Source organism: Parahoeflea alexandrii (assembly GCF_027214025.1).
Lineage (GTDB): Bacteria > Pseudomonadota > Alphaproteobacteria > Rhizobiales > Rhizobiaceae > Hoeflea > Hoeflea alexandrii_A.
In genome coordinates, this window is the sequence record NZ_JAPWHB010000001.1 from 1,186,688 (window position 1) to 1,244,358 (window position 57,671).

Consider the following 57,671-nt stretch of genomic DNA (forward strand, 5'->3'; position numbering starts at 1 on the left):
GCGTCATGGGTTTCCCGGCGCGTTACGTGTCAGGATACCTGATGATGGAGGACACGCCCGATCAGGCCGCAAGCCATGCCTGGGCGGAAGCCCATGTCGACGGGCTCGGCTGGGTCGGTTTCGATCCCGCCAACGACATATCGCCCGACGACCGCTATGTGCACATAGCCTATGGCCTCGACTACAAGGACGCAGCGCCGATCTCGGGTGTCCGCACCGGAAGCGGTGAAGAACAGCTTGCAGTCCGGATCACAGTGGAGCAATAAGAATCCTGCTGAATTTTTAAGGGCGGATTCGCGAATCATGACCTATTGCGTCGGGCTGCGCCTCAACCGGGGCCTCGTCTTCATGTCCGACACCCGGACGAATGCAGGCGTCGACAATATCTCCACGTTCCGGAAGATGTACACCTGGTGCAAACCCGGCGACCGCCTGATCACGCTGCTGTCGGCCGGCAACCTGGCGACCACGCAGACCGTTGTAAGCCTGCTGGAAGAGCATACCAAGGCGGCCGAGGACCGGCACCCGGACATCATGGAGGTGCCCTCCATGTTCGGAGCTGCGCGCCTCGTGGGGGAAACCGTGCGTGAGGTGATCAAGACGGCATCGGACGGCGGCCACCAGAGCGAATCCACCTTCAGTGCCACCTTCATTCTCGGCGGCCAGGTCGCAGGCGGCGCGATGCGGATGTTCCTGATCTATCCGGAAGGCAATTTCATCGAAGCCACGGAGGACAACCCGTTCTTCCAGATCGGCGAGCACAAATACGGAAAGCCGATCCTGGTGCGGGCCTACGATCCGGACATGAGCTTCGAAATGGCGACGAAGCTACTCTATGTCTCGTTCGATTCGACGCTGAAATCCAACCTGTCGGTCGGCCTGCCGCTGGATCTGCAGTTCTATGACCGCGACAGCCTGACCAAGGGCTACGAGAAACGCATCCAGGCGACCGATCCCTACTACCGCAAGATATCCGACGGATGGTCGGATGCGCTGCGGTCCGCGTTCAACAGTCTTCCGGATTTCGAACGGGACTGAGCCGGGTCATTGCCGGCCGGTTATTGCGCCGCCGTGGCGGTTCGCAGCCCTCCGGTTTCCTCGATGAAGGCAACCACATCCTCGATGCCGGCGCCGCGGCGCATGTCAGTGAACAGATATGGGCGGCCCTTGCGGCCTGCGGATGCATCGCGCTCCATGACCGACAGATCGGCCCCGACATGCGGCGCCAGGTCCATCTTGTTGATCAGCAGCAGGTCCGAGCGGGTGATCGCCGGCCCGCCCTTGCGTGGGATCTCCTCGCCCTGGCAGACCGAGATGACGTAGATCGTCAGATCGGCGAGATCGGGCGAGAAGGTGGCGGCAAGATTGTCGCCGCCGGACTCGATGAAGATGATGTCGAGATCGGGATGGCGCTCATTGAGCGCATCGATGGCGCGCAGGTTGAGCGAGGCGTCCTCGCGGATCGCCGTGTGCGGACAGCCGCCGGTCTCGACGCCGACCACCCGGTCGGACGGCAGCGCCTGCATGCGCACCAGGGCTTCCGCGTCTTCGCGGGTGTAGATGTCATTGGTGATGACACCGATGGAATAGGTGTCGCGCATCGCCTTGCAGAGCTTGTCGGTCAACGCCGTCTTGCCGGAGCCGACCGGTCCTCCAATACCGATGCGCAAGGGGCCATTCGATGATGTCATGTTCGAAAAATCCGTGAGTTAAGCGTTTCGTGGTTCATCGCGGCGATCTCTGCATTGAGCGCGGACGAGCCGAGATCGTCAAGTGTCGACCGTGCGCCACGGGCCGCGACCTGGGCGATATCCGGCTCGATCGCCGCCATAACCGCGACCCCTGCCGCCTGCCCCAGCGACATCAGCCGCAGCGCGGCCTGGACCTGGTTGGCGGAAAAGGCATGCAGGAAGGCGGCGAGGGTCGGCTCGAGAGGAACCCCGGAGGCGCCCGAGACAGCGCCCACCGCCACCGGCCAGGCCGCGCCGCGGTCAAGCGATTGATGCACAGGCAAGGTCCAGGCGCTGGAGGCCTTGAGAAAGGCAATCCCCTGGTTCATGGTCTCGAGATGCCGCTCGGCGGAACCGGCAAGCGCTTCCGCCAGTTCGGAAACCGCGGCCAGGTCCCCTGCCGAAGCCGCCACTCTCCAGGCTTCAGCCAGAAGCACCGCGTCGTTCCATGCCGACCCCTCGGCCAGCAACAGCCGGATCCAATCGAGCAACCCGGCAGCATCCGTCACCAGCCCGCTCGCCACAGCCTGTTCGAGACCATGGCTGTAGTTGAAGCCGCCGACCGGGAATGTCGGCGACAGCCAGGTCAGAAGCCGCACCAGGCTCACGGTGTCACTCATGTCGCCCCCGTTTTGCGGAGATCAGACCCCGGCGCGGCAGAAACCCGGCCCTTGGCGCTAGAGGTTTTCAACATCGCCCACATGCAGGATCTTGACTTTGCGATCGACCAGATGCGGCGCCGAGGCGGCCCGCCACACAGCCATGTGCGCGGTCTCGAAATGGGCGGAGAGATGTTCGCGCGATTGCCATTCCTCGACGAAGGTCAGGTGTTCGGGATCTTCGATATTCTGCATCAGGTCATAGCGGATGCATCCGTCCTCCGACCGCGTCGCAGCCAGCATGTCGCGCGCGGCGGCGAAGAACACCTCGTTGCTTTCCGGCCTGATCCAAATATCGGCAATCACACAAATCATCACATGTCTCCTGTTCCATCCGAAACCGGCGGCGCGCCGACTCCCTGAATAGCTGCTGTCCGCATCCGATTGAGGTGGATAGGCAAGCCGCGCGCCTTAGTCATGGCTGTGGCCATGGGAATGGCCGTGGTCGTGACTGTGACCGGCATGATGGTGGCTGGCATGCGCCCCGCCATAGGCGCCGCCTTCGGGATCGAATGGTGCTTCGATGTCCTGAACCGAAGCGCCGAGGCCGATAAGCATGTCGCGGATCACGTGGTCGCTTCTGAGCCGGATCGCGGTCTCGGTGATCTCCGCCGCCAGGTGACGGTTGCCGATCTGCCAGGCGAGCGACAGAAGGTGCCGGGCGTCCCTGCCCCGCACCTCCATCAGCTTTTCAGGTTCGGCGCGGATCTCGATTATGCGGCCATCGTCAAGCACCAGCCCGTCGCCATGGCGCAACAGCCGCGCCTGCGGCAGATCGAGCAGGAAGGCTATGGTGGTGCCGTTTTCCATGCGGTCCGACACCATCCGCATGCGCCGGCGATGCCGCGCTGTTTCATCCAGCGTTATGGTTGCGACGGGACTGTCAAACGACCTTGTGACTGATGTGACCGTCGGCAGATGCATGCGTTTGCCTATCCGAAAAGCAGTTTCTCAATTTCAGGCACCGGGTGCTTGGTGAGATCCTTCGCCACTTCCGCAACAATCCGGCTTGAAACCGAATCCGACAGCGACTTGCGCAACTCACCCATGATCACCGCCGGTGCAACGATCACGATTTGCTCAAACCGGTCAGCCTGAGCGTCCTGATCGAGCAGTGAAGCGATCTTATGGGCGAATTCGTGTTTGGCCAAGCGGTGCCAGTCGGTTTCCTGCACTGCACTCCGGTGAGCACTGCCCATCCCATCGGACAAGCGTCCCGGACGGTCTTCACCCTGGGCCGATGTTCTCGGATTGGACTGCCCGAAGCCATTGAATACCTGCAGTTCCGGCTTGTCGGGTGTGCCCCTGTTTTCCAGAAACAGCGCCTTTTCGCCGTCCGCGATCAATACCCAACCGTTGTGCTTCAACCTGATACCGGACATTGGCTTCTCCTTTTCGACGTTCGGAGTTCCAATATACGCCGATATCCGGGCCGCATGGCTTGACGAGGATCAATCGGACAAGGAGGATCCAGACATTCGTCCGCAGACATGCGGGACTTCCTAGAACATGAAATACCGCTGCGCCATCGGCAGGACCGTCGCCGGTTCGCAGGTCAGCAACTGGCCATCGGCACGAACCTCATAGGTTTCCGGATCGACCTCAATGTGCGGCAGCGCGTCATTGAGCAGCATCGAGGTCTTGGAAATCCCGCCGCGGGTGTTCTCGACGGCGCAGAGCTGCTTGGCGGTGCCGAGCTTGTGCGCAAGACCGTCCTCGATCGCCGCCTGGCTGACGAAGGTGACGGAGGATTCGGTCCGCGCCCTGCCGTAGGCACCGAACATCATGCGGTAATGTACCGGCTGCGGCGTCGGGATCGAGGCATTCGGATCGCCCATGGGGGCTGCTGCGATCATGCCGCCGAGCAGCACCATGTCCGGCTTGACGCCGAAGAAAGCCGGGTTCCACAGCACCAGATCGGCGCGCTTGCCGACTTCGATGGAGCCGATGTGCTTGGAAACGCCCTGGGCGATGGCGGGGTTGATGGTGTATTTGGCGATGTAGCGGCGGACGCGGAAATTGTCGTTGTCGCCGGTCTCCTCGGGCAAGGCTCCGCGCTGACGCTTCATCTTGTCGGCGGTCTGCCAGGTGCGGATGATCACCTCGCCGACACGGCCCATGGCCTGGCTGTCCGACGCGATGATCGAGAAGGCGCCGATGTCATGCAGGATGTCCTCGGCGGCAATCGTCTCCTTGCGGATGCGGCTTTCGGCAAAGGCGATGTCCTCGGGGATGGCGCTGTCGAGATGATGGCAGACCATCAGCATGTCGAGATGCTCGGCGATGGTGTTGACCGTGTAGGGCCGGGTCGGGTTGGTCGAGGACGGAAGCACGTTCTTGAGCCCGCAGACCTTGATGATGTCGGGCGCGTGACCGCCGCCCGCACCCTCGGTGTGGAAGGCATGGATGGTGCGGCCCTTGATGGCATCGACCGTGGTCTCGACGAAGCCGCTCTCGTTCAATGTGTCGGTGTGGATCATCACCTGGACGTCGTACTGGTCGGCAACGGCAAGGCAATTGTCGATGGCCGCCGGCGTTGTGCCCCAGTCCTCATGCAATTTGAGCGCACAGGCGCCGCCGAGGATCATTTCCTCGAGTGCCGCGGGCCTGGAGGCGTTGCCCTTGCCCGACAGGCCGATGTTCATCGGGAATGAATCCATGGCCTGGATCATGCGGCCGATGTGCCAGGGGCCGGGCGTGCAGGTGGTTGCCAGCGTGCCGTGCGCCGGGCCCGTACCGCCGCCGAGCATGGTGGTCAGCCCGCTCATCAGCGCTTCCTCGATCTGCTGCGGGCAGATGAAGTGGATGTGGCTGTCAAAACCGCCGGCGGTGAGAATCTTGCCTTCGCCCGCGATCACTTCGGTGCCGGGACCGACAATGATGTCGACGCCAGGCTGGGTGTCAGGATTGCCGGCCTTGCCGATGGCGGCGATGCGGCCATCCTTCAGGCCGATATCGGCCTTGAAGATGCCTGTGTGATCGACCACCAGCGCATTGGTGATGACAGTGTCGACCGCGCCATCGGCGCGGGTGACCTGCGACTGGCCCATGCCGTCGCGGATCACCTTGCCGCCGCCGAACTTGACCTCCTCGCCATAGGTGGTGAAGTCCTTTTCGACCTCGATGAACAGTTCGGTGTCGGCAAGCCGGACCTTGTCGCCGACGGTCGGGCCATACATGGCGGCATAGGCTGAGCGGGAGATCTTGGCGGGCATCGGCGGTCCTCGGTTCGTTTGCTACTCACCCGTTCAGGCAAGCAAGAAATAGGCCATCAGCGGCTCTCGAGCGCATGGGACAGAACCTCGATGCGTTCGCGGGTCAACCGCGCCAGGCAGAGGCTTCCGACCATCGGCTGCATGGTCCCGCCGAAGACTTCATAGGCTTCGTATTCGCATTGCGCGTCACGGAACGTGATCCAGGCACGCTGGGCATTGCGCAGGGCCTCAAGCGTCGTCGGCACGCCGCGCTCGCGCGCCATGTCGGCCACGTATTCGTCATTCTGCTTTGCCGCCGCGACGATGCCCGGCCAGAGCGCGTTGAGGTCGGCATCGGCCTTGTCGTAGTCGACACCAGCGCAATAGGTCATTTCCATCTGGGTCTGCGGATCGATGCAATCGGGCTTGTCATCGGCCAGCGCGGAGGTGGCCAACAGACCTGCAACGGAACATATCAACCCGATTTGTATCATCGTCATGATTTGCCTCTTGTCTTTTTCCCACGGGACAACGCCTTGGCGGCGAGGCGCTTGCGGTTGGCCCGCGCGGTTCTTGTCAGCGGCCTGACGGCGGCCAGAATAACCTCGTCCGGCCGGCCGCCGGAGACTGCCTTTCCGGCCGCTGCGGTTGCGGCCCTGGAAAACGCCGGCGGTTTTTCCGCCAGCATTTTCCGGTTTTCGTTCCTGGCGACAGGCCAGGCTCCGGCCATCCCGAGCAACCGCATTCCGACCACGGCCTGAGCCTCGAAAGCCAGCATGCCCAAGCCGGCACAGGTTTGCCAGATCGCAAGCAGATTTGCGGGTTTGCGGCGCATCAGACCATGGCCATGACGCGGGCGGGACCGCCTGTGCCGTTGCGGTGCTTCGGGGCTCCGACAAACAGGGTGGCGCCGGAGGCCGGGAGCTCATCAAGATTGGCGAGGTTCTCGATGCCGAAGCGCCCGCTCGGCAGCCAGGAATAGTGAACCGCGAAATCGGCGGAATTGCCCGGATCGAGCGAGAGCGTATCGACGCCGATCGAGGCCGCGCCCATCTCCATGAGCATGTCGGTGGCGGCCTTGGAGAAGCCCGGGAAGGTGAAGTTGCCCTCGGCATCGTTGCGGTAGCCCGGCTCGCCAAGCTTGTCCTGCCAGCCGGAATTCATGGCCACACAGGCGCCTTCGGGAATGTCGCCGTGGGCGCTGACCCAGGCCTCGATGTCTTCTGGCTCGACCATGGAATTGGGCTCGTCCGCCGCCTTGGCCTTGATATCGATGATGCAGAGCGGGCAGATCAGGTTTTGCGGATCGAGTTCGGCGACCGAGGTGCCGTCCTTGGAAAAATGCAGCGGCGCATCGATATGGGTGCCTGAATGCTCAAAGATCGTCAGTTCCCAGATCTGGTAGCCGGAGGCATCGAAATTGACATTCTCGGTGTAGAGAATGCCCGGCTTGCCATCAAAAGTCGGGAAATCCCCATCGAAAGTATGGGTGAGATCGACCACTTTCCCGGTGGCCTGGGCAAGAGCGGGCCGGGCGGAAACGGCGCCTGCCGCGGTGGCGGCAAGCCCGGCGGCAGCCGATTTTCGGAAGAAGTCACGCCGTGACAGCATTGAGGATTTGACGTTGTTGATCACGCATACATGGCACATATCGACTATCCTTTCCCCTGTTTCGGCGTGGTGGAAGGCTTAGAGCTTCCCCATCACCTTCTGTTGAAATCCATAGATCTCGCGGCCGCCTGACATCGGCACGAGCGTAATGTCGCGCTCCTGGCCCGGCTCAAACCGCACGGCGGTGCCCGCGGCGATATCAAGCCGCATGCCGCGCGCCTTTTCGCGGTCGAAGCTCAGCGCCTCGTTGGTCTCGAAGAAATGGTAATGGCTGCCCACCTGCACGGGCCGGTCGCCGGTGTTGGCGACCTTGAGCGTGATGGAAGGCGCGCCGGAATTGAGCTCGATGTCGCCATCTTTCGTCAGAACTTCACCGGGGATCATGGGCACGCCCTCCTGCTGTTTGTTTCAGATCAACCGGCGAATGCCAGCAAAAGCCCGGTGGCGGCAGTGACCGCACCTGCGACCCGGGTCAGCCAGGACTTGCCATCACCGCCCTGCAGCTTGCCGAAGGCGATGCCGAGGCCGATGCCGACCGCATGCAGAACGGCAGTTGCCAGCATGAAACCGATGGCGAAGCTTGCAGCCCCCGCTTCACCCAGCTCGCCGCCATGGGCGTGTCCATGGAAGAAAGCGAAGAAAGCGACAGCCGCAGCCATGCCGGCGGTCGAGAACGGCAGCGCCAGCGCAACCATGATGCCGATGAAGATAATGGACGCCAGGATCACCGGCTCGACGAAGGGCAGAGGCATGCCGGCGATCGCGGCAATGAAGCCCAGGCCCATTGTGCCGACGAAGGCCGCCGGGACGATCAGCATCGCGCGGCCCTTCAGCGAGGCTGCCCAAAGGCCGACCGCTATCATGACGAGGATATGGTCAAGGCCGAAGAGCGGATGCGAAAAGCCCGCGGCAAAGGAGCCGTGCTCCGACGGGTCAAGATGGGCGAAGGCCGGCACAGTTGCCAGGCCGAGTGCGGCGGCGGATATAAAAAAACGTCTGATCATCGTGAAAGTCCTTTATGGGTAAGCACGGCGCCCGCAATTGGTCGCGCCGTCAGGATGAATGCACACACGTGCCTCACGAGTATTGCCTTCGCGAGAAGGCTGCGTCGAGGGGCGTGTTGCATTGAGAACATGTTTCTACCGGATGGGTTCGTGCACGGTCACCAGCTTGGTTCCGTCGGGAAAGGTTGCCTCGACCTGGATGTCGTGGATCATCTCGGCGATGCCGTCCATCACCTGATCGCGGGTGATCACGTGGGCGCCGGCTTCCATCAGGTCGGCGACCGCGCGGCCGTCACGGGCGCCCTCGACCACGAAGTCGGTGATCAGCGCGATGGCTTCGGGATGGTTGAGCTTGACGCCCCGCTCCAGCCGCTTGCGCGCCACGATGGCGGCCATGGCGATGAGCAGCTTGTCTTTTTCCCTCGGTGTCAGGTTCATGGCGTCTCTTTCATATCGACCAGACTTTCGGCATGCCGCCTTGCGGATTGAGCAGGCGGATCAACGGTACGAGCACCTTGCGCAGTTCATAGCTGTCGGCGGCAACAATCCGAGCAAGAAGCTTGCCAGTTTCGGGCGTTGCCGGGTTGGGCGGGCGCGCGACCAGAAAACTGGCGCCGCCGGACTTGCCGATCATCTGACGCACCGCCGGCAACCGGGCTTCGGCTTCGGGTGCAATCATCAGCACGGTCGCCATGGCCAGTCCGCCGCCGGCAACAGCCGGACGCGCAAGAGCTGCGGCGATATGTGGACCAAGGCACATATTCTCGGCATGGACCAGACGCCCATCAAGGCGGATGCGCCAGCGATCCCGGAATTCACCTTCGGTGACAGCCTCCTTCATGGCAAGCCGGCCAAAGACGACCGGCTCGACCAACAGAAGCCTTGATCCAGCCGTCATGTCCACCTCGATGGACCGGGAGAGCCGCGCCCTGTCGAACAGGATGGTCTCCTGCGGCAGCCAGGCCAGCGAACTTTCGGGATTGAGTTTCAACCGGACCGAGACCCGGGCTTCGCTGCAGCCATGGGCCTTGTAGGTCTTCTCGCAGGCCTGGGTGGCGAGCGTCATCGAGGCCGCCTCGCCAGCCTCGAATTCCCAGTCCATCGCATCCCCGCCGGTCAAACCACCGGCGGTGTTGATCAGCACCGCCTCAAGCGGAGAACCGCGCGGAACACGCGGGATGCGGATGCGCGCCGCGCCTTCCTGGAACAGACGATCGATACGGCTTTCACCCGCCGACTGCTTGACCGACAGACGGCCACCGCCACGGGTGCGCTGCATGGGCACGCTCGATTGCGATGACGGCAGCGGAAGCAGGGAATTCATCGGCGTCCTTTTGGGTTGCAGGGCCCGATCATCGGAAAAGCCATGCGCTGACGCAAGGGGTTTCATCACCGATGCAGATGAATCGAGCGCCTGGCCTTGAGCTGATCAATTCGCAGGCACAAGGGCTATTTTTTGCGCACCCCGCACTGCTCCTTGCCCGGCCTTTCCGGCAACAGCGATTCGGTGCCGGTGAAGCCCTGAACGGCTCCTCCCGGCCGGGACACCCAAATCCCGCGCGCAATTCGGGACAAAAATCTCGAAGCCAGACGCAACCAAAACCCGGCTTGCAGCGTTGAACAGGCGAAACGATCGAAGATTTTGGCGAAAGGACTGACCATGTTGATTTCAACGCTTGCACTTGCGATGAGCATTGCCATGATGGTGTCGGCCATCGTTATCCTGTACAATGAAACGGTGACCCGGAAGCACAAACCCTCATTCGAGTAGGTTTGCGCCCGTTGGTATAGTGTACATCACGATGGAGCCTTAGATGACCAGACTCGTTCTTTCCGCCTTCGCAGCGATTTCCCTTCTTGCCGCGGCTGGCTGCACCACAACCGAGCAACGGGCCGCAGGCGGCGCCGCTGTCGGTGCAGGAACAGGCGCACTGATCGCCGCAGCAACCGGCAACAACGTTGCAGGCGGAGCCCTGATTGGCGGCGCCGCCGGCGCCCTTATCGGGGTCGCGACCACACCGGGCATGTGCCGCTACCGTGACTCCCGCGGCGTCATCTACGAGGCACGCTGCAACTAACGGACGCTGAGAATACCTGACACAGCCTCCCCGGACCCATGTTCGGGGAGGCTTTCATGCATGCCGCGCCTGGCGTGTCCGGCAATCAGACAGCTTAACGGATAGGCTGTCCGGATAGGAATTCTTGATCACAGGCGAGCTTGCGAGCGCCGCCGGTGCAAAAGTGCAAGATCAGACCGTCGTCTTGCATCGATACATCGCCCAGCCTGCCCTCCCCCTGACCGGCTGCACAGGCGCCAACAACCTGACGCATGACAATCCTTCGCTGACTGGCGAGATCGAAGGCGGTTGGAATCCCTGCCCGGTTGAGTTCGTTTTCCCGGACCGAATCTGCATGTCCCGAGGCTGACGCTCTTCCATCCTCGATGCCGAGCACTCCGGTGTGGCGGCCCGACCAGGGTGCGTAATCGCGTCCGCCGTTGCTCATCCACAGCATGGTGACCGGCAGCACATCGGGACGTTTGAGCACGATGATCCGGTCCTGTTCCGCCTTGCGGCTGACAACGCTCCAGCCGAGAGGGTTTCCGGGCATTTCGACAAGCGTGAGAAAATCCTCGTGGTTTTCAGCAACGGGATAGTTTGTCAGGTCCGCCATGGCGCCATTTGCCAGCGGAAATGCCGCCAGGTCGGCGGTCCTCGCAGGATAGGCAAGGATGGAGCGGCCCCGCGCCGGATCGGCTTCCAGGGCGTCGGGCGGGGTTTGGGCGCTCAGCTTGGGCGAGACCGCCAGATCGCCGCCATCGGCCATGTGAACCATGACATGATGGGCGGCGGAAACGGCACCGACGCCACCCGAAAAACTGTGCTCCTGATAGATAAATGGATGCCCGGCGATCAGGGTGATCCGTTTCTCAACGGTTGCGCCCATGACGGTTTTCTGCAGCCGGAACACTGCCGTCAGCCGCCCCTCCCCTCCAATGGTCTCGATGTGGTCCCAGGCGCTGTTGGCGGGCCATCCGTGCGAGGGGGCGGGCTCGACATCGTTGCGACCGAACGGCGCGCAGAGAAAATCGCCCGACAGACGCTGGACGTTGGGAGGCGTCCCGTCCGGAAACCCGGCGGTGGGATTGTCGACCCACGGCGCACGGTGCAGCGGGGAGAGCATGCGCCCACCCTCGCGAATTCTCAGCTCGGCGATATGTCCGACGCTGAGATCGATGCTGATGGAAACGGGATCGAGATCGAAAGAGACAATGGCCATGGTCATATCCGGTGAACGCTTGAGCCTTCCTACAGTCGCTGATGTGCCGCTGGCAATTGCCCGAACCAAGGGGAAGTTGACGGTCCGGGGTTTGTTGCAGGCGTCCGGTCTGCTAATGGGTTCGCTCGCAAACGAGGCGGCCTGCTCCAACCGGCGGCGCTTTTTCCGGAGACCGCATGCCAGCCATCAGCAAAACGGATGTCGTCGTTCTGGGCGCTGGCGCTGCCGGCATGATGTGCGCGATCGAGGCGGGACGCCGCGGGCGATCAGTAACCGTCATCGACCATGCGAAAGCACCCGGGGAGAAGATCCGGATTTCCGGCGGCGGACGCTGCAATTTCACCAATCTGCACTGCACGCCGAAAAACTTCATTTCAAACAACCCGCATTTTGCCATCTCGGCGCTGAAATCGTTTACCCAGCACGATTTCATCGAGCGGGTTAAGGCGCGCGGCATCGCATTTCATGAAAAGACGCTGGGGCAGCTGTTCTGTGACGGGTCAGCCCGGGAAATCATCGCGATGCTGACAGGCGACATGCGCGAGGCCGGGGCCCGGCTGGAGCTGGCGACCGAGATCATCGAGGTCAGGCAGGTAGACGGCGGCTTTGAAACACGCACCAGCGCCGGCACATGGCACTCCCGGTCGCTGGTCGTGGCCACCGGCGGCAAGTCGATACCCAAGATGGGCGCCACCGGCCTGGGCTACGACCTGGCCCGGCAGTTCGGCCATGAAGTCACCGAGACAAGGGCCGGGCTGGTGCCGTTCACCTGGGCTTCCAACATGCACGAGAGCTGGGGAAGCCTGTCAGGCGTCGCACTTGATGTCCATGCCTCATGCAATGGCGTGGCATTCGACGAAGCCATGCTGTTTACCCATCGAGGGCTCTCGGGCCCTGCGATGCTGCAGGTCTCGTCCTATTGGCGCGAGGGTGACACGGTCATGATCGATCTCGCGCCAAGCGCCGATCTTTCTTCCCGTCTCAAGGCGGAACGGATGACGCGGCCCAAGGCCTCGGCCTGGACGGTTCTCGGAGAAATCCTGCCCAAGCGGCTGGCGCAGCAACTGGGCAGCGAGGCCGACACCACACCGTCGCGGCTGGCGGATCTGAGCAACGCCGCGATAGAACAGATCGTCGCCGGCATCCGCAATTTCCGGATCGTCCCCGGCGGCACCGAAGGCTATCGCACGGCGGAAGTTACCCTTGGCGGGGTTGATACAAACCAGCTAAACCAGAAGACCATGGAAAGCCGGCTGGTTTCCGGCCTGCATTTCATCGGCGAAGTGATGGATGTGACCGGCCATCTCGGCGGGCACAATTTTCAGTGGGCGTGGTCTTCCGGGGCCGCGGCGGGACGCAGCGTCTGACGCGCTGCATCGAAAGCATGAATGATGGAGGAGACAGCGATGCGCATATTGTTCACCGGAGGATCCGGCAAGGCCGGCAAACATGTGGTTCCCTACCTTCTCGACCAGGGGCACCGGGTGGTCAATGTGGATCTCACGCCACTCAACCATCCCGGCGTTGATAATCTGACCGCCGACATCACCCAGTCGGGCGAGATGTTCAACGTCATGACCAGCTACGCCAATTTCGACGAGCTGGAGCCCGGCACCGGCGTGCCGAAATTCGATGCGGTGGTGCATTTCGCCGCCGTGCCCAGAATCCTCATTCGTCCCGACAACGAGACCTTCCGCGTCAACACCGTCGGCACCTACAACGTCATAGAAGCAGCGGTGAAGCTCGGCATCCGCAAGATCATCATCGCCTCGTCGGAGACGACCTACGGCGTCTGCTTTGCCGATGGCGAGGTCAACCCTGCCTCCCTTCCCGTGGAAGAGGACATGGATGTCAATCCGATGGATTCCTACGGCCTGTCGAAGGTCGTCAACGAGCAGACCGCACGCAGTTTCCAGCGCCGCTCCGGCTTCGACATCTACGCGCTTCGCATAGGCAACGTGATGGAACCGCACGAATATGACCGGTTCCCCGGCTTCTTCGCCGATCCCGGCGTCCGCCGCCGCAACATCTTCTGCTACATCGACGCGCGCGATCTCGGCCAGATCGTCGACCGATGCCTGAGCACGGACGGCTTGGGCTTCCAGATCTTCAATGCGGGCAACGACACCAATTCGGTGGACACGCCGACGGCAGAACTTGCCAGCCGCTTCTTCCCCGGCGTTCCGCTGACACGCGAGATGGGCGAGCATGAAGCGCTCTACTCGAACCGCAAGATCCGCGACATGCTCGGCTTCAAGGAAGAGCACGACTGGCGCAAATATGTGAAGTGAGGCGTGTCTGAATGTTTCAGGCACTCCATCTTCAATATTGCGAGTGGGGAATTGGCTTCGCGCATGCATTCAGCATCGTAATCTGCTTTTGCTTATGCGAGACGACCCTACCCTGATATTTGTAGCTGAAGTGGAGTTCAACAAGAACTGCCTTCGGAAATCTATTCGTAATCCTCGCCCATAAACCTGGAGACGTGATCAAATCGGCCGGCGGCCCAAGATATATCTCACAACACTCCGGAAACTGCGCCTCCAATTCATCAATTGAACTCGCATAAGGTGCGGATGCGAGGCTGCTTCCGGAACTCCAAAAGTAAGCGTGAACTTTGCTTGCTTCGTACTCAAACGCATTTCTGAGGAAAATCTCGTCGGCACGGACTGTTCCGGTTTCCCAACACCTATGGTCCAGTTGCCACGAATATGGCCTCAGGCCGTAATAGGTATAAGCAATAACTATCCCGCATATGGCAATCCCGGCTGCCCATTTCTTGCGTGGCCTGGCCATATGGCGTCACAACTCCGAACAGGTTTGGCGACGCCTGAAGATCATCGCTCTGAGGCATAAAGCCACTATTCCGGCGAGGTAGCGCCGGATTGTGTCACGGCAGCGGCACGCCCAGCGCGAAGCGGAACAAGGCGTAGAAGCCAGCCATGATAGCGATGCCCGAGGCGGAAAAGACCACCGCGCTTCGGGCATCCCAGCCCTCGTGCCGCGCGGCGATCAGCCCGCCGGCGAACGCGATTGCCGTTGCCGGCAGAAAACCGCCGACCGGCATGATGGCGCAGGCAACCAGCATGGTTGCCACCAGCAGTAGTCTCCGCCACCAGTCGCCGTTGCCGAAACCGTTGTCCCGGCTTGGCCTGAGCCAGGACGCGATGATCACCAGCACCGAACAGAAGATCATCGCATAGGCGACAAAGGTCGGGAACACCACGGAATCGGTATCCGAATAGGTCGTCACATCGTGCAACGTGATCAAACCGAGACCGATGAACAGGCTCGCAACGATCAGCGTTCCGACGTCTTTGCCGCCGGATCTGGATGATGTCTCAATCGTCTGTCTTGGCATTGGAGCCCGCCTGCATTTCAAGAAGTTTCTTGGCTCTCCTGCCCTGGATCACCGGATAGACCAGCGACAGGACGGTGAAGGCGATGATCGCCAGCGAGATCGGCCGGCCGAAGAACATGCCGGTGAGATTGCCGGTTGCCTCACCGATGATCCAGGCCTGAACGAAGCCCTGCTCGGCGATCGGACCGAGGATCAGGCCCAGCACGATGGGCGATGCGGCAAAGCCGAACCGCGACAGGACCCAGCCGACCGTTCCCAGCACGATCATGATGATGACATCGGAGATCGAATTGCGGATGGCGAAGGTGCCGATGATGGTCATGAAACCCACTGACGGCACCAGGATGGTCTTGGGGATGGTGACGATGGTCTTGTAGGCATAGCGTCCAATCAACAGACCTGTCGGCAGCATCAGGATGGTGGCGATGAAAAGGCCGAAAATGAAGGTGTAGACGATCGACCCGCCGCTATCGAACAGGGTCGGGCCGGTCCGGACCCCTTGCACCAGCAGGGCACCCAGGATCACGGCATCGGGCGGCGTTCCGGGAATGCCGAGTACCAGGGTCGGGATGAAGCCGCCGCCGACGGTCGCGTTGTTGGCGGCTTCGGTTGCCATGATGCCATCGGGTTCGCCTTCGCCGAATTTCTGGCCGGGTTTTGCCGTGCGCTTGGCCTCCGAATAGGCGACGAGGCCCGCCACCGAACCGCCCGCCCCTGGCAGGATGCCGATGACGGTGCCGATGATCGAGGAGCGCAGCAGGTTGAAGCGCGAGCGCCAGGCAAGGAGTGCTCCTTCGCGGAAGCGGACGGCCCGGCCGCCCTCCTCCACCTTGAGATGGCGTTCGGGCGTGGCGACCAGATCGATCAGCACCGGAATGCAGTAAAGCCCTATCAGAGCGCCGACCACCTCGATGCCGCCGATCATGGTGGAACTGCCGAAGGTCAGGCGGATGTCCGCGGAGATCTCGGCAACCCCGACGCAGGACAGAAGCAGGCCGAAGGCGCCGCCGGCCAGTCCCTTGAGCAGGTTGCCGGTGGACAAGGAGGCAATCAGCGACAGTCCGAAGATCGACAGCCAGAGATACTCGACCGGCCCGAAGGCGAGCGCCACGGAAGACAAGGGCGGCGCGAGCAACAACAGCGCCAGCGCGCCGATCATGCCGCCGAAGACGCTGGCATAGCAGGCAATCGCAACGGCAAGGTCGCCGTCTCCGCGTTTGGCCATGGGGTAGCCGTCGAAGGTTGTTCCGATGGCGGACGGGGTCCCCGGAGTGTTGAGCAGGATGGCAGAGTAGGCGCCGCCGTAGATCGCGCCCGTGTAAATCGCACCGAGCAGGATCAGCGCCGAAGCCGGCGGCATGGCGAAGGTGATCGGCACCAGCACCGCGACGGCCATGGTCGCCGACAATCCCGGTATCGACCCGATGATGGTGCCCGCGACCACGCCGAACAGCGCCAGCGCCAGATTGGTCAGCGTCAGTGCATTGGCCAGATGTTCAAAACCCATGTCGGACTGTCCATTCAGCTTGCGTGCAAGCGACTGCCGGCCAGCGACCGCAGAAGACGGCTTGCCGGTTATCTCGCCTCACACTTCACAAAAGGAGCATCCGGGCCTGTCCGGCCCGGATGAAGGGAAATGGATCAGTTGAGCAGCCCGGCTTCCGTTGCCGCCTCGATATACTCGTCCTTGCGGGCCTTCATGAAATCGCCCATGCCATCGACGCCGACATCGAGAAGCGCGAATCCGCCATCGAGCATCTGCTTGCGGAAAGCCTCGTCGGCATTGATTTCGCCGAACATGTCCGACAGGGCCTTGACGGTCTCGTCCGGCGTGTCCTTGGGAACGGCCATGCCGCGATAGGCGCCGCCGACCATGTCGAAGCCGAGTTCCTTGAAGGTGGGCACGTCGGGGAACAGCGGATGACGCTCTTCCATGGCAACGGCGAGCATCCGCACCGCATCGCCTTGCGCGGCGCCGACGGTGGTGTACCCCCACTGTGCCTTGACCTGCTTGCCGAGCATGGCGGTAACCGAAGCGCCGGTTCCCTTGAACGGCACATAGGTGGTCTTGATGCCGGCCATTTTGTCGAACCGGATCTGAGCAAGATGGTTGGCAGTCGCCTTGCCGGAGCCGGACATGGTCACAGATCCGGGATTGGCTTTCGCGTCGGCAATCAGGTCTTCAAGCGTCTGGTAGGGGCTGTCCGCCGTCACCACGATCGCGTCAGGCGTGTAGTGGAACATGTAGAACGCCTTGATGTCCTCGGTGGTGTAACCGACATCCTTTTGCGCGGGCTGAATGACAATATGCGGCAGGTTGATGCCCATGATCGTGTAGCCATCGCCGGCCATGGAGTTGAGCTGGGCCCAACCGACCGCGCCGCCGCCGCCGGGCTTGTAGGAGACCACGAGATCCTGGCCGAACTTGTCCTTGAAGAAAGGCTGCTGGAAGCGGGCGGAAATGTCTGATTCACCCCCCGGACCGAACGGTATGATGTATTCGATCGACTTTTCCGGAAACGCCAGGGCACCGGTCGCGGCAACAAGCGAGACCGCGGATGCAACCACCAGCGTCTTGACGAATTTCAGTTTCAACATGCTTTCCTCCCAAATAATTCTGGATGCAAGCGCTTTCATCGCCGCTTGCAATGAAACTGTCGATTGCCCCCTCACCCATCCTTCTCTCCCAGGTCGGAGGCCCTGCAGCCGGATCATTTAATCAGGTGAAATCCGGTTTGTCATGCGTGTTGAGGAAAATGTGGCCCAGATAAAAACGATGCTCTGACACCGGTTTCAACCACAGGCGTGACAACGCGGTGCTGACAAGTCTCGTCTCACGCGCGCTTCAGACCTCCGTGCAGGACACATCAAAGCCGGGCACAGTCACACAGGCCGAGACCAAATCCGATCTACTGGACCGGACGGAAGAAAGTACCCGCTTTTCATGGAGTTGCGCTACCCGATCTACATTCCGGGGCCAGATTTTGGCAAAAACATTAGTCATTTATTACAATCCGCTGAATTAGCATTGCCCCGAAGTGAGATCCGCCCTGCCGTGCCCCATCCATGGCTTCCGGCACTCACCAACGGTTACCTGTGGATTGCGATGTCAAGAAGTTCCAGCCTCAATTTGAAACGCGGTCACCTGTTCCTGAGACCAAGTGTCATTGCAGGCGTCATAGCACTTGTCGTTGCGGTCGCCGCAGGCGTGTTCGCCGAATACCAGAACCGCATCGTTCATTATCAGGCTTCCCACGCCAAAGTCAGCGAACAGCTTGGACTGGTGCGGGCGAAACTGGAAGGCAACATCAACAGCAACATCCAACTTGTCCGCGGCCTGGTCTCGGTGATTGCAACGCAACCCGACATGGACCAGGCGCGCTTTGCCAGCATTGCCAGAGGGCTGGTCGGCAAGCACTCGCAACTGCGCAATATTGCCGGCGCACCCGGGCTGGTCGTCAGCCTGATGTATCCGATGGAGGGTAACGAGCAGGCAATCGGCCTTGATTACCGGACGAACAAAAGCCAGCGCGAAGCCGCAATGCGCGCGGTCCATACGGAAGAAATGGTGCTGGCTGGTCCGGTAAATCTCTTGCAGGGCGGACAGGGGTTTGTCGGCCGCTTTCCGGTTTTCGTCAGGGACGATGCCGGCAGCAAGGAACTGTGGGGGCTTGTGTCAGCCGTCGTCGACGTGGAGATGCTCTACGAAGCAAGCGGCCTCCTCTCCACCGAGTTGCCGGTCAGGATTGCCATTCGGGGGCAAGACGCAACCGGCGGAGAAGGCGATATTTTCTTTGGCGACCCGGAAATCTTCAGTAACGATCCGGTGACATCCCAGGTTTCCCTGCCAAACGGAAGCTGGCAGATTGCGGCCATTCCCGCAGCCGGCTGGTCCAGCACGCCCGAGAATGCCTGGCAGATGCGGTTTCTCATCCTGCTTGCCGGCTTGCTGGTTATCCTTCCGATCTCCATCGCCGGATACCTGAACGATCTGCGCCACACCCACATGCAGGAGCTCGCCCGCCGCCAGCGCCAGCTTCAACGGCTGTCAGAACGCCACCAGCTCGCCCTCGACACCTCGAGGATCGGCGTCTGGGAGCTCAACCTCGGCACGTCGGAACTGACATGGGACAGCCGGATGCGGGAACTCTACGGGGTTTCCAGCGATGTCGGGCAAGTCACGCTCGACACCTGGCGCAAGGCGGTTTTTGCCGAAGACCGCCTGCAAGCCAAAACGGCATTCGACCAGGCACTCAAAGACGGCAGCACCTATCATTCCAACTTCCGCGTGATGACCCACGACGGCGTGACAAGGTGGATTCGCTCCGTCGGCGCCGTGCACACGAATCCCGACGGCCAGCGGTACATCGTCGGGGTGAACTGGGATGTCTCGTCTGACATCGAACTCAACGCGAGCCTGCTCGCAGCCAAGCAGAGCGCCGAGCAACGCAACAGGGAGCTTGAAGAAGCCCGCGCCCAGATGGAGCGCAACTCGCTGCACGACAGCCTGACCGGACTGCCGAACCGCCGGTTCCTCGACAAGAAGCTTGCCGGCGAACCGGCCGGGGCCACTGTTACCGCACTGCTGCATATCGATCTCGACCGCTTCAAGCAGATCAACGACACGCTGGGTCATGCCGCCGGAGACGCCATGCTGACCCATGCCGCTTCGGTGCTGTCGAGCAGCGTGCGCGCCGGCGATTTCGTTGCCCGGATCGGTGGCGACGAGTTCATCATTGCCATTGCATCGAAGACCAGCGAGGTGCAACTGGCGGCGCTGGCCAGCCGGATCATTATGAAAATGCGCGAGCCAGTGCCCTATGAGGGACATGAATGCCGTTTCGGCGTCAGCATCGGCATTGCGATGGCCGACCCGGACAAGGCGCATTGCGGCAAGCGCCTGCTTGTCGATGCGGATATCGCGCTCTACCGGGCCAAGAGCAACGGACGCAACCGCCACGAGTTTTTCAATGCCGCGCTGAAAGCCGAAATCATCCGCACCAAGCGCGTCGCCGATGACATTCTCAACGGGCTCGACCGGAACGAGTTCGTACCGTATTTCCAGCCCCAGTTCGATGCCAGGACGCTGGATATTGTCGGCGTCGAGGCGCTGGTGCGCTGGATCCATCCAACCGAAGGCGTGCTCGCGCCGGACAAATTCCTCAAGACCGCGGGCGAGCTCAATGTGGTGCCGCTGATCGATCGCTCCATCCTTGAGCAGACCTTGTGGCAATCGACCCGCTGGAAGGCGGCCGGCATTTCGATCCCCAAAATGTCGGTCAATGTTTCAGCCGGAAGGCTTTACGATGACGATCTGATCGAGAGTCTGAACGGCCTGGCTTTCGATCCCGGCACGCTCTCGTTCGAATTGCTCGAATCGATCTTCCTGGACGACAAGAACGAGACCATCGTCTCCAACATCGCCCATCTCAAGGCCCTTGGCATCGACATCGAGATCGACGACTTCGGCACCGGCTTCGCCTCCATTGTCAGCCTTGTGCAGGTCAAACCGAACCGGCTGAAAATCGACCGGCAGCTGATCGCACCGCTGGTCCGCTCCGCCAGCCAGCGCAACCTCATCGCATCGATCATCGACATCGGCCAATCGCTGGGCATCAAGGTTGTGGCCGAAGGCGTCGAAACACGCGAACATGCCGCCATCCTGCGTGATATCGGCTGCGACACGCTGCAGGGCTTTGCGCTTGCCCGTCCGATGGCTTCGGATGAGCTGATGGCCTTCGTGCGCAGGGAAGGCTGGCGGCAGGTGGCCTGAAGCCTTGCCTGGCGGCCCTCCGCCGATGCCGGCGAGGAGTTGCAACCGGCAACCGGGCGCCCGTGCGGCACGGATGGCTGCAACAGTCCTGACGCTTCGTCGCACCGCAGACAGATAACTCGCCGCAGCCGCATCGCGCCTGATGCCAGCGGTCCGAGGCCAGCAGTCCGCGAATTCGGACCGGAGAAACCATTTTCGGCGTTGATGCGCCGCCCGCGATCAGCTAGAAGACCGCTTGTCAGCTGCTTTGCGCCGCACAGGTCATGCCCTTTCCGGCAGACCCGCCGTACGCCAAGCGCCACGGATGCACCCGTAGCTCAGCTGGATAGAGTGCTGCCCTCCGAAGGCAGAGGTCACAGGTTCGAATCCTGTCGGGTGCGCCAATAAATTCAAAAGCTTAGCTGGGTTTCGATATTCCTGACGCGACCGTTAACTCACCAGAAACTCACCAATTATTGGCGCACTGACTCGTGTTTTCGAGGGTTTTTGGCGTGTGTCCAATTTCTCTAATCACATGACCTTGCAAGATCGGCCATCGAACCGAAGTAAGCGCACGGTCCGACCCGGACAGGAGAGACAGCGCTCGCGCGCGTGGAATCGCCCATCAAACGCCTCAACGGCGAAATCAAGCGACGCACCAAAGTCGTCGGCATCTTTCCCAACGAAGACGTCCTCATCCGTCTCGTCGGTGCTCTGCTCCTCGACAGAACTACGAATTGGCGGTCCAGCGGTCCCTATACATGACGTTGGAAACCATCGCGCAGATGAGCGATGATCCGCTCATCTGCCTGCCTACCGTGGCACGATGATATCCCTGCCCAAACCGGAAGGCGTCACGGATGTCAAAAGCTATGCCACGCTACGGGACACGATGTGTCGCAGCGTAATATTGCCTAATTCGATCTTTTGCTGAATTGCTCCGCCTCAAGCTGATTTTGCGAGCTTCCCTCCGCGCATATTTGAGGCATCGCCATATTTCGTGGAAAGCTTTCAATCCTTTCCTTGGCCGGCATTTTAATGTTCGTTAATACACGCTGGAACAAACGTTCGCAGATATCGGTACAACAGGAGAGGTCAGGTTTGGAAACTCAACTGTCTACGCACGAGGACATGGAGGTTGCCCGCCTAGCGCAGCTTTTCCGAAATTGCACTCAATCGTACAAATTTCTGTTTTTTCGGGCTATACTTGCCCGGTTAATCGAAAAGGATTGCGCTCGTATCGCTTTCAGCGAGATCCTAGCCGAGATGCTAATTTCCGCGTGGTGGCCCGCAGTGGTTGGACGCTTGGCGATTGGGAATGCCGCCGGCAACGACACCTTAACGAAGCTTGTGGCCTCGATTGGTGATGTGGTGAACGAGAAGCTCAGACAACGGGAAGCACTCGCTCTTGCGCTGAAGGCGGTAAAGACTGAAAGAGCCAGAGGCTGCCTGCGTTATGTTCCCGAGGCATTGCTCAGCCCGTGGAAGACGAGCGCGCAGTTTAATCCCCTCTACAAAGTTCATGATGATGGGATCGAACTTTATCCTGAATGGAAGGAATATCTAAAGGTCAATATACCAATAGTAAGAGGATGGGCAGACGGCGCCTGGCTTGCGTGGGTTCAGGCTCGAAACCCGAATATACCTGTGACACTTGAGAAGCTGGCGCCGCCGGCGAGACATAACAATCTCGCTCGCGAAAAGACGTTTTTCCTGCAGAATATGTTAGGCAAGCCAATCGTCTGCATCTACACCCAGCAAAATGTCTGTGAGTCCGATCTGACACTCGATCACTTTTTGCCTCGAAGTTTTGTAGGCCACGATCGGATCTGGAATCTTGCGCCTGTTTCGAAAAAGGTCAACTTTTCGAAAGGGGCTCGCCTCCCGCTAGACGGACATCTTGATGAGCTGATTAAGCTACACCATCATGTCGTAACCGCAGCTCTGGGGCACGCGAGGAAATCTGAAAGCACGTTCTTGGATCAGTATTGTACGGATCTTCGGTTGTCGCCAGAGCAACTTAGTGATGAGAGGGCTCTCCGAGAGGCCTACGTGGGAAATGTGTTGCCGATGTTGGCAATAGCTAAGCGAATGGGATTTCCTACTGATTGGCCCTGAGCATGACGGCGCAGGGCAGTGTTAGCTTCAGCTATTTGCAGGCTGGGCGCCGTCTAAGTTTCGATTCTTCTCAAAATGACACTCATCCATTTTATCTCAGGTCGATCAAGGAGATCATCTCTTACGCCTTTCTCCTCCACCTGAAGACCTAACGGCAACGCTATCGTTCGGAGCTCATCTAGGGAGACATTAAACATGGCCCGGTCAGGATCTGCAGGCCCCAGCCGTAAAGTCAGATATACTTTGCCGGATACCGTCAGCAGAGATTTCAAACGGGCAAGCGCTGCCGGACGATCAGCTGGATGGATGTGCATCCAAACAGCACTTACAACTATCCAATCGAACCGCTCCGCTTTAATTGCCTTCAGGCCGGGAAGTCTGTCGTCAATCCATATGACACGTGGGTTCACGTGGATTTTTTGTGCAATGCGCCTGAAAGATTCGGAAGGCTCGGCTGCGATAACGACGTGGCCTTGTTCAGCTATCCACGATGCGTCGCGCCCAGTCCCCGCCCCCACATCGAGGACACTCAGGGGAGATTTGCCTTTCAGACCATCCACTAGGGCTGGATGCGCAGCCTCGAACGGTACGACTTCATACAGGTCAGCAAGGTTCTGAGCCTGCTGGTTGTAGAACTCTACCGATGCCCCGCTGATACCGTTTCCGATCCAGCCGGCCTGCTTCGCTGTAATTGCCATCAATATCACGCTCGCTAACGCTGCAAGCACTAACATGATTTGGAAGGTTCTTCGAACCAGAAATGGTTTCGTAAACCAACCATCACCGGGGGCGCCCACGAACACAGACGGCTCGAAGTTCCGCAGCCAAATGAGGTGACACTCCATGATGTAACGCAGTCGTGTGAGCACGAGGCAGAGACCGAAATTCCCGGCAGCCGCCAAGCCTAAAAGACAAAACTGAAATAGCGGGGCGGAGTCCGCCATCGAAACCCCGAACCAAAGCCCCCCGGTTAGCGTCATCGCCAGCAAGGGAATTTGCCACATGAGCTGATTTAGCGCTCGGAAGTTCTCGGAATTCTGGCCGTAGGCCTCGAGCATCCTCTGTTCGATGCGGTCGTCGGCTCGGACCGGAACATCCTGATTGGTAGTCATCGACCCTCTCATCTGCGCACTTTGGTAAGCGGCGTATTTTACTCCAGTATTAGGCTATTGCCTGAGCACTGAGGTTGCACTATTGGCTGAAAAAGTGGATGACTGCAACGGAGGGTTAGTAAAGTCGATATAGTGTGCGCAATGAAATAATCGACGGGGCGAAAAAACATAAATGAGAGCGTTTTTAGAGGGTATGGCGGGTCTGGAGTTGCGTTTGATAACCTGCCAGCCGATCCCTGCTCGGTGGGCAACTTTCGATAGCGCGAATGCGTTAACATGGGAAGAAATACCCTTTCGGCCCCACTCGATTACACAAGTCCCACAAGTCAAAGGGGTTTATTGCTTCGTTGTCGGGCCCCCTCCATTTGCGCTCCCGTCCGTTCGATACCCCATGTATGTAGGGCGCACCAAGCGTCCCCTGCGTGAGCGGTTTCAGGAGTATCTGAGGGAGCAGCACAGCCCGACCGGCCGGTACCACGTCAAGAAATTCCTCAACGTGTTTGAGGGCGAGCTTACGTTCTTGTGCGCCCAATTTGCCGGCACCTATCAAGAACTCGTGCGAGCAGAGCGGGACGTCATGGACGCAATGATGCCAGCATACAGTGATTCGGGCTATAGCGCTGAAGTGCGCGCAGGACGAGGAGCTTGGCAGTAATGGCCGGAAAACTATTTATGCCCGCCATGCAGGGCACCTTCGGCGACTGGAATTATTACTCGGCCTTGGTCACCTTGGATGATATCGTCGAGAGGGTCGGCTATGCGAGTCTTCTGACTGAAAACTCCAGCTTGGGCGAACAGATCCAGCGCCGCCTGGACGATCGATCGCGAGCCTCCGACATTGCGGACTACCTCATTCGCAACCAGGATCGTTTCTTCAACTCGCTGGTGGTCGGGGTCCTTGGCGGTCAGCCTGAATGGCACCCGTTTTCGCTTTCCAGTCAGGTCGCTGAGCATGAACTCGGAGACGTTACGGAACGCGATCAGGATCTAGTCGGTTACCTTCAGCTCAGCGGCGAGGAAACGCTGTTCGCGCTGGATGGGCAGCACCGCCTCGCCGGTATCCGACAGGCGCTCGCTGAACAGCCCGACCTTGGTCAGGAAAAGCTCTCTCTTATATTTGTTCCGCATTTGGATACCCCTGCAGGCAAGATCCGGACGCGAAGTCTGTTCATTTCGCTGAACAAAAAAGCTGTCCCCGTGAACCGCAAAGACATCATCATCCTCGACGAGGTGGATATCGCAGCCATTATCACAAGGCGCCTGGTCGACTCCCACCCACATTTCAATGGCGGTGTCATCGATGTTACTCGGTTTGGCAATGCCATCCCGTCGTCGTCGCCTTTTTGGACGACGATCGGCACCTTTTATGACGTGAACGATGTCATCATTCGTCGCTTTGTCGAAGGCAGGGATGAAGGCGAGCTCGAGGATGCGGGAAAGGTGCGGCTTTCAGAAGACCGGCTGGTGTTCTATCAGGCCGGCGTCCTTGATTTCTACGATCGGCTGGCGCGGATGGAGCCCTTGCTGTCAACTGTGTTTGGTGAGGATGTCGAGCAGAAGGCAACGGCGCTTCGCCACGCGCGAACAGCCGAAAACCCCCGCTTACTCTCAAGACCCGTCGGATTGAAAATATTTGTCAACGCGGCGGCCGAACTAAGAGAGGGACGCACAGTCGCACAGACCTTCAAAGAACTGAGAAGAGTGCCGCTTTCCTTGGATCGACCTCCTTTCAACGACATTATCTGGGACGCAGACCGCGCTCGGATGGTAGTATCCGGACAATCTCTGTCCAGCCGGCTTTTGCTCTACATGCTCGGGCTCACGAATTTCGGTGAGCGTTTGCGGCAGAGTTATGCCGATCATCTCGGAGTGGAACCAGAGACGGTTCGGCCACCGCGCCGACTGCCTGCGGTCAGAGCCCGGTAGACCACGCAAGGATAGTGGACAACCGTAACTGCCAATTGTTATTTGCAGTTTTGTGGTGCATGTTGGTGCGAACGATTTGCACAGGTAGTGGAATGGGACGACCGAAAGGCAATCGCTATCCAGTTCGGCTTTCCGTCAGCGTCAACGCCGCGGACCATGCTGCTCTGTCAAAACTGGCGGCGGATCTTAATTTGTCAGCTGCTTGGCTTGTTCGCCGGGCCGTAACGGAGTTCGTGGAGCGGAATTGCCGAAATGAGCAGGCTGAGCTCCTGTTGGTCAAGGCCGCCGCGAAGAAAGAGTAAGTGAATGTTCATGCTTCCCCAATCCAACGATTTTCCCGATACGATCGATACGATCTGGGCCGACGTCGTTGAAAACGTGCGCCAAGAGTATCTGTCAGAGCACCAGCGATACCCATGGATTATCGGATTTTCCGGCGGTAAGGATAGCACCGTTGTCACGCACGCGATCTTCGAGGCCCTGCTTCAGATCGCGCCGATTCGGCGCACTCGGCCGGTTCACATCGTCTCTAACGACACGATGGTCGAGTCCCCGCTTGTCATTGCACACCTGAATGCAGTCACCGCAAAAATCGCCGCTGCATCGGAGAGCCTCGGCCTGCCGATTTCCGTTGCGAGGACCCATCCCGATCCTGACAAGACGTTCTGGGTTCTTCTGATCGGCAAAGGTTATCCGAGCCCCAATATGACAATGCGATGGTGTACCGATCGGTTGAAGATCCAGCCGACGAGCGGGTACATCAAAGAAAAGGCTTCTGAATCGGGCGCCGCTATCGTTGTGCTGGGTGTGCGCCGGGACGAAAGCCAGTCGCGTCAGCGTTCGATCGACAAGTGGAAGAACCATCGTGGAGGAAACCTGACGCCGCACGAAAGGTTGCCGGGAGCCCTTATCTATCGCCCGATCGTCGATCTTGCGATCGAGGAAGTCTGGGAAATCTTGGGGACCTTCCACGCACCATGGGGTGGTGATCACTCGGCGCTGATTAAACTCTATCGCGATTCGGAGGGTGGTGAATGCCCCGTCGTCTTAAGTGCGGATGAGGCCCCCGGTTGCGGCACCTCAAACAGTCGCTTCGGATGTTGGACCTGCACCGTGGTCGAAAAGGATAAAAGCCTGCAAGGCTTCGTTGATGCCGGGAAGCATCACTTTCAGCCACTGATTGATTTTCGTGACTGGCTCCGTTCCATCCGCAATAAGCCCGAAATGCGACAGGCCATCCGCCGCAATGGCAAACTTACGTTCGATCCCAATGGAAAACACATTCCCGGTCCGTTTACGATCCAGGCGCGACGCGAAATTCTCACGCGTCTTCTCAAAGTGCAGTCCCAGTTTGGCGACGAACTGATCACACAGCCCGAGCTACAGCAGATCCAGAAACTCTGGGCCGATGAACTCCAGTCGCAAGGAGCTATTGCCGGTGTCTGATTTTTACAATGAAGACAGCATAGTCGGCGATTTGCCGCTCTGGTCGGACAAGGAAGCCATGGCGGTTCTCGACAAAATTGCTGAGGCTCATAGTGTCCCGATCGATGTTTTAACTGAATTGGTCGTCCTTCAACGTACGCGCCAACATCAGGAACGCGCCGCAGGGATTTATCAAAGGATAGAAGAAATCCTGGGGCGAATGGACTGATAATGTGGATTTCCAAGATAGAGCTCGTATGTTTCAAATCGTACCAACGGCAAGAGTTTGAGTTTCCCGAGCCGAGCGAGGGTCGCAACGTCGTCCTCATCGGTGGCATGAATGGATATGGCAAGACTTCCATTTTGGAAGCGCTTTATCTTTGCCTTTATGGGAAAGACGCAATGTCACACCTTGCGCGTGCCGGCCTCAAGACGGACGATTCGCGTGGATATCCATCTTTTCTTGAGAAAGCTTTCAACGGCGAAGCCCTCCGCGAAGGCCGAGACACGATGATCGTCAAGGTCGTGATACAAAAGAACAAGACGCGTGCCGTCGAGATCAGCCGCAAATGGTATTTTCGATCGAACGGCGCTTGGATCGACGAAGAAACTACCTTCAGGGAAATCGTTCGTGGGATTCCAGAGTTGCCGCGGTCAGATGGCAAAGGCGGATTTCATTTATCGAACGTCCTTGACGACGCTTTCATTCCTGCCCATATCGCTCCCTTTTTCTTCTTCGACGGTGAAGAAGTTAAAAAGCTGGCGGATCAGAACCGTATCGAACAGGTCAAAGTGGGCTTGGAGGGCTTGCTCGGGGTCGTGCTGTTGCGATCACTGGCAGAGCGCATGCGGAATTTTGAGCGCTCGAAGCGCGAAGGGGTTGCAAATGTGGACGAGGACCGCCTGGCGCGGCTCTTTCAAGAGCTGTCGGAAACCGAAAGAGTGAGTTCCGATATCCAGCTGCGGCTCAGTGAGATCAAGGAGCGCCGCATCGCACTGAGTGGTGAGTTTGATTCGCTAATGGAGCGCATCACAACGGCGGGAGGCGGTGGTGGTGATACGGCCACCTACAAGGATTTGATTGAGGAGCGCGAGCAGGTCAAAAACCGGTTGCGCGACATTCAGCGCCGCCTCGAGGAGATCCTCACTTCACGCCTTCCGTTTCATTTTGTATCGCGCGCTGTCAAGGATGTTTTCCGTGAGCAGCTCCTCGGAGAGACCCGACTTCATCAGTGGGATTCCGAAAAGCGCGCCCTTGAACCAAGGCAGCGCGAATTCGAAGCTGCGTTTGCCGGACAGTATGACCCTCCCCTTGATCCTCCGCTCACAGACCAGCAGTTGGAAGCGATCCGGACACGGATCAATGCCGCCTGGGCGGCCCTGTTCTATCCGCCTCCGGAGGACTGTGCCAAAGTTGTCGAACACGACTATCTTTCGCCCGAAGAAAGAAATCGGACGTTGGAAGCGCTCGAAACCGTATCGCTGGGACAACAGGAAATCCAAGATGTCTTGCGGGCACAGTCCGAACACCAAGACCGCATCGAGGACCTCAGCCGGAAAATCTCCCGCCTTGAGGGGATAGACCGGGATGGTACGCTTTCAGGGCTGACCGACGAACTAAAGCGTGTGCAATCGCAACTTGGCGAACTTGAAGAAGAAGCGCGTGGTGAGGATCGACGTCTTGTGGCCCTTGAGGCACAGGGATCGTCGCAACGGGCCGAATATGAACGAGAGCGTCGTAAGCTCGACGAGTCATCCCCTGCGAGAGCCGTGATCGAACGGTCGGAACGGGTCCGCAAGGTCATTGACGAAGTAATCCCGTCCCTCTTCCCGCTCAAGGTTAAAGAACTCGCGGCAAGCATGACCCAGGTTTACAAGCAGCTTGCCCATAAGGGCCAAGTTGCGAAGATCGAGATAAGGGACGACGGAACAACTGTCATCCTGAGCAAGTCTGGCAAGGCTCTGACTTTCGACCGGTCAGCAGGCGAAAACCAGATATTTGCCACTGCGCTCATTGCTGGATTGGCGAAAGTTTCAGGAGTAAAAGCACCGCTTGTCGTAGATACGCCGCTCGGCCGTCTCGACAGCCGTCACCGTGACAACATTTTGCGTTTCTGGACATCTGACAAGAACCGCCAAGTTATCCTGCTTAGCCAGGACGAAGAAATCGACGCTGCCTTGCACACCAGGATCGGCGGGAGCATTGCGAAGACGTATCTTCTAACCCATGTGGACGTAGGTGACGGAATTGGTCGGACGACGGCAAAGGCCGATCAATATTTTGCGGAGGAGAAGGCGTGAGCACACTCAGCCTGCAGCAAGTGATGTCATCACGATTTCGCACCTCTGCGGTTGCTGATGGCCAAACGAAGTACCTGATGGAAGCACTTGGTCTGTCAACAAAAGCGAATGTGGCGCGTCTTGCAATTGGCCGCTCACTCGGACTTGCGTCACTGCCAGACGAAAATCTCGACGCCAAAGGCCTTGAGATACCGGCCTCGTCGCTCTTTAGCCAAGAGGATGTAGCGCTCTGGATTGGCTTTTTCGTATCACATGCGCAGTTGTTTAACGGCCTCAAAATCGATTCGATGGAAGCTTTGCGCAACCAGTTGCGCGCGCACTGGCACAGGGGAGCTAAACTCCTGATCGACGACTGGCGGGATAGTGCCGAGAACTACGATACATTCGTCACGACCTTAGCCCGTAGGCGCGCCGAACTCCCCGAGATTGCATCCGACGCCGCGCGTTCGAGCGAAGCGGCACAGGTTTTTCAACCGATAGAGGACATGTCATCCACCCTGACGAAGGCGCTGAAGGAGATCGGTGTCTCGGCCGAGGTTCGCAGTGTCATGCATGGCCCCCGCTTGTCGAGGTACCGCGTTACATTGAAAGACGTCAACCAGTTTGATCGCCTGCGGCGCGGTGCCGACAGTCTGGCGCTCGTACTCGGACTACAAAATCAGCGACCGGTCATCGCCACCAGTGATGTGGCAAAGACCGTAACGATCGACATCGCGCGTCCAAAGGACACATGGACCGTCGCCGGGCCACGTGAATTTCTCGACGCGGTCGCAAAACAGCCACAGGACGGCCTCTATGTTTGCCCCGGTGTGGACGTCACCGGGAACCCCGTCGCTTTTAACCTTCAGGCAGTGCCGCACCTGTTGGTTGGCGGTTCAACCGGTCAGGGAAAGAGCGTCTGCGTCCATGCGCTGCTCACCTCGCTGATCGAAAAGTATACACCTTCCTACCTCAAGCTTGCGCTGATCGATCCAAAGCGTGTCGAGTTCAACAAATACACAAAGAGCAAATTCCTCTGGAATGAACAGATTGCCGCTGGCGAACAGGCGTCAGCGGATCTGCTCGATAATCTCATTGAGGAAATGGATGGCCGGTACAAGCGGTTCGAAACGCTGGGTGTCGATAACATAAAGGACGCAAATGGCAGAGGAACGCAACTCCCCTACATCGTCGCCTGTGTTGATGAACTGGCTGAGCTTGTCCTAGTAGATCGGTCGGCAGAAACGAAGATCGCCAGACTTGCCCAAAAAGCTCGCGCCGCTGGCATCCACTTGATCCTAGCAACGCAGCGTCCGGACGCCAAGACATTCAGTGGTCTCATTCGATCGAACATTCCTGGACGCATAGCTTTAACTGTACAAAAGGCGACCGAATCGCAAATTATACTTGACGATGTCGGCGCAGAGGATTTGCTTGGCGCTGGTGACATGATCATCAAGTTGCCGGCGAGCGAGCCCATCAGGGCCCACGGATATTTTCTATCGACCGCCGACGTCAACACGATCGTGAGCAGGACGAGATGAACGTCCAGATTCTAGACACCCGCGGCCTCAAGTGCCCTCTCCCCGTGATCAGGGCCCGAAAGGCCATAAAAACCATTGGAAACGGTCAGCTGCTTAGGGTCGAGTGCACCGACCCGTTGGCTGAAATCGATATCCCACACATGGTCAACACGGACGGGCACGACCTGATTGGAAAGGGAAAAGACGTTGAGGTGCTCTGGTATCTTATCAAGATCGTAAAAAGATAGGCATTGGGAAAGGTAAAAGGTTCGGGGGGAGATGCATATCTAAAGCGTGAGTTCGGCCATCGATTATTTTCACCGATGGGACATTTCACATTTGGGTCTATCTACTGGTCGGCGTCATTTTTTTGGCGGCTTCGGGTTTTGGTATGAGGCTTTGCCGCTCATGCTGGAGCTTCTCGGAGGCACTAGTGATGGCGTATTCACTGCCATGTTGACGTTATTTCCCGCCCTCGCGGGATCCTCCGCCTTGCAGCTGCCTTTTGCCGATGGCGAAAAACCTCTCAGGGCTTTCTCTGTCTTTTACAGCTCGTCCTCGTCGCGCTTGCTGTACGGCTCGATCTTGCATGACCGTCATCGGAATGGCAAGCCTTCACTGTAGCAAGCTTTGCGAGCATACTGGCAATCTTGATGTGGTGGCTGACAAGCGGCGCTGATCCCGCCTTCGATGACGCCGTCGATGATCGAAAAACGCTAGGTCCCGATCCAACGGTGAAACCCCAGAGCGATCTTGGTGGATATGGGGTCTGATATGACGCATTTTCAGTCATTGTGTTCTCCGCGAATTTGGTTCGCGTCGGGTCTGAAGCATCGGTCATATTGTGAGCCCTTTGGGTCTCGACCCTCGTGTCTATCGCTCTCGATCCGCTGACGAATGAATTTTGACGATTCACGAGTGGCCGCGGCAGCCAACCTACGTCTTACAGGTTCAACCGCAAGGCTTTCCGCGATTCGGTGTGCTCAAATGCATCGGCATAAGTTCGCAGGTCACCGGATGAGGCGCCTTCATCGCGCAGGGCCTGCTTCCAGTTGCTCGCGATCGTCTCGGCCATCTGAAATGCTTGCTGCCTGGCGTCGGCCGGCGTCAGTTCGAAGAACCCGCACGCCTCCAGCGCGATGTCGAGGGAGGCATCGAACGAGCCGCCTTCGATAATGCCGGTTTCCAGTACTCTGTGGCGTGACGGAGAGGGGTTAATGTCGAAGGCCGGTGACAACCTCCATCGATCGCCACCGGCATAGATGAAACCATGGTTCTTCAGATGGTCGTCCGAGTTGGACACGAGGATGGTGAAGACGATCCGCCGCCAGAGTTCGTGCAGATCGTAGACGGGCTTGCTGGAAATCTGCCGGATGACGTCGGCGATATCGGTGTAGAACCCGCCTTCGTCGCTGTCCCAGTCGAGCGCGGTGCGGGCCGAAATATAGGGGATGCGTGTATTGCCGCGGCGATCGAACCTTTTAATGAGCGCGATCGGGCTGTCGCTGTCGCGCAGTTCGAGCTTCGCCTCGGCGGCCCGCAATCCGCATCGGGCCGCGAGTTTCAACGCGGCGACCTCGACTCGCTCGACAGGTCTGGTGTCCTGGGCGGAGGTGAACTTGGCGATCCAGAGATGTCCGTCGCCCTCGACATTGGCCTTCGGACGGGCGCCGCCAAGCGACCCGGCCACGCCGGCCAGGTCGCGCGCTTCCGCCTCCGCGCCGCCGGGATCCCGCTCGAACCGCTGCGCAAGCGCACGCAATCGTTCCAGTTCGACCAGTCGCGGGATGGGCGGCGTCAGATCCGACAGCGGCTCCATGTCTTCCCCGAGAAATCGCAACGCGCCTTGCCGTGTTCGATCATCGGACAACACCAGATAATCGAACTCGCTGAGACCACCGCCCAGGACCCTGGTCATCAGCGCGCGACCCCAGGAATCCGGGGCGGCATCGGCAAAGCATCCCGGCAACGCCGAGCGCCTGTCGTTGCGGCCCGCGCTGTAATGGCTCCCCTCGCGCAGAGGCAAGCCGGGAGAGAGAGCGAAACGGTCGGGGGCCGCCAGCCACTCGGCGGCGTATTCGAATTGCGAATGCTGGCGCCGCCCGTCGCTCTCGAAGCGCAGACGGCCAACGACACGCTTGCCCTCGCCGAGGGCGACGATCGCTTCGGGCATCAGAAACCGACCCCTTCATCATCGTCGCTGTTCGGAAGAGCGGTTTCGTCCTTTGCGGACCCTGTCGGCCTGGAGCCTCGTTTCCGATCGATCCGCTTGGGGAGTGCTTGTCTGTCGAGAAGCAGTCCGGTGTCGTCGGATCCCGGATCGAGGAAGTCCGAAATCCGCCCGATCTCGCCAAGTACGAGGCAGGCCATCGCCAGCGTGCCGATGCTGACGCCATCGTCCCCCTTCTCGAGGCGGCTGATGGTGCTCTCGGACACGCCGACCCGCTCGGCGAATCCCTGCACGGAGATGCGCCGCTTCCGACGCGCCGTCTTGATATTCGCGCCCAGAGCCTCAAGGGCTCGCCGCGCGTTCAAGGAACTTACCTTAACCACCATATCTGATGTTCATTCCATATTTAGCCTTCAAATATGACTGTTAGCAGGTTGTGAATACGACTGCAACCGGCGGCCATCAACGAGCATGCAACATAGCTTGAAAGGACCCCTCTCCGAAAAATGTAAACGGTTTCGGGCAGGCCTCTTGCGGCGTCTGAAACGGTCACGAGCCACATTGAGCCATCACAGCCCCAATGGAGGGCGCACAAGCCGGATTTCGGCCAATTGTAAGTCAAAAACCGCTGATTGGAACTGTACGGATCGCGATCTGGCAAGATGGGAAGGGGAAAGCCTTCCCCTGCGGCCGAGGCCCGTGGTCTCGGCCGACCCCTTCTGCGGGGACACCCCGCAACGCCCCGAGAGTGAGAGTGCGGACCGGTTGGCAGTGACGGGTTGGAAGCCGAGGGAGAGACCCTTGGCGCCCGTCGCGGAGAACCGCGATGTCCAGACACAAGCGAAATACAGGCGCCAGGCGCGACCGGACCAGTCTCTATTCCGAGATCACCGACAAGATCATCGCCGAGCTTGAAGCCGGCAGCGTGCCCTGGGTCCAGCCCTGGGGCACAGCGGCGGCGAAGGCGCCGGTCGCCATGCCGAAGAATGCTTCGACCGGCCGGACCTATTCCGGAATCAACGTGCTGCTGCTCTGGGGCACGGTGATTGAGCGCGGCTTTTCTGGCCAGAGCTGGCTCACCTTCCGTCAGGCGCTTTCGCTTGGCGGCAATGTGCGCAAGGGCGAGCGCGGCACCACCGTCGTCTATGCCGACCGCTTCGTGCCGGAAGACGAGAAGCGTCGTGCGCGAGAGACCGGTGAGGACGCCCAGGCGATCCCGTTCCTGAAGCGCTTCACTGTCTTCAACACCGACCAGTGCGAAAACCTGCCCGAAGACGTGGCGACGGCCGCGCCGCCGGTGCCGACGGGTTTGATAGAACCGCGTGTCGAGGCCCTCATCAAGGCGACCGGCATCAATTTCCGCATCGGCGGAAATCGGGCCTTCTATGTGCCGGCTCACGACTATGTGCAGGTGCCGCCGCCGCAGGCCTATTTCGAGCCGATCGACTGGCACCGTACGGCCCTGCATGAACTTGGCCACGCCAGCGGCCATACGTCCCGGCTGAACCGCGATATGACCGGCTCCTTTGGATCGAAGAGATATGCCTTCGAGGAGTTGATCGCGGAAATCAATGCCGCCTTCTGTTGCGCCTCGCTCGGCATCACCCCTACTGTCCGGCACGCCGACTATATCGGCTCCTGGCTCGAGGTGCTGCGCGAGGACAACCGCGCAATCGTCCGTGCCGCCAGTCAGGCGAGCAAGGCTGCAGACTGGCTTCTGTCCTTCCTTCCGGATGCCGACAGCTCCACCGTCGGCGCCGACTTGATCGGCAGGAGGGCGGCATGAACCTCCTGACACCCGATCTGCGCCTTCGCCTGCTCGCCAACGGTCGTCGGAGCGACGTCGACAATGTGCCGGTCGTGAAATTCTTCAATCCGCTCGGCGAAGGCGTCTGGCTCGCGACCGATCTGGATCCGGACGGCGATACCCTGTTCGGCCTTGCCGATCTCGGCTGTCCGGAACTTGGCAGTTTCTCGCTGGAGGAAATGGAGTCCATCCAGTTGCCCTTCGGTATGCGGATCGAGCGGGACCTGCTCTTTACCGGGGATTTCCCGATCTCGGTCTGGGCTGAGGCGGCAAGAGAGGCTGACAGCATACGTGCGGTCGAGCGCATTCTTTACGCCCGCGCCCGCGGCGATGCCGCGCTCACCCGGAAATCCGCCGACACGGAAACCCGGAAACCCTGATTTCCGGCTCTCCGGCTTTGCGATCCTGCGCCGCTCTCTCAAAGGACGAGGGCGGCGCCTTGCCTCGTGACGGGTTTAAAGCTTCGGCATCGGGCCTGCTGCCCGTCGGGAGACGTGATCATGACCCGACATCAGAAGACATTTGCTATGGAACCTCAATCCGCGCCGCTGTCGGCTGAGGAACAAGTCGTCATCTATGAGGCGCGCCAGATCCTGCTGCGTCACCTCAATCAGAACCCGGTCCTGTCATCCTGGCAGGCGGTGCTGGATTATTGCGCGCTGACCATTCGCGGCGAAGTGGAGCGGTTTCATGTCCTCTATCTCGATCGGAAGAACCGTCTCGTGTCGGATGAGTGCCTCTCCATCGGGACTGTCGATCACGTGCCGGTCTATCCCCGGGAAGTTCTCAAACGTGGTCTCGAGCTTAACGCGACTGCGCTGATCCTCGTGCACAACCATCCTTCCGGTGATCCTGAACCGTCGCGAGCCGACATATCAATGACGAAGGAAATTCAGAAAGGCTGCACGGTTCTGGGTCTGACGCTGCATGACCACATCATCGTCGGCATCGGCCAGGAGGTCAGTCTGCGCGCTCGAGGCGAAATCTGAATGCCTGTCGGATAATCTGGCGGGCTCGGGTGTATCCGCGCGCGACTTCCCGGAATGTTGGCTTCCAGTCACCGAAAGCCAACCCCGCGGTCCGGAGAGTTAGAGAAGGGATGGGGTTTTCGTGACGGGTTGGAAGTCGAGAGAGAGGCTCTCGGCGCCCGTCGTGGAGTACATCATCATGGCGAATGCCAATCAGAAGATCACCCTCAGCGCCTCGCGCGACATCCCCTTCAACAAGCTCGTGCTCAGCCAGTCCAATGTCCGGCGCCTGAAGGCCGGCGTCTCGATCGAGGAACTGGCCGAGGACATCGCCCGCCGCGGCCTCCTGCAAAGCCTCAATGTGCGGCCGGTCCTCGACGCCGACGGCAAGGAGACCGGCATGTTAGAGATCCCGGCCGGCGGCCGGCGCTACCGGGCGCTCGAGCTCCTCGCCAAGAAGAAGCGCCTCGCCAGGACCGCGCCCGTGCCCTGCATCGTGCGCGAGGCCGGCAGCGACATTTCGGCGGAGGAGGATTCGCTGGCCGAGAACGTCCAGCGCGCGCCGCTGCACCCGCTCGACCAGTTCCGCGCCTTCCAGACCTTCCGGGACCAGGGCATGACCGAGGAGGAGATCGCCGCGCGCTTTTTTATTTCCGTCAATATCGTCAAGCAGCGGCTCAAGCTGGTCACAGTGTCGGAGAAGCTCCTCGATCTCTATGCCGAAGACGGGATGACGCTCGAGCAGCTCATGGCCTTCACCGTCTCCGCCGATCATGCACGTCAGGAACAGGTCTGGGAGTCGATCCAGCATAGCTGGTCGAAGGAACCCTACCAGATCCGCCGCATGCTGACGGAAAACACCGTGCGCGCCGCCGACCGACGCGTGCGCTTCGTGACCGTCGAGGCCTATGAAGAGGCTGGAGGCACCGTCATGCGCGATCTCTTCCAGGACGATGATGGCGGCTGGGTCGAGAACGTGCCGCTGCTGGAGCGTCTCGTCGCCGACAGGCTCAAGGCCGAGGCGGAGACTATCGCCGGCGAAGGCTGGAAGTGGATCGAGGTCGCCGCCGATTTTCCCTACGGCCATACGCAAGGCCTGCGACAGCTTGCCGGCACACCGGTCGATCTTACCGACGAGGAACGCGCGACGCGTGAGGCGTTGCGTGACGAATATAACCGTCTCGAATCCGAATATGCCGAGGCCGACGAATTGCCCGACGAGGTGGATGAACGGCTCGGTGAGATCGAGGCAGCACTCGGCGCGTTCGAGGACAGGCCGAAGCATTACGATCCTGCCGAGATTGGCCGTGCCGGCGTGTTTGTCAGCATTGGTCATGATGGCAGGCTGTCGGTCGACCGGGGTTATGTGCGGCCCGAGGACGAGGCCCCGGCGGACGGCGACACCGGCGTTGGCGGCCAAACGCCGGGCAGCGACGGTCAGCACAAGGTCATTTCGGTCTGCGGCGAACCTGAGCCGCAGGATGACGAGGACGATGCTATCAAGCCGCTGCCCGAGCGGCTGGTGATCGAACTGACCGCACACCGCACGCTGGCGCTGCGCGACGCGCTGGCCAACAATCCGCACATCGCCATGACCGCGCTGCTACACAAACTGGTGTGCGATACCTTCCAGCGCCTCTCCTCGCCGGGATGCCTGGAGGCCTCGGTCCGACATGTGTTCTTTCCAGTGCAGGCCGATGATCTGAAGGACAGTGCATCCGCCAAGTCCGTTGACGACCGGCAAGAGGCGTGGAAGGGCGATCTTCCCCTCGGCGACGATGACGCGCTCTGGGAGAGGCTCGATGCTCTCGACGACGCAAGCCGCATGGCCCTCTTGGCCCATTGCGTCTCCTACGGTGTCAACGCGCTCCACGAGAAGGCCAACCCCTACGGCGCCGGGCCGAGCGTGCACGGTGTGCAGCAGCGCATCCACGAAGCGGACCGGCTGGCGCGGGCTACCGGTCTCGACATGGTGGAGGTCGGCTGGCGTCCGACCGTCGACAACTATTTCGGCCGGGTGACGAAGCCGCGTATCCTCGAAGCGGTGCGCGAGGCGAAGGGCGAAGAGACCGCGCAGCTCATCGACCATCTGAAGAAGCCAGACATGGCCAAGGAAGCCGAGCGCCTCCTCGCAGACAGCGGCTGGTTGCCCGAACCGCTTCGCCTTCCGGCGCTGGACGATGACGTGACCTCCGGGGCGAACAGTGGGGAATCCGAACCGCTGCCGGCCTTTCTCGCCGACGAGGAGGAGATCAACGGTGAACCCACCGACGAGCCTCAGCCCGTGGCCGCCGAATAGTCAGACGCGGGGCGGTCCCGCGCCGCCCCGTGTCCTACACCATGAACTCGACAACGCCCGGTCTCCGCACCGGGCGTTTTTCGTGTCCGGAGTGTGTCGACGTCGCGACGGACACAGCGCGCGACGTCATCGGCGCCGTCGGTCGCGACGGCGAGGCCTTCGTCTTCACACCCTTCTGCCACCTCGCCGAGGGCAATCCCTACGAGGCCTATGTGCCGCCGGAGCCGTGAGAGGGAGAGGATGGCCAGGGCGGGTTTGAACCGGGACAGTCAAAGAGAGAGCGCTGTCTGGTTCGACCCGTTCCCGCTCTCCCGAGGTCTCCTCCATGACGCAAATGATCCCCGCCGCGGCCCGCGGCGCCGCCACACATCCGCTCGCCGATGCCGAACCGATCCCGCACGCCGCCGATGCGGCCCGGACGCTTCTCGTTCATCTCGAACAGGGCCGCAAAATCGATGCGCCAATCCTGAGGAACGCCATGGAGACCGCCTATGGCGGCTCCGATGCCGACGGCGCCTGGGACTGGAAGCTGGCCTATGACGCCTGCGAGGCGGCGACCATCCTGTTCCTGCGCAAATACGGCAAAGTGCTTTTGCGCAAAGCCGGCTCTCCGGCCGCCGCGCTACCGCTGCTCGCGAAGATCACCGATCTTCTCCCGACCCATACCCGCCGCTCCGAAGAAAGTCAGGCCTTCCAGCAATTCTCGACGCCGATTCCGCTTGGCTTTGTCGCGGCCACCGCGGCCGCGATCACGCCGCAGGATGCCGTGCTGGAACCCTCGGCGGGCTCCGGGCTTCTCGCCATCCTCGCCGAGATCGCCGGTGGCAGGCTCATTCTCAACGAACTTGCCGACGCGCGCGCGGATCTTCTCTCCTCCCTCTTTCCGGCCATCCCGGTCACTCGCTTTGATGCGGCGCAGATCGATGACTATCTGGACGCCAACCTCGTGCCCAGCGTCGTCGTCATGAACTCGCCCTTCTCGGCGATGGCGAATGTCTCGGGACGCATGGCCGACTCCGCCTATCGCCATGTCGCCTCGGCGCTGGTGCGCCTGGCGCCGGGCGGACGTCTCGTCGCCATCACTAGCGCGGGCTTTGCGCCCGACGCGCCTAAATGGCGCGACGCCTTCGTCCGGCTGCAGGAGCACGGCCGTGTCGTCTTCACCGCCGCCATCGACGGCCATGTCTATGCGCGGCACGGAACGACCATCGATACGCGGCTTACCGTCATCGACAAGTTGCCGGCTGACGATCCGACCACGTTTCCTGCATCACCGGGTGTCGCGTCCGATCCGGCGACGCTGCTTGGCTGGACCGAGGCGAACCTTCCGCCGAGGGAGTCGGTCTCGCTTCCGACCATCGCGCCACTTCGTCCTGCGCCCTCCGACCCGAACAATCGTTCGTCATGTCACGCGGGCGCGGTCGAGAAGGCCTCTGCCATTGCCGCCCCCGCGGGCGAAGAACTTGCCTATGAGACCCTCGAATGGAACCCGCCGGACGGCGGACGGCTCACAGATGCGCTTTATGAGGAATACGCGCTTCAGTCGATCCGTATTTCCGGCTCTCAGATCCATCCGACCAAGCTGGTGCAGTCGGCAGCCATGGCCTCGGTCGCACCGCCGATACCGAGCTATCGCCCGCATCTTCCGGCAAATTTCGGCGGAACCGGCCTCCTGTCGGACGCCCAGCTCGAAAGCGTCATCTATGCCGGCGAAGCTCATAGCCATCATCTGCCCGGCGCGTGGACCGTTGATGAGACCTTCGATGTCGTCACCGCTGCGGCGGACGATCAGGACGGTGCCGTCCGCTTCCGACGCGGCTGGTTCCTGGGCGACGGCACCGGCGCGGGCAAGGGCCGCCAGGTCGCCGGCATCCTGCTCGACAACTGGCTCAAGGGCCGCCGCCGCGCGGTCTGGGTATCCAAGTCCGACAAGCTGATCGAGGACGCGCAGCGCGACTGGTCAGCGCTCGGACAGGAACGGTTGCTCGTCACGCCGCTGTCGCGCTTTCGCCAGGGCACGCCGATCCGACTCTCGCAAGGCATCCTTTTTGCCACCTACGCCACGCTGCGCTCTGACGAGCGCGGATTGAAGGTTTCGCGGGTCCAGCAGATCGTCGATTGGTTGGGCTCTGACTTCGATGGAGCGATCATCTTCGACGAAAGCCACGCCATGCAGAACGCCGCCGGATCGAAGGGCGAGCGCGGCGACCAGGCCGCATCACAACAGGGCCGCGCCGGGCTTCGCCTGCAGCACGCATTGCCCGATGCGCGCGTGGTCTATGTCTCGGCGACCGGGGCCACCACGGTGCACAATCTCGCCTACGCCCAGCGGCTTGGCCTGTGGGGCGGCGAGGACTTCCCCTTCGCCACCCGCGCAGAATTCGTCGAGGCGATCGAGGATGGCGGGGTCGCGGCGATGGAGGTGCTGGCGCGCGATTTGAAGGCGCTCGGCCTCTATCAGGCCCGTTCGCTTTCCTATGAAGGCGTCGAATATGAGCTGCTCGAGCACCAGCTCACCGACGAGCAACGGCGCATCTATGACGCCTATGCCGGCGCATTCGCGATCATTCACAACAATCTCGACGCAGCCATGCAGGCGACCAATGTCACCGGCAGCGAGGGAACGATGAACCGGCAGGCGAAATCCGCTGCCCGTTCGGCCTTTGAGAGCGCCAAGCAACGCTTCTTCAATCACCTCATCACGGCGATGAAAACGCCGTCGCTGATCCGCTCTATCGAGGCCGATCTCGCCGCCGGCCATGCGGCGGCCATCCAGATCGTCTCAACCGGTGCAGCGCTGATGGAGCGGCGCCTGGCCGAGATTCCGACAGAGGACTGGAACGACATCCAGGTCGACATCACGCCGCGCGAATATGTGCTCGACTATCTGGCGCACTCCTTCCCGGTGCAGCTCTACGAGCCCTTCACCGACTCCGAGGGCAATCTTTGCTCGCGGCCGGTGTTCCGCGACGGCCAGCCCGTCGAAAGCCGCGAGGCCATCGCCCGGCGCGACCGGCTGATCGAAAAGCTCGCATCGCTGCCGCCCGTGCCAGGCGCGCTCGACCAAATCGTCCAGCGCTTCGGCACGGACATGGTGGCCGAGGTGACAGGCCGATCGCGCCGCATCATCCGCAAGCCGGGTGCCGGCGCCACGGCCGACCGTCTTGCGGTCGAAAGCCGCGCAGTAGCCGCCAACCTCGCCGAGACCCAGGCCTTCATGGACGACGCCAAGCGCATCCTCGTCTTCTCGGACGCGGGCGGTACTGGTCGCTCCTATCACGCCGATCTCGCGGCAAAGAACCGGCGGCTACGGGTCCACTATCTGCTGGAGCCGGGCTGGAAAGCCGATGCCGCAATCCAGGGCCTGGGGCGGACCAACCGCACCAACCAGGCCCAGCCGCCGCTCTTCCGGCCGGTGGCGACCGATGTGAAGGCGGAAAAGCGCTTCCTCTCCACCATCGCGCGGCGGCTCGACACACTCGGCGCCATCACACGCGGTCAGCGCCAGACCGGCGGCCAGGGCCTGTTCCGCGCCGAGGACAACCTCGAAAGCGTCTATGCGCGCGATGCGCTGCGCCGGCTCTATCTGCTGATCGTCGCCGGCAAGGTCGAGGGCTGCCCGCTCCAGACCTTCGAGGAGGCGACCGGCCTCAAACTCGCCGACGCCAATGGAATCAAGGACGAGCTGCCGCCAATCACCACCTTCCTCAACCGGCTGCTGGCGCTCACCATCGACCTGCAGAACATTCTGTTCGCGAGCTTCGAGCAAATCCTGTCAGCCCGGATCGAAGGCGCGATCGCCAGCGGCACATATGATGTCGGGCTCGAAACCTTGCGCGCCGAGAGCTTCACCGTTCTCGAGCGCCAGGCCATCCACACGCATCCCGCGACCGGCGCAGTGACGACATTGCTCACCATCGCCCAGCGTGTGCGCAACCGGCCGGTGACACTCGATGAGGCGCTCGACCATCTCACCGATCCCCGCGCGGCGCTCCTAGTCAACGAGCGCTCCCGACGAGCCGCAGTGCGTATCCCGACCACAAGCGTGATCGACGATGACGGCGCGGTCAAGCGCCGCGTGCGCCTGATCAGGCCGATGGAGGCGACCAATGTGCCTGTCGCCATGATGGGCGACACCCATTGGGTGGAAGCCGACCGCGTGGCATTTACGAAAGCCTGGGAGGCGGAAGTCGCAACGGTGCCCGAATTCACCGACAGCACCATTCACATGGTCGCGGGCCTCCTGCTGCCGATCTGGAAGCGCCTGCCGAACGAGTCGACGCGGGTCTATCGGCTCCAGACCGATACGGGCGAGCGCGTCATCGGCCGCAAGGTCTCGCCGGCCTGGGCGGCAAACGCAACAACAACCGGCACGACGGCGCTCTCTCCGGAAGAAGCGTTTGCGGCGCTGATGGGTGGGCGGACGATTTTCGACCTCGCCGAAGGCCTGCAGCTTCGCCGTGCGCGCGTCATGGGCGCGAACCGGATCGAGCTCTCCGGCTTCACCGACACCATGCGCGACCGCCTCAAGGCCTATGGGTTGTTTGGCGAGATCATCTCCTGGAAGTTCCGCCTGTTCGTTCCGACTGACACATCCGGTCCTGCGACCCTCGCCGCACTGCTGGATCGCTTCCCGATCGAACGTATCGCCGACCGGGAGGCTGCATGATGCCCCGCGATGCATCCGAACTGGCGCACCGTCTCGGCCGGCAGGCCGAGGCGGTGTGCCGCAAATATCTCTCCAGCGGACGGCGGGAGGGCCGCTACTGGATGGTCGGCGATGTCCGCAATACGCCCGGTCGCTCCATGTTCGTCCGCTTGATCGGACCCGAAACCGGCAAGGGCGCGGCGGGCAAATGGACCGACGCGGCGACCGGCGAGCATGGTGATCTGCTCGACGTGATCCGGGGGAGCTGCGACCTTGTCGACTTCAAGGACGTTGCCGACGAGGCGCGGCGGTTTCTCAGCCTACCGCATCCTGAAGCGGAGCAATCCGCGAACAGACGCACGATGACGTCTGCTCCAATGGGTTCGCGCGAAGCGGCACGACGGCTCTTCGCCATGTCGCAGCCGATTACGGGTACAGTCGCAGAAGCGTACTTACGGAAACGCGGCATTACGGCTTTGCACGGAGCCGGATCGCTCCGCTTCCACCCGCGCTGCTATTATCGGCCCGACGAGCATTCGCCGACCGAGACCTGGCCGGCGATGATTGCTTCCGTCACGGACCTCGACGGCCAGATCACCGGCGCGCACCGCACCTGGCTTTCCCCCGATGGCGACGGCAAGGCGCCGATCGACACGCCGAGGCGGGCAATGGGCGACCTTCTCGGCCATGCGGTCCGGTTCGGCGTGGCGCACGACGTGATAGCGGCGGGAGAAGGCATCGAGACGATCCTGTCGTTGCGTTGTGTCCTGACCCACATGCCGAAGGTCGCCGCGCTGTCGGCCGCACACCTTGCCGCTATCTTGTTCCCGGCGGCACTGCGCAGACTCTACATCGTCCGCGACGACGATCCGGCCGGCGATGGCGCGCGCGACAGCCTGATCGAGCGGGCGAACGCCGCCGGCATCGAGGCGATCGTGCTGTCGCCGGCGCTCGCGGACTTCAACGAGGATCTCCGCACCTTCGGCATCGACGCTCTGCGGGCAGCGGTCCGCCAGCAGCTCGCCCCGGAGGACGTCGCCCGTTTTCTTGTCCTGGCGACATAACCGGAAGGGATAAGCGCGGGGCAGCGGCAGCCATCGCCGCATCGCACGAGGCTGCATCCCGTTGCGGCGGAAAGGCCCGCGACCCGGCCTTCGAGAGGGCGATCGGCCGTCAAGCGGGCCGGACCGGCAATGGCTGCGCCCAGCTATTTTCCGGCGCGCTCCAGAGGAGCGCTTTCCATCGCGAAGCAAAATAGCCGGCCTTCGCCATCCTCCGCTATCGCTTCGGCCCTCTCGCTTGCGCTTCGGGTGCAGGTCCGGACCGCCCGTCGGCTGGTCTCGCCATGAAGGCCGCGAGGGTCGCGGTCAATCCGACGAAGGAGCATCCCATGGCGAGCGAACACGACGACGGCTTCGAACCTCACCACGCCTCATCCCCCACCGACCACGTTCTCACCGAACTCCAGCTCTACGGATACCGCCCATTCCAGGACGAACCCGATCCGAGACCACTCCCGGAGGTCGACCACGTCGCCGGCGCCATCGCCGACATCTTCGACGCCCTGATCGCCACCCTGGAAGACACTCGCCTCGAGCCCGACCTCGACGACCTACTGTGGTCGGCCGTCAACCTCTTCCATCGGGCCACCGGCCGGATCGAGCGGGAACTCGACGACAACGAGCAGGCGCAACGCCGCGGCCAGCGCGAACAGGATGGCTCCGAGGTCAAGTCGGTCGAACTGGAGCGCCTCACCGCCGAAGGGCAGACGCTGATCGAGCGCCGCAACGCCTTCGAGATGATGCGCGACCAGGCCGCTGAGCATTTCGAGCGCCACACCGGCTCCAACTGGCGTCCCCGCAGCAGATCGATGGTCAACCACCGCAACCTAACCTCTGCCATGATCGACAGCCGCGATTTCCTCGCCGCCAAGCGTCGTGCCGAGACCGAGGTGTTGTTGCCGGCGGGACCGAAGATCGCTTTTACTGGCGGGCTCGATTTCAACGATCACCACCTGATCTGGGCCAAGCTCGATAAGGTCCACGCCAAACACCCCGACATGGTTCTGCTGCACGGCAAGTCGCCGAAAGGCGCCGAGAAGATCGCGGCCAAATGGGCCGACACCCGCAAGGTGCAGCAGGTCGGCTTCGCCCCCGACTGGACGAAACACGCCAAAGCCGCACCGTTCAAGCGCAACGACGCCTTGCTGGACGTACTGCCGATCGGGGTCATAGTCTTTCCCGGAACGGGCATTCAGGACAATCTCGCCGACAAGGCCAGAAAGCTCGGCATACCACTCTTCGACTTCCGCCCGAAGGGAGACCGGGCGTAAGCGCCGTTCTCTCAAAGCCTTCACCGGCAGAAGTCGACCTCGTCTCTGTCGTTCCAAGGTCAAGGACAGCTTCTCGAAAGCCGCCGTTCCTAGCACGCCCAACGGTCGACTTGGTCGGGGCCGGAGGAAGTCTGTCAGCTTTGAGCCAATTGATGGCGATAGCAGATATCAATAGGCTTGCGATAACCGGGGCACCATTGGGCGTGCGTCCCGGGTGAAACATGAAGGGGGGAAATCAACGCGCCGCCGGCGTCGAGCCTGCGTTCTGTTGATAACTACGAGTTCCTACATCCGATCGTTTGTATGTTTCATGCACTAGTATAGGTTGCGGGCTGCCGCTATTGTAGCAGAACACCTTCAAGTAAAGCTTTAAACATGCACCCAGCTCCCCCGCCGAAAACTGTGCTTCAAACGATACTGGATTGGTCGCAACGGCGTCCTATGTGGCAGCGAGATGCACTGCGGCGTATTGTAACAGGCGGTACACTTGATGCTTCCGCCATCAACGAAGTTCTGGACCTCTGTAAGAAGGAGCACGGCGCGCCCGATATCTCCCTGACGGCCGCGGCGCTGGAAGCGGTCCACTTGCCGGCGAATCCCGGTAACGGCGCGACCATCGCCTTGGTCTCCCTTGGCGATGTCGTCGGCGTGAACCAATTGGCTCCGAAGCAGACCCTTGTGTTCGAGCAACAGGGCCTGACAGTTATTTGCGGACCAAACGGAGCCGGCAAATCGGGATATGGGCGGGTGTTGAAGCGCGCCTGTAGGGCACGCAAGGCCGGTGAAATCATGCCCGACGCATTTTCCTTAACGATCGGCGGCAAGGCTACGGCCAGTTTTACAATCTCGCAGGACGGTGTGCAGCAGCCTGTGCTGCCATGGGGGGACAACGCGAATCCTGATCCTGTGCTTTCCGCCGTCAGCGTATTCGACCGCGAATGCGGCGCCGTCCACATCCAGGACAAGACAGAGGTTGCCTTCCGGCCGTTCGGGCTCGACATTCCCGACGACCTAGCGGCGGTCTGCACGCAGATCAAGGTGCGGCTGCAGACCGAAGAGACTCAGTTCAAGGCGCTGCGCGATCCCGTGTTCGACAAGCCTACTTGGCGGGCGACCACGGCGGTCGGGCGTATCATGTCCGGTCTCAAACACAATACGAAGCTGGAGCCGCTGGCGACGCTCGCAGTCATGACCGATGCAGAACGGGCACGCCTCCAGCAACTCACCGAAGACCTCGCCAAGAATCCGGTCGAAGCGGCCGCCGAGCAGCACCAGTTCGCCGATGGCATCGCGAGGATTCTGCGCTATCTCAAGAAGGTTGAGGAATGCTATTCCGACGACACCCTCAACACACTGAAATCGCTTGCAGACGATGCAAGAACCAAACGGGTTGCCGCGACGATCGCCGCAGGAAACGCCTTCAAGGACGCCACCTTCCCCGGCGTTGGCGCGGAAGTATGGCGGGAGCTATGGGAGGCGGCGCGGCACTATTCGAAGCATGTTGAACGGCGGTTCCCGGCGGTGGAGGGTGAAAAATGCGTGCTGTGCCATCAGCCGCTGAGCGCCGAGGCCGGTGCGCGGCTGGGCGGCTTCGAGGGTTTCATCCGCGATGATACGGGAAAGCAGGCTGACGCGGCCGAGAAGGTCTACACGAAGACATTCACGGAGTTCCGGACGCGTCAGCCGGATATTCGACTAGTCGCGGACATACGGAGGCGAATTGCCATCCAGCACGCTGATTTGGCCGCCGACGTGCTGCGCTTTATGGCCACCGCCGATCTGCGCAGATTACAGTGTCTGCGAGATATCGAGCACGGCGGTGTTATGACCCTGTTGCCGATGTCGGCAATCCCGGAAACAGAGCTGCTGGCACTTGAAAGTGACACCCGCACATATGCCGGTCAGTTGGAGGCAGCAGCCGACGTCGAAGGCCGCCAGATCCTGCAGGCCGAGCACGACGAGCTAGAAGACCGAGCTGCAGCTACCGCTCTTCACGAGGTCGCCACGAAAGAGGTCGAGCGGCTGGCAAAGCTCGAGCGCATTGCCAAGTGCTTGGCGCAGACCGCGACCACCACTATCACGAAACTTGGCAACGAACTTGCCGATGACATCATCACTCCCCGGATGCGTGACCGCTTCCAGAGAGAGATCGTCAGGCTTGCGGCGGAGAAGGTGCGTGTTGAGGTGGTGCGTTCCGGCGGCCAGTACGGCTCGCCAAACTACCAGATTCGTCTGTTCGCAAATCCCAAGACCAAGGTGCATCTGGTGCTGAGCGAAGGCGAGCAAACCTGCGTAGCACTGGCGGCTTTCCTGACCGAGCTCGCGACAGCCACACACAAGTCCGCACTCATCTTCGACGATCCTGTAACATCGCTCGACCACCGGTGGCGCAGGAAGGTCGCACAAAGGCTCGTGGAAGAGGCGAAGGAACGTCAGATCATTGTTTTCACCCACGACCTGGTGTTTGTGAACGACCTGAATGATACCGCTCGCGGCCAAGGCATTCCCGCCAAACTTGCAAACCTTTCACGCGGGCCGGAAGGTACTGGTATCGTGGGCGATGGATTGCCGTGGGATCATGCTGGCGTCAAGGCGCGCTTGGACCGGCTTGAGAAAGACCAACGGGCTGCCAAGGCTCTTTATGATGCCAACGACGAGGACAGCTACCGCAGCTCCGCCGTCAGACTTTACGGTTTTCTGCGGGCCACGTGGGAGCGGGCGCTCGAGGAGATCGTATTCGCTGGTGTGCTGATAAGGCACCGGGATTACATTGATACCAAGCATTTGAAGAAGGTCACCGCGCTGTTGGAGATGGATGCGGAAGCATTCCGAGCAGCGTTCAAGAAATGCAGCGACATCATCGAAGCGCATGATCCGTCGCGCGTTCGTAATGAGGAGCCACCACCACCTTCGGAGATCTCGGACGATATTAAGGCCCTCAAGGACTGGGCCGACGCTCTTCGTATTCGGCAGAATGCCGTAGCATAATCATTCTGATATCGCTTGGATATCTTGCGGTTACCGAAATGGCTCGCAAAATCGCGCTGGCGTGATTAAGGGTCAGGAATCACGGGAACGTCGTGCTTGAACCTGACGAGCGCCATCGCAGGCCCTTAGAAGGTCGCCGTCGGAATCCGCGAAGGGGTCGGCCTGATTTAACGCGAGTGCGCTTTATGAATTGTCGGCTAGTGGGCAATTAAGTTGTTAGGCTGAAAGGCCGGAGTGAGGGCGCCTTGCGATCCGGCAATCCTAGGCCAACTTCTGCTTCTAACCTCCGGTTGGCTTTAATCGGCTACGTCGCAACAGCTCGCATTAGCGACGTCTGCCGAACGCGTAGCGGATGCTGTCACCGACAATATTGAGAACGCCATCAGCGTCCGGTCCGAGCGGGTTTGGGAGGATGTCGATCGTCGTCGTGCCGGTCTGTCCGATATTGGCGACATAGGCGATCACGTACCGCTCGGCCGATCTTGACCGCGCGACTTCGCGTGCACGGCGAACCTCAGTCTCCCCTAACTCAAACTGGCAGGGGTCCTCAGTGCTCGCCTTTACCTCGATGTACCATGTCTGCTTATTGAAGCTGATGCAGAAATCGTAACCGAGAGTGTCACTGCCCTCGCGACCGTTGAATGTGGTGCCGTTACTCGAAACCCAGCAGCGGTCTATGTCCTGGCCGGGTTGCCGCGACTTCAGCCAATGGTAGACGGTCAGCTCGCCGATCCGACCGATCATGTCCTTCTTTTCTTGCGGGATCCCGCTATAGGCCCCACCACTCCCGCGGCCTCTAGAGCCGCGACGCCTTCTGCGTGCCTCCTCGGCAGGTGCGAGGTCGGCAAACATGCCGATTGGCCGGTTCAACAATTTTCTGGACAGGCCTTGGGATATCTCCTCAGACAGCTTCAGCCAGTCGACCGCCTGCGGATCACGCAGATCGCCGTTTAAGCGCACCGACCGCGCTTCGCTATCACGGCGCTTGCGCTCCTCGCGCGCCTTCAGCGCCTCCGCTTCGATCTCCGTCCCCGCGACGCCAAGCTCAGCGCGGTCGAGGGTACGGGCCATGTCCGTCGGCCAGACTCCCAGCCGCGCGAACCAGATCAGGAGTTCGGCCTCGGCCCAGGTGCGGCAGTCGAACGCACCAGCTTCATCCAGCCGCCGCCGCAGCTCGGTCTCCGCCTGGCCCGGGTCGCGCCACAGCTCGTGGACCTTCGCCGATTTCTGAACGCCCCAGGCTCTGACCAGCGGCTGCGCTCTCCGCGTCACTTGTTTAAGCGTCGCTGCGTTCACAGTTCGCACGGTCGCCACTTCGGCCAGTCCGTGCAGATTTCCCCCCCTTGGTGGGGCTCCGTTGGCCACCAGCCATTTCGCGACGTGTTCGGCCAGTAGTTCATCGGGGATCCGCTCGTACCGATGGAGCCAGTCCGGGTCTGGCCGCAGGTTGGACAGCGCCTCGCAGGCGGCCGTGTAGCGCGAGTCCGGCTCGAACCCGAGGATGGTCGGTGCCACCATGTTCCTCAGCGCATCGGTGATCGAGATTCGGTTGTCCTCTACGAAATACTCAAGCTGCGACGCCTGCGCGGCCGGGTCGACGTCCGGTGGGCTACCGGTAGAGACAAGGCTCGTGTTGAACTCCGCAAAATCCAGATCGAGCCTCTCGCGCAGCTCGCCAGTTGAGAAGCTGATCTTCGCGGCCGCGACGATCTCCTCCGGCGCGGTCGCGTCGGAAGGCAGAGCCGAGCGCAGCAGGTCGATTAATGCAGCACGATCCTCGGTCGCGGCCAGTTCGCCTTGCAACCATCGCTCGAACGCCGACTCTCCGCCCAATTGAAAGACGATCGCTCGGAACCAGTGCAGCTGGCGGTCGATCCTTTCGCCGAGGGACTCCCTCGCGACCTGAGTCGCCTGTTCGCTCAGCTCAAGCATCCGACATAGGCGGAGCAGATCCTCCTGCCCCGTCGGCCTATCGTCGACGGCGACGCCCTCAAACGCGAGCTGCCGGGTCAACAGCTTCATATGAGGTACGACGGCCGAATGCTGGATCGCTTCGCCGATCGCGGGCAGCGCCGCCTCCACCTGCGACCAGGTCAGGCCGCCCTCGCCGATGAGGATAACGAGTGGCTCGCCCTCGGTGCGCTCGAATTGGTAGGCCGGCCGCGATGTCGGCGGGGTCACGTCACGTCCCTCGAGCATGAACCTAACGTCAATCTTCTGCTGCAGCTCAATGCGGTCGAGGGCCTGGACGATACCCGACCTATCCGACGGCAAGCGGTTGATATCCATGCTGTCTAAGGCCCCGAGCGCAACAGCTAGCATCGGGCGCAGCCATGGGCACCGCTCCACCAGTCTGGGCCCAACTGGCAATTCCTCCAACGCAGCGCCATCGACTTGGATGGCGTAGGCTAGTTGGGAGGTGCGGTGGATACGTTCGCCGTACAGCCTCTGCAGCAATACTCCCAAGCGACCCTGCTCGGCCGAGCGGATTTCGACCAGCGGGTCGCCGATCACTTCAACGAGGCTCGCCGCGATTGAATCCGCACTGTCGCGGACGTAAACTGTCTCGGCATCGCTCCCGAGGACCTTCGCAACCCCCAGCTGACCACGCCGCCGGACCAGTAGCTGGGCCGGTGCTTTGCCCGTCGGCAGGGCGGCCTCGGGCGTCCCGTGCTGCTCAGCTAACCGAATCCAGCAGCGGCTGTAAATGTTCATGAGCTCGCGTTCGTAGAAGCGCCTGACGCAGCCATCCGCGAACTGCTCGGCCAGGAAGCCGGCCTGCTCGAGCAGAGAGTCGTTCGCGTTGAAAGTTCGGAACTCCGCGTGCTTGCGCAAATTGTCGAGCGCACCGTCGGCTGCACGGTCAAGGGCCCGCCCCAATTTGTAGGACGGGCGTCGCAGGAACGGTGGATAGCGATCCGTGCTTTTCGACAGCCACACCTCACGCCCCGTGCAGCGCCGCCGCCTCAGGCCATCGTCGCTGGGTTCGTCGCACGGAACCCAAGCAGCAGAACGAAGGAATGCCGCGAGCGGAGTCGGCCAATCGCGATTGTCCGACCGGTGACTGTGCCGGTGCTTTACCACGGTCCATAGGTGTCTGCGCTCGATCCGGCCGATCCAATAGACGATCAACTTCGAATAGGCGTCCAGCGCGTCGTCGCTGAACTCGTCGATATCGGCTTGGCCGGGCATCCACCAGAGCGCGCCTACGTCGTAGTCGGTCGAAGTGGGCAACCCGATCGAAACTCCGGGCCGGCTCTCGATGTCCTTATTGAGCAAAGAGCCGAATGAATCCGGCAGACCGAGATCTTTCAGGAAGTCGAAGTTCGTTACGCGCCACGCCGAGACGTAGTGCTTCAGCTCATCCGTCCGAGGCTCCAGCCCGCGCTGGACTCCTAGACCCGTTAGAAAGTCGGTCCACTCCTCGATGAATCTTGTCCCGAACACCGAGCTGGAGGGCGGAGCGATCCGTCGCGCGCGCACTTCGTCGATGTCCTTCGAGCCGGCAGGCGCAAGCTCAAGGAACTGTTGGAGGTGGTAGCCGAACGTCCGTTCGGGCCATGACGACGAGAACACCGCCTCCGAGGCCTGTACGAACTCGCCGTCGATCGTCGGGACGAACAGGCGGTAGGTGGCGGAGAGCGCCACAGGCCGCTTGATGGCGACGGAACGTCGCCAGATCGCAAAGGCCCAGCGAAGACCTGCGGTCCGGACCTTCTTGGTGCCGTCTCGCTCGACGATCTGAGAGATGCGCGTCAGCAGCGCCTCGCTCTCGAACGGTGTCGCCAAATCCTTCTCGAGGAACTGGCGCGCGGCGGCCAGATCGCCGTACCAGGGGAGCGCGTCATGCAGGAACGCGAAAAACTCCCGGACCGGTGCCGGAGGATAGAAGTCCTCGCCGATGCTCTCCTCGGCGTCGCCGCGACGCGGAGGAACGAAGACCGAGGTCTCACGCGCGCTTCGGCGTCTGCGCCGCTTCGTCCCCTCGCCACCCAGCAGCTCCGCCGGAACGTGCAACCGCCTCGCCCTTAGGCTGCCGTCCTGGCAGATCAAGATCTCCCTCCCGGCAAGCACGGCGGTATTACCGCCCATGAAATCCGGCAGGTCGCGGTAGAAGGCCGTCCACCTGTTCCAATCGGGCTTTCTCAGCTTCGCAATCGCCTTCGCCAGGCTTTCTACGATCTCGGCGCGCTCGGCGGCGGTCATCTGGTCCCTGAAGCGCTCACCGGCATGGAGGCGGAGGAACTCCGCCAACTGCTCTGTCCGGCGCTGCCCTAATCCGGGCCAGAGCGGGGCGACGCCTGCCGAGCGCCCGTGACGCGCAACGACCTCCAGCGAGAAGGACTTGCCGTCCGCGATCGGGCGTCTCGCGGAGGCAGGACTCACCCACGTGATCGGGCCGAATTCTGGCCGCACGAACGCATCGCCGGTCCGGTCGCCGAGGCACGGCACGAAATCCGCATCGCCCAGCCAAGGCGCAGACCAGCGACGCGCGATCTCGGCCGCCATGATCTTGCCGAGATCAACGGCACCCTCGGCGTCTTCATTGTCTTCTCCGTCAGCCTCGAGCAAGCTCGCAGGTGTCCTCCAGATGAGAAGGTCCATTGCCGCCCTCGCGGCGGTAACGGTCGGAACGGTGGTCATCTGGGACGTCGAACCGTGCTCGGCGAGCCATTGCGCTGTCCCAGATGCCAGCCTGACCGCATGCTCCAGCACGAGCGAATTCACCCGGACCGTCGGGTCCAAACTCATGCGGTTCGAATTCGGGAAGAAGCTGCCATGCATGTGGCCTTGGAACGGCGAAGTGGCGCCGCGCCCCATGGGCAGGAAAGTGTATAGACGGGGATTGAAGCTCGGACGGTCCTCGGCGATCGGCACGGCAACCGCCACCTCGCCTGCGCCTTTCCAGCCTTTCCAGTTCTGCGGAAGTGCTCCGGATTCCAAGCCTTCCGCCACCGCCGCCTGCATCTCCGCTTCAGGGATGTCAGCGCGCGCGGCCCAGAACCGACCGTTTTCGCCAAGGTCGACCAGCATCGGGCCGGACTTGCCGGCTAGCGGCTCTTCGTTCCTGCTCAGTCCGAGTTCGAATGCGTCATCCTTTAAGCGCTCGCCGTCGATCCTGGCCTCCAGCGTGCCAACACGCCGCAGGAACAGCAGCATCGGTGCGTCAGCCTTCGCAAGGCCGACCATCTCCGTCCGAACCACATCCAGCGCCGCCTCGTTGCGGATCGGCAGCCGGATCACGGTCGAGAAGCCGCGCTTCGCGAATTTCGCCACCGCGCTCGGCACCTCATCAATCCAGAGCGGGATATAGAACGCAGGCAGGTCCGAGCGCGCCAGCGCGCGTGTTGTCTTATCGGGTAGCAGCGGGTCGAGTTCCGCCCCGCGCGCGAAGGTGAAGCAGTACCCGTCGAAAACGTCGCCCGGACTGCTCTCGACCAGTCGCGAAAATACCTGCGGCGCGTCGGTTACGTGACGTACACTTCGAAAGCCCAGGCCCTTGTTTCCCACAGCCTCGCCGGGCGGCTTGCTCGACAAACCCATATCGCAGAGCGCGTCGACATTCTTCGGCTCGAACGGCTTTCCCCGGTTGGCGACATAGAGCGTGCCGCTTTCACCCTCGTCGCTAGCCAGAAGAATTGCGATCTCGCCGTCTCTGCACTTCGTGTCGTGTGCGTCATGGCCGTTCTGGATCAGCTCGATCAGGAAGCGACCGTGGTAGTCGGCAATTATGTGCTCCGAGAGACTTTGGTTCTGCTTGTGGACAGAATCATAGTACTCGCCGTCTTTGTCGATCGTGCCGAGGAAGCCCGTGATCTTGCGGGTGGCAATCCGCTCGACGTGCGCGCGAGTACCCAGCTGCACGACCTCGCTTGCCTGCGCCATGCCTTTCACGCCTGCCTTGGCCGACTCTACTTCGATGTCGATGGATTTTCCCCCCTCTATGTACAGTGTGCCAATCGCATCGACCCAAGGCAAGCATCATACACGAGCAGCCTGCCATCTTGATTAAACGGCAGGTTTCGGAAATGGCCAAACGGCGCACAGATGGCCGAAATGGGGGCGCTATGCCGTCGAAGCTCGTTGACCCTATGAAGGTCAGCTTTCCCAACGTAGTTGCCCGATACCTGCCAGTCCGTTTTCCACCCCCTTTTGCAGTTGTAATCGAAAGTGAGCAGTCCCGCAGGGGCAGCCGTCAAATGGCAACACATCGGCTATGCTGTGGCGCCAAAGCTATGAGCGGCAATCCCGTCATTGCCCCGGCATGGCGGAAAGCCATCTCCCACTTCCAGTACGCTGATCCCTGGTCCGGCCGAGAGCCTTACGCCATCGACCCGAAACGGGTCCACTACGCGAGCGTGCCGCCTTGAGGCTTCGCCTCAGCGGTGATTTCGGCCCTCGGCCGGACACATCGGGCCCCTGTCGCGCGGAGGATGGTCCCGCCTCCAGACAGGAGCCGGAAAGATGTCCCTCAACGACGCTAACGCCTTCGCCTTCAGGCTCGCCATCACCCTCATGGACGCCATCGTCATCTTCCAGACCGGCGACGGCAGCCTTTGGATCGTTCCCGCCAAGGAATACGATAGCGACACCGCCGCCATCATCCATGAATTCGATCCCTTCCAGCCTTGACGAAGGGAGCGCCGATTTCCGCTCCCGTGACCGCTCAACTTCAGTTATGCTTCACATTGCGCCGTGGTGGTGGTGGAGGGTGCGACCGTCAGACAATTTCTCACGGAGACCACCACCATGATCTTCCTTGGCATCATCTTCGGCGTCGCGGCCATCGGCGTTCTCTGCTGGCTGCTGTTCACGCTTGCTATCTACGCGCTCCCAGCCTTCGCCGGCGTCACCGCCGCCATGTGGGCCTATGACACCGGTGCCGGCTGGCCGGGCGGCATCGCGATCGGCCTGGTCGCGGCCGGGTCGATTTTCGGCGTCGGTCAATTGCTGCTTGCCTTATCGCGGCCGCTGTGGCTGCGCAGCGTCATTGCGCTTGCCTTCGCCGCGCCTGCAGTGATCGCGGGCTATCACGCGACCTATGGCATCGTGAAGCACGCCATGCCGTCGGAGAACTGGCAGATCGCATTTTCCATCGTCGGTGCGATCGCGGTCGGCGTCACGGCATTCCTGCGGATCGCGGCGATGGCCGCGCCCGAGCCGGCCGGACAGGACATGGCGCGGGGCTGAAACCGACAGCCGTTGGGGCATGGCCAGCAAGCCGGCATGGCTGCCATCCCCGATGCTGGAGATGGGCGAAACTAGCCCTCGAAAAGAGATCGCAATGTCAGGCCCGAAATAACGTAAGGCACGTTGAAGCAGAGTTGGACAGGTAGCTGGTCCGCTTCAAAGCCAGTCGACGACGAAGGCGCGGATGGCGTTTCACGAGCAGAGGGTTGGGGGAAGGAAGTACATCGCGATCATCGCAGGACAGGTGGAACGTCATCACCGGCAGCAATCCGTTGACCGGATTCATGCGGCTGCACGGGATCGTCACGTTCTCCCTTGATCTTTTTGTCGGGTCGACCGCTCCAAACGGCCTCTTCAATGGCCTGATCTGACCGAAGGTCGGCTGCGCCTCGATCGCCTATGACGCAACAGCGGCGTCGAACTTTCTTCCCCTGTCGGCTGCGCCGCCCTTCCTCGCGGGACAAGAAAGTCCTCCTTAGCTGTCGGGCCCCTTCGGGGTGCGCCGTCGATCGCCTCCAGCCCATCGATCGCCATCGAGGCCGCAATGGTGCGGGCTCGGAGCTTCAAATCAAGGAGAACTGACATGGCAACCATCGGCACCTTCAAGAAGACCGGCGACGAATACACCGGCGAAATCGTCACCCTCAACGTGCAGGCCAAGAACGTCCGCATTGTCCCGGACACCAACCAGACCAGCGAGAACGCCCCCAGCCACCGCGTCGTAGTCGGTCGCGCCGAGATCGGCGCAGCATGGTCCAAGCAGTCCAACGAGGGCCGCGATTATCTGGGCCTCAAGCTCGACGATCCGAGCTTCACCGCTCCGATCTATGCCAACCTCTTCGACGACGAAGATGGCGGCTTCAGCCTAATCTGGTCCCGCCCCACCCGCCGCAACGGCGAGTAATACGCCAACAACCCCGCCCGGAAATCCGGGCGGGGTTCATTCCTTTTGAGGAACTGGGCCTCGTTCGCCCCTTCCCCATCCCTGCGGTAAAAATCGTCAAACCTGGTCGTCAGGTTCGACCAGTTCGACGTGGTTGACGCCAAGAGCTTGGGCCAATTCATAAAGGCTAATCACGGTCGGATTCCTCCGTCCGCGCTCAAGGCTGCTGAGGTACTGCTGGCTGAAGCCCGAACGTGCTTCGACCTCTTCCTGAGTCAGGCCCTTGTCCCGACGCAGGCGGGCGAAGTTCCGGCCGACCAGTTTGCGCATATCCATGCGCAGGAAGATCGCGATTTACATACTCTAAGTTTATCAACTATAATATGTAAAACCATTACCACAGGGTGTGGATCTTCCATGGCAAGCGTGTGCACACTCCATCCGCACCATTCCACCCAACTTCTACGATGGGTCCAAGCCATCCCGATCCCGAAACTCACCCGTTCTTTCGCTGAACGGATTGCCGAACGGCAGGTGAATGTGTTCAAATTGTGTTAATAAATTATGCGGGATTTTATAACCCGCCGCGATGGGACAGCGCATGGCCAACCTTGACTACCTCGACGAACCGCCTGCGGAAGATCGGATCACAGATTACGATCGCGCGCATTTCAAGACCTATCTCCGGCTCCTCGACGCCGATGCCGAAGGCGCCAACTGGAAGGAAGCCATAGAGATCATCCTTGGGATCGATCCGAACCAGAATGAAGCCCACGCGTTGCATGTTCATTCCTCCCATCTCGCCCGGGCACGCTGGATGACCGAACATGGCTATCGTCATCTCATGGACGGTGACCCGCGGTAACCCATGCCCGCGATGCAGTATCGGCATCACCCCTTGCCCAAATAAAGCCTACCGAAAATGCAATCAGAGCGCGATTTATAACTTCCGAGTATACCTGTCAGCTTTTTTTGGAGGCGTTCCATGGCGGAGGGCGCAGACTGGCGACATGGCGAGGCCTATGAATATGTCGACCAGCTTGACCCCGCAGGTCTTGCCTGGGAGTTCTTGCGTCGTAACCGGAAATACCAAAGCGACTACGAACGCATTCCGAAACACAAGCGAGAAACCGTCAGCGAAAAGCTGACCAGGCTTTGGGGGTTGCGGTTTCCTCGGCTCCCATTCCGTTCCGCTATCGATGCGGATGTTTTCTTCGCCCCACACTTCGACCCCGGTATACTCCTCCTGGCATCGCCATCGCGGGTCCTTGCATCCGACAACCCCGTTCTAACCCTGTCCAACACCGCCAGTCGCAAGGCGCCGGAAGGGCATTATCTTCACATCGAAGCAAGCAATCAGCGGTTCCCGGCCTTGTGTCTCGGTGACCACCTGCCCGCCGGGCCGGTGGCC

Annotated in this window: 51 protein-coding genes, 1 tRNA gene and 1 pseudogene (2 of these 53 running past the window's edge); 30 read left to right on the top strand and 23 right to left on the bottom strand. The window is 60.9% G+C overall.

Features of this window, described 5'->3' with window-relative positions:
- A protein-coding gene (locus O4H62_RS05855) for a transglutaminase family protein (RefSeq protein ID WP_269386190.1) crosses the window boundary here: on the top strand, positions 1–266 show its 3' end. 529 nt of this gene lie to the left of the window's left edge; 266 of the gene's 795 nt are visible here — the last part of the coding sequence; its start codon lies off the left edge, out of view; it ends in the stop codon at positions 264–266.
- Positions 267–303: 37 nt separating this feature from the next.
- On the top strand, positions 304–1,038 hold the full coding sequence (locus tag O4H62_RS05860) for a proteasome-type protease (protein ID WP_269386191.1): 735 nt from the start codon (positions 304–306) through the stop codon (positions 1,036–1,038).
- Positions 1,039–1,058: 20 nt separating this feature from the next.
- Here O4H62_RS05860 and ureG read toward each other — a convergent pair whose 3' ends face one another.
- The 14 genes from ureG to O4H62_RS05930 all read right to left on the bottom strand — a co-directional run bounded on the left by ureG (position 1,059) and on the right by O4H62_RS05930 (position 9,914).
- Positions 1,059–1,691 (bottom strand): urease accessory protein UreG, encoded by a 633-nt coding sequence (gene ureG / locus O4H62_RS05865; protein ID WP_269386192.1) that lies wholly within the window; start codon positions 1,689–1,691, stop codon positions 1,059–1,061.
- Positions 1,688–2,350 (bottom strand): urease accessory protein UreF, encoded by a 663-nt coding sequence (locus tag O4H62_RS05870; protein WP_269386193.1) that lies wholly within the window; start codon positions 2,348–2,350, stop codon positions 1,688–1,690. The genes ureG and O4H62_RS05870 overlap by 4 nt, the downstream gene beginning before the upstream one ends.
- Positions 2,351–2,407: 57 nt before the next feature.
- On the bottom strand, positions 2,408–2,704 hold the full coding sequence (locus O4H62_RS05875; RefSeq protein ID WP_269386194.1) for a putative quinol monooxygenase: 297 nt from the start codon (positions 2,702–2,704) through the stop codon (positions 2,408–2,410).
- 96 nt (positions 2,705–2,800) lie between these two features.
- On the bottom strand, positions 2,801–3,313 hold the full coding sequence (locus O4H62_RS05880; RefSeq protein WP_269386195.1) for an urease accessory protein UreE: 513 nt from the start codon (positions 3,311–3,313) through the stop codon (positions 2,801–2,803).
- 8 nt (positions 3,314–3,321) lie between these two features.
- The gene (locus O4H62_RS05885) at positions 3,322–3,771 is read right to left on the bottom strand and encodes a host attachment protein (RefSeq protein WP_269386196.1); all 450 of its coding nucleotides are present in this window, start codon (positions 3,769–3,771) and stop codon (positions 3,322–3,324) included.
- Positions 3,772–3,891: 120 nt separating this feature from the next.
- Complete coding sequence (gene ureC / locus O4H62_RS05890; protein WP_269386197.1) at positions 3,892–5,604, bottom strand: urease subunit alpha; 1,713 nt, start codon at positions 5,602–5,604, stop codon at positions 3,892–3,894.
- Between the two features lie 56 nt (positions 5,605–5,660).
- Entirely contained in the window at positions 5,661–6,083 is a 423-nt protein-coding gene (locus tag O4H62_RS05895; RefSeq protein ID WP_269386198.1) for a lysozyme inhibitor LprI family protein, read from the bottom strand.
- On the bottom strand, positions 6,080–6,418 hold the full coding sequence (locus tag O4H62_RS05900; RefSeq protein WP_269386199.1) for a hypothetical protein: 339 nt from the start codon (positions 6,416–6,418) through the stop codon (positions 6,080–6,082). Before O4H62_RS05900 ends, O4H62_RS05895 begins: the two co-directional genes overlap by 4 nt.
- Positions 6,418–7,233, bottom strand: coding sequence for a cyclase family protein (locus tag O4H62_RS05905; protein ID WP_269386200.1), 816 nt, complete (start codon positions 7,231–7,233; stop codon positions 6,418–6,420). The genes O4H62_RS05900 and O4H62_RS05905 overlap by 1 nt, the downstream gene beginning before the upstream one ends.
- Positions 7,234–7,272: 39 nt before the next feature.
- Positions 7,273–7,578: an urease subunit beta gene (locus tag O4H62_RS05910; protein WP_269386201.1), complete on the bottom strand. Its 306-nt coding sequence runs from the start codon at positions 7,576–7,578 to the stop codon at positions 7,273–7,275.
- A 29-nt stretch (positions 7,579–7,607) separates the two neighbouring features.
- Entirely contained in the window at positions 7,608–8,198 is a 591-nt protein-coding gene (locus tag O4H62_RS05915; RefSeq protein ID WP_269386202.1) for a HupE/UreJ family protein, read from the bottom strand.
- 135 nt (positions 8,199–8,333) lie between these two features.
- Entirely contained in the window at positions 8,334–8,636 is a 303-nt protein-coding gene (locus O4H62_RS05920) for an urease subunit gamma (protein ID WP_269386203.1), read from the bottom strand.
- Between the two features lie 10 nt (positions 8,637–8,646).
- A complete protein-coding gene (locus tag O4H62_RS05925) occupies positions 8,647–9,522 on the bottom strand; it encodes an urease accessory protein UreD (protein ID WP_269386204.1) in 876 nt (291 codons plus the stop codon).
- 125 nt (positions 9,523–9,647) lie between these two features.
- Positions 9,648–9,914 (bottom strand): hypothetical protein, encoded by a 267-nt coding sequence (locus O4H62_RS05930; protein WP_269386205.1) that lies wholly within the window; start codon positions 9,912–9,914, stop codon positions 9,648–9,650.
- Positions 9,915–10,012: 98 nt separating this feature from the next.
- Here O4H62_RS05930 and O4H62_RS05935 point away from each other — a divergent pair, with 98 nt between their 5' ends.
- Entirely contained in the window at positions 10,013–10,276 is a 264-nt protein-coding gene (locus O4H62_RS05935) for a hypothetical protein (protein WP_269386206.1), read from the top strand.
- A gap of 94 nt (positions 10,277–10,370) precedes the next feature.
- Here O4H62_RS05935 and O4H62_RS05940 read toward each other — a convergent pair whose 3' ends face one another.
- Complete coding sequence (locus O4H62_RS05940) at positions 10,371–11,477, bottom strand: hypothetical protein (RefSeq protein WP_269386207.1); 1,107 nt, start codon at positions 11,475–11,477, stop codon at positions 10,371–10,373.
- Between the two features lie 176 nt (positions 11,478–11,653).
- Here O4H62_RS05940 and O4H62_RS05945 point away from each other — a divergent pair, with 176 nt between their 5' ends.
- Complete coding sequence (locus O4H62_RS05945) at positions 11,654–12,844, top strand: NAD(P)/FAD-dependent oxidoreductase (protein WP_269386208.1); 1,191 nt, start codon at positions 11,654–11,656, stop codon at positions 12,842–12,844.
- A gap of 39 nt (positions 12,845–12,883) precedes the next feature.
- On the top strand, positions 12,884–13,768 hold the full coding sequence (locus tag O4H62_RS05950) for an NAD-dependent epimerase/dehydratase family protein (RefSeq protein ID WP_269386209.1): 885 nt from the start codon (positions 12,884–12,886) through the stop codon (positions 13,766–13,768).
- A 599-nt stretch (positions 13,769–14,367) separates the two neighbouring features.
- Here the strand turns inward: O4H62_RS05950 and O4H62_RS05955 are convergent.
- The 3 genes from O4H62_RS05955 to O4H62_RS05965 form a co-directional block, all read right to left on the bottom strand.
- Entirely contained in the window at positions 14,368–14,838 is a 471-nt protein-coding gene (locus O4H62_RS05955) for a tripartite tricarboxylate transporter TctB family protein (protein ID WP_269386210.1), read from the bottom strand.
- Positions 14,819–16,345, bottom strand: coding sequence for a tripartite tricarboxylate transporter permease (locus tag O4H62_RS05960; protein WP_269386211.1), 1,527 nt, complete (start codon positions 16,343–16,345; stop codon positions 14,819–14,821). The genes O4H62_RS05955 and O4H62_RS05960 overlap by 20 nt, the downstream gene beginning before the upstream one ends.
- 134 nt (positions 16,346–16,479) lie before the next feature.
- A complete protein-coding gene (locus O4H62_RS05965; RefSeq protein WP_269386212.1) occupies positions 16,480–17,436 on the bottom strand; it encodes a tripartite tricarboxylate transporter substrate binding protein in 957 nt (318 codons plus the stop codon).
- A gap of 508 nt (positions 17,437–17,944) precedes the next feature.
- Here O4H62_RS05965 and O4H62_RS05970 point away from each other — a divergent pair.
- The 4 genes and pseudogenes from O4H62_RS05970 to O4H62_RS05985 all read left to right on the top strand — a co-directional run bounded on the left by O4H62_RS05970 (position 17,945) and on the right by O4H62_RS05985 (position 22,708).
- On the top strand, positions 17,945–20,611 hold the full coding sequence (locus O4H62_RS05970; RefSeq protein WP_269386213.1) for a bifunctional diguanylate cyclase/phosphodiesterase: 2,667 nt from the start codon (positions 17,945–17,947) through the stop codon (positions 20,609–20,611).
- Between the two features lie 306 nt (positions 20,612–20,917).
- Positions 20,918–20,994, top strand: a tRNA-Arg gene (locus O4H62_RS05975).
- 214 nt (positions 20,995–21,208) lie between these two features.
- A pseudogene (locus O4H62_RS05980) lies at positions 21,209–21,420 on the top strand (transposase); the annotation flags it as partial.
- 271 nt (positions 21,421–21,691) lie between these two features.
- On the top strand, positions 21,692–22,708 hold the full coding sequence (locus O4H62_RS05985; RefSeq protein WP_269386214.1) for an HNH endonuclease domain-containing protein: 1,017 nt from the start codon (positions 21,692–21,694) through the stop codon (positions 22,706–22,708).
- Positions 22,709–22,761: 53 nt separating this feature from the next.
- On the opposite strand, the gene O4H62_RS05990 is transcribed toward O4H62_RS05985, so the two are convergent.
- The gene (locus tag O4H62_RS05990) at positions 22,762–23,820 is read right to left on the bottom strand and encodes a class I SAM-dependent methyltransferase (protein WP_269386215.1); all 1,059 of its coding nucleotides are present in this window, start codon (positions 23,818–23,820) and stop codon (positions 22,762–22,764) included.
- A 654-nt stretch (positions 23,821–24,474) separates the two neighbouring features.
- Between O4H62_RS05990 and O4H62_RS05995 the strand changes: the two genes are divergently transcribed.
- The 7 genes from O4H62_RS05995 (at position 24,475) to O4H62_RS06020 (ending at position 31,222) form a co-directional block, all read left to right on the top strand.
- The gene (locus tag O4H62_RS05995; protein ID WP_269386216.1) at positions 24,475–25,746 is read left to right on the top strand and encodes a DNA sulfur modification protein DndB; all 1,272 of its coding nucleotides are present in this window, start codon (positions 24,475–24,477) and stop codon (positions 25,744–25,746) included.
- 92 nt (positions 25,747–25,838) lie between these two features.
- The gene (locus tag O4H62_RS26500; protein WP_430538378.1) at positions 25,839–26,048 is read left to right on the top strand and encodes a ribbon-helix-helix domain-containing protein; all 210 of its coding nucleotides are present in this window, start codon (positions 25,839–25,841) and stop codon (positions 26,046–26,048) included.
- A 4-nt stretch (positions 26,049–26,052) separates the two neighbouring features.
- Entirely contained in the window at positions 26,053–27,192 is a 1,140-nt protein-coding gene (gene dndC, locus O4H62_RS06000) for a DNA phosphorothioation system sulfurtransferase DndC (RefSeq protein ID WP_269386217.1), read from the top strand.
- On the top strand, positions 27,185–27,400 hold the full coding sequence (locus O4H62_RS06005; protein ID WP_269386218.1) for a DNA modification system-associated small protein: 216 nt from the start codon (positions 27,185–27,187) through the stop codon (positions 27,398–27,400). The genes dndC and O4H62_RS06005 overlap by 8 nt, the downstream gene beginning before the upstream one ends.
- A 2-nt stretch (positions 27,401–27,402) precedes the next feature.
- Positions 27,403–29,472 (top strand): DNA sulfur modification protein DndD, encoded by a 2,070-nt coding sequence (gene dndD, locus O4H62_RS06010; protein ID WP_269386219.1) that lies wholly within the window; start codon positions 27,403–27,405, stop codon positions 29,470–29,472.
- A complete protein-coding gene (locus tag O4H62_RS06015; protein ID WP_269386220.1) occupies positions 29,469–30,995 on the top strand; it encodes a DNA translocase FtsK in 1,527 nt (508 codons plus the stop codon). The genes dndD and O4H62_RS06015 overlap by 4 nt, the downstream gene beginning before the upstream one ends.
- On the top strand, positions 30,992–31,222 hold the full coding sequence (locus O4H62_RS06020; protein ID WP_269386221.1) for a sulfurtransferase TusA family protein: 231 nt from the start codon (positions 30,992–30,994) through the stop codon (positions 31,220–31,222). The genes O4H62_RS06015 and O4H62_RS06020 overlap by 4 nt, the downstream gene beginning before the upstream one ends.
- Positions 31,223–31,917: 695 nt before the next feature.
- On the opposite strand, the gene O4H62_RS06025 is transcribed toward O4H62_RS06020, so the two are convergent.
- Together O4H62_RS06025 and O4H62_RS06030 are read right to left on the bottom strand one after the other, a co-directional pair.
- Complete coding sequence (locus tag O4H62_RS06025) at positions 31,918–33,147, bottom strand: type II toxin-antitoxin system HipA family toxin (RefSeq protein ID WP_269386222.1); 1,230 nt, start codon at positions 33,145–33,147, stop codon at positions 31,918–31,920.
- Positions 33,147–33,509 carry a helix-turn-helix domain-containing protein gene (locus O4H62_RS06030; protein ID WP_269386223.1) on the bottom strand — a complete coding sequence of 121 codons (363 nt, stop codon included), beginning with the start codon at positions 33,507–33,509 and terminating at the stop codon, positions 33,147–33,149. The genes O4H62_RS06025 and O4H62_RS06030 overlap by 1 nt, the downstream gene beginning before the upstream one ends.
- Positions 33,510–33,970: 461 nt before the next feature.
- On the opposite strand from O4H62_RS06030, the gene O4H62_RS06035 reads away from it, so the two are divergent.
- The 9 genes from O4H62_RS06035 (at position 33,971) to O4H62_RS06075 (ending at position 48,186) form a co-directional block, all read left to right on the top strand.
- Positions 33,971–34,930, top strand: a complete 960-nt coding sequence (locus O4H62_RS06035; RefSeq protein ID WP_269386224.1) for an ArdC family protein — start codon at positions 33,971–33,973, stop codon at positions 34,928–34,930.
- Entirely contained in the window at positions 34,927–35,331 is a 405-nt protein-coding gene (locus tag O4H62_RS06040) for a DUF2958 domain-containing protein (protein ID WP_269386225.1), read from the top strand. The genes O4H62_RS06035 and O4H62_RS06040 overlap by 4 nt, the downstream gene beginning before the upstream one ends.
- Positions 35,332–35,478: 147 nt before the next feature.
- Positions 35,479–35,940, top strand: a complete 462-nt coding sequence (locus tag O4H62_RS06045; RefSeq protein WP_269386226.1) for a JAB domain-containing protein — start codon at positions 35,479–35,481, stop codon at positions 35,938–35,940.
- 178 nt (positions 35,941–36,118) lie between these two features.
- Complete coding sequence (locus O4H62_RS06050) at positions 36,119–38,218, top strand: ParB/RepB/Spo0J family partition protein (RefSeq protein WP_269386227.1); 2,100 nt, start codon at positions 36,119–36,121, stop codon at positions 38,216–38,218.
- A gap of 41 nt (positions 38,219–38,259) precedes the next feature.
- On the top strand, positions 38,260–38,448 hold the full coding sequence (locus O4H62_RS06055) for a DUF6117 family protein (protein WP_269386228.1): 189 nt from the start codon (positions 38,260–38,262) through the stop codon (positions 38,446–38,448).
- Positions 38,449–38,552: 104 nt separating this feature from the next.
- Positions 38,553–42,887 (top strand): strawberry notch family protein, encoded by a 4,335-nt coding sequence (locus O4H62_RS06060; RefSeq protein ID WP_269386346.1) that lies wholly within the window; start codon positions 38,553–38,555, stop codon positions 42,885–42,887.
- Positions 42,884–43,930, top strand: a complete 1,047-nt coding sequence (locus tag O4H62_RS06065) for a DUF7146 domain-containing protein (RefSeq protein WP_269386229.1) — start codon at positions 42,884–42,886, stop codon at positions 43,928–43,930. Before O4H62_RS06060 ends, O4H62_RS06065 begins: the two co-directional genes overlap by 4 nt.
- A gap of 326 nt (positions 43,931–44,256) precedes the next feature.
- Complete coding sequence (locus O4H62_RS06070; protein WP_269386230.1) at positions 44,257–45,198, top strand: DUF2493 domain-containing protein; 942 nt, start codon at positions 44,257–44,259, stop codon at positions 45,196–45,198.
- 441 nt (positions 45,199–45,639) lie between these two features.
- The gene (locus O4H62_RS06075) at positions 45,640–48,186 is read left to right on the top strand and encodes an AAA family ATPase (RefSeq protein ID WP_269386231.1); all 2,547 of its coding nucleotides are present in this window, start codon (positions 45,640–45,642) and stop codon (positions 48,184–48,186) included.
- A 324-nt stretch (positions 48,187–48,510) separates the two neighbouring features.
- On the opposite strand, the gene O4H62_RS06080 is transcribed toward O4H62_RS06075, so the two are convergent.
- The gene (locus O4H62_RS06080; protein ID WP_269386232.1) at positions 48,511–54,072 is read right to left on the bottom strand and encodes a sacsin N-terminal ATP-binding-like domain-containing protein; all 5,562 of its coding nucleotides are present in this window, start codon (positions 54,070–54,072) and stop codon (positions 48,511–48,513) included.
- A gap of 579 nt (positions 54,073–54,651) precedes the next feature.
- On the opposite strand from O4H62_RS06080, the gene O4H62_RS06085 reads away from it, so the two are divergent.
- The 3 genes from O4H62_RS06085 to O4H62_RS06095 all read left to right on the top strand — a co-directional run bounded on the left by O4H62_RS06085 (position 54,652) and on the right by O4H62_RS06095 (position 56,281).
- Positions 54,652–54,819 (top strand): hypothetical protein, encoded by a 168-nt coding sequence (locus tag O4H62_RS06085; protein ID WP_269386233.1) that lies wholly within the window; start codon positions 54,652–54,654, stop codon positions 54,817–54,819.
- 117 nt (positions 54,820–54,936) lie between these two features.
- Positions 54,937–55,377 carry a hypothetical protein gene (locus tag O4H62_RS06090; RefSeq protein ID WP_269386234.1) on the top strand — a complete coding sequence of 147 codons (441 nt, stop codon included), beginning with the start codon at positions 54,937–54,939 and terminating at the stop codon, positions 55,375–55,377.
- Between the two features lie 583 nt (positions 55,378–55,960).
- On the top strand, positions 55,961–56,281 hold the full coding sequence (locus O4H62_RS06095) for a DUF736 domain-containing protein (RefSeq protein ID WP_269386235.1): 321 nt from the start codon (positions 55,961–55,963) through the stop codon (positions 56,279–56,281).
- A gap of 96 nt (positions 56,282–56,377) precedes the next feature.
- Here O4H62_RS06095 and O4H62_RS06100 read toward each other — a convergent pair whose 3' ends face one another.
- A complete protein-coding gene (locus tag O4H62_RS06100; RefSeq protein WP_269386236.1) occupies positions 56,378–56,596 on the bottom strand; it encodes a helix-turn-helix domain-containing protein in 219 nt (72 codons plus the stop codon).
- Between the two features lie 265 nt (positions 56,597–56,861).
- Between O4H62_RS06100 and O4H62_RS06105 the strand changes: the two genes are divergently transcribed.
- Together O4H62_RS06105 and O4H62_RS06110 are read left to right on the top strand one after the other, a co-directional pair.
- Positions 56,862–57,125, top strand: coding sequence for a DNA -binding domain-containing protein (locus O4H62_RS06105; RefSeq protein WP_269386237.1), 264 nt, complete (start codon positions 56,862–56,864; stop codon positions 57,123–57,125).
- Positions 57,126–57,245: 120 nt separating this feature from the next.
- Positions 57,246–57,671 carry the 5' portion of a DNA -binding domain-containing protein gene (locus O4H62_RS06110; protein WP_269386238.1) on the top strand. Its footprint extends 336 nt past the window's final position, so the window shows 426 of its 762 coding nt (coding positions 1–426); the start codon lies at positions 57,246–57,248; its stop codon lies off the right edge, out of view.

Excerpts from the sequence above, each read along its gene's own strand:
- O4H62_RS06040 (WP_269386225.1), top strand. The coding sequence starts at position 34,927 with ATGAACCTCCTGACACCCGATCTGCGCCTTCGCCTGCTCGCCAACGGT.
- O4H62_RS05995 (WP_269386216.1), top strand. The coding sequence starts at position 24,475 with ATGGCCGGAAAACTATTTATGCCCGCCATGCAGGGCACCTTCGGCGAC.
- dndC (WP_269386217.1), top strand. The coding sequence starts at position 26,053 with ATGTTCATGCTTCCCCAATCCAACGATTTTCCCGATACGATCGATACG.
- O4H62_RS06065 (WP_269386229.1), top strand. The coding sequence starts at position 42,884 with ATGATGCCCCGCGATGCATCCGAACTGGCGCACCGTCTCGGCCGGCAG.
- O4H62_RS06105 (WP_269386237.1), top strand. The coding sequence starts at position 56,862 with ATGGCCAACCTTGACTACCTCGACGAACCGCCTGCGGAAGATCGGATC.
- O4H62_RS26500 (WP_430538378.1), top strand. The coding sequence starts at position 25,839 with ATGGGACGACCGAAAGGCAATCGCTATCCAGTTCGGCTTTCCGTCAGC.
- O4H62_RS06055 (WP_269386228.1), top strand. The coding sequence starts at position 38,260 with ATGAACTCGACAACGCCCGGTCTCCGCACCGGGCGTTTTTCGTGTCCG.
- O4H62_RS06085 (WP_269386233.1), top strand. The coding sequence starts at position 54,652 with ATGTCCCTCAACGACGCTAACGCCTTCGCCTTCAGGCTCGCCATCACC.
- O4H62_RS06080 (WP_269386232.1), bottom strand. The coding sequence starts at position 54,072 with ATGGCGCAGGCAAGCGAGGTCGTGCAGCTGGGTACTCGCGCGCACGTC.
- O4H62_RS06050 (WP_269386227.1), top strand. The coding sequence starts at position 36,119 with ATGGCGAATGCCAATCAGAAGATCACCCTCAGCGCCTCGCGCGACATC.
- O4H62_RS05880 (WP_269386195.1), bottom strand. The coding sequence starts at position 3,313 with ATGCATCTGCCGACGGTCACATCAGTCACAAGGTCGTTTGACAGTCCC.
- O4H62_RS05960 (WP_269386211.1), bottom strand. The coding sequence starts at position 16,345 with ATGGGTTTTGAACATCTGGCCAATGCACTGACGCTGACCAATCTGGCG.
- ureG (WP_269386192.1), bottom strand. The coding sequence starts at position 1,691 with ATGACATCATCGAATGGCCCCTTGCGCATCGGTATTGGAGGACCGGTC.
- O4H62_RS06035 (WP_269386224.1), top strand. The coding sequence starts at position 33,971 with ATGTCCAGACACAAGCGAAATACAGGCGCCAGGCGCGACCGGACCAGT.
- O4H62_RS05860 (WP_269386191.1), top strand. The coding sequence starts at position 304 with ATGACCTATTGCGTCGGGCTGCGCCTCAACCGGGGCCTCGTCTTCATG.
- O4H62_RS05900 (WP_269386199.1), bottom strand. The coding sequence starts at position 6,418 with ATGCGCCGCAAACCCGCAAATCTGCTTGCGATCTGGCAAACCTGTGCC.
- O4H62_RS06020 (WP_269386221.1), top strand. The coding sequence starts at position 30,992 with ATGAACGTCCAGATTCTAGACACCCGCGGCCTCAAGTGCCCTCTCCCC.
- O4H62_RS05895 (WP_269386198.1), bottom strand. The coding sequence starts at position 6,083 with ATGACGATGATACAAATCGGGTTGATATGTTCCGTTGCAGGTCTGTTG.
- O4H62_RS05955 (WP_269386210.1), bottom strand. The coding sequence starts at position 14,838 with ATGCCAAGACAGACGATTGAGACATCATCCAGATCCGGCGGCAAAGAC.
- O4H62_RS05910 (WP_269386201.1), bottom strand. The coding sequence starts at position 7,578 with ATGATCCCCGGTGAAGTTCTGACGAAAGATGGCGACATCGAGCTCAAT.
- O4H62_RS05920 (WP_269386203.1), bottom strand. The coding sequence starts at position 8,636 with ATGAACCTGACACCGAGGGAAAAAGACAAGCTGCTCATCGCCATGGCC.
- O4H62_RS05945 (WP_269386208.1), top strand. The coding sequence starts at position 11,654 with ATGCCAGCCATCAGCAAAACGGATGTCGTCGTTCTGGGCGCTGGCGCT.
- O4H62_RS05925 (WP_269386204.1), bottom strand. The coding sequence starts at position 9,522 with ATGAATTCCCTGCTTCCGCTGCCGTCATCGCAATCGAGCGTGCCCATG.
- O4H62_RS05965 (WP_269386212.1), bottom strand. The coding sequence starts at position 17,436 with ATGTTGAAACTGAAATTCGTCAAGACGCTGGTGGTTGCATCCGCGGTC.
- O4H62_RS06025 (WP_269386222.1), bottom strand. The coding sequence starts at position 33,147 with ATGCCCGAAGCGATCGTCGCCCTCGGCGAGGGCAAGCGTGTCGTTGGC.
- O4H62_RS05990 (WP_269386215.1), bottom strand. The coding sequence starts at position 23,820 with ATGACTACCAATCAGGATGTTCCGGTCCGAGCCGACGACCGCATCGAA.
- dndD (WP_269386219.1), top strand. The coding sequence starts at position 27,403 with ATGTGGATTTCCAAGATAGAGCTCGTATGTTTCAAATCGTACCAACGG.
- O4H62_RS05870 (WP_269386193.1), bottom strand. The coding sequence starts at position 2,350 with ATGAGTGACACCGTGAGCCTGGTGCGGCTTCTGACCTGGCTGTCGCCG.
- O4H62_RS06045 (WP_269386226.1), top strand. The coding sequence starts at position 35,479 with ATGGAACCTCAATCCGCGCCGCTGTCGGCTGAGGAACAAGTCGTCATC.
- O4H62_RS06075 (WP_269386231.1), top strand. The coding sequence starts at position 45,640 with ATGTGGCAGCGAGATGCACTGCGGCGTATTGTAACAGGCGGTACACTT.
- O4H62_RS06100 (WP_269386236.1), bottom strand. The coding sequence starts at position 56,596 with ATGGATATGCGCAAACTGGTCGGCCGGAACTTCGCCCGCCTGCGTCGG.
- O4H62_RS05930 (WP_269386205.1), bottom strand. The coding sequence starts at position 9,914 with ATGGCCGACACCATCATGGCAATGCTCATCGCAAGTGCAAGCGTTGAA.
- ureC (WP_269386197.1), bottom strand. The coding sequence starts at position 5,604 with ATGCCCGCCAAGATCTCCCGCTCAGCCTATGCCGCCATGTATGGCCCG.
- O4H62_RS05915 (WP_269386202.1), bottom strand. The coding sequence starts at position 8,198 with ATGATCAGACGTTTTTTTATATCCGCCGCCGCACTCGGCCTGGCAACT.
- O4H62_RS05940 (WP_269386207.1), bottom strand. The coding sequence starts at position 11,477 with ATGGCCATTGTCTCTTTCGATCTCGATCCCGTTTCCATCAGCATCGAT.
- O4H62_RS06090 (WP_269386234.1), top strand. The coding sequence starts at position 54,937 with ATGATCTTCCTTGGCATCATCTTCGGCGTCGCGGCCATCGGCGTTCTC.
- O4H62_RS05935 (WP_269386206.1), top strand. The coding sequence starts at position 10,013 with ATGACCAGACTCGTTCTTTCCGCCTTCGCAGCGATTTCCCTTCTTGCC.
- O4H62_RS05950 (WP_269386209.1), top strand. The coding sequence starts at position 12,884 with ATGCGCATATTGTTCACCGGAGGATCCGGCAAGGCCGGCAAACATGTG.
- O4H62_RS06070 (WP_269386230.1), top strand. The coding sequence starts at position 44,257 with ATGGCGAGCGAACACGACGACGGCTTCGAACCTCACCACGCCTCATCC.
- O4H62_RS05905 (WP_269386200.1), bottom strand. The coding sequence starts at position 7,233 with ATGTGCCATGTATGCGTGATCAACAACGTCAAATCCTCAATGCTGTCA.
- O4H62_RS05875 (WP_269386194.1), bottom strand. The coding sequence starts at position 2,704 with ATGATTTGTGTGATTGCCGATATTTGGATCAGGCCGGAAAGCAACGAG.
- O4H62_RS06095 (WP_269386235.1), top strand. The coding sequence starts at position 55,961 with ATGGCAACCATCGGCACCTTCAAGAAGACCGGCGACGAATACACCGGC.
- O4H62_RS05970 (WP_269386213.1), top strand. The coding sequence starts at position 17,945 with ATGTCAAGAAGTTCCAGCCTCAATTTGAAACGCGGTCACCTGTTCCTG.
- O4H62_RS06060 (WP_269386346.1), top strand. The coding sequence starts at position 38,553 with ATGATCCCCGCCGCGGCCCGCGGCGCCGCCACACATCCGCTCGCCGAT.
- O4H62_RS05885 (WP_269386196.1), bottom strand. The coding sequence starts at position 3,771 with ATGTCCGGTATCAGGTTGAAGCACAACGGTTGGGTATTGATCGCGGAC.